52 protein-coding genes and 1 tRNA gene (2 of these 53 cut by a window edge) are annotated in these 56,324 nt (G+C 69.1%); 34 read left to right on the top strand and 19 right to left on the bottom strand.

Annotated features, from left to right (window positions below):
* A protein-coding gene (locus ACSMFO_RS31475) for a VIT1/CCC1 transporter family protein (RefSeq protein WP_037335059.1) crosses the window boundary here: on the bottom strand, positions 1–160 show its 5' portion. The gene continues 560 nt to the left of window position 1, outside the view; the window shows 160 of its 720 coding nt (coding positions 1–160); it begins with the start codon at positions 158–160; its stop codon lies beyond the left edge, outside the window.
* A 111-nt stretch (positions 161–271) separates the two neighbouring features.
* Here ACSMFO_RS31475 and ACSMFO_RS31470 point away from each other — a divergent pair, with 111 nt between their 5' ends.
* Complete coding sequence (locus tag ACSMFO_RS31470; protein ID WP_436461505.1) at positions 272–724, top strand: AAA family ATPase; 453 nt, start codon at positions 272–274, stop codon at positions 722–724.
* A 3-nt stretch (positions 725–727) separates the two neighbouring features.
* Entirely contained in the window at positions 728–1,504 is a 777-nt protein-coding gene (locus ACSMFO_RS31465; protein WP_436461504.1) for a tRNA(His) guanylyltransferase Thg1 family protein, read from the top strand.
* Here the strand turns inward: ACSMFO_RS31465 and ACSMFO_RS31460 are convergent.
* Positions 1,468–2,148 (bottom strand): DUF2848 domain-containing protein, encoded by a 681-nt coding sequence (locus ACSMFO_RS31460; protein ID WP_436461503.1) that lies wholly within the window; start codon positions 2,146–2,148, stop codon positions 1,468–1,470. The genes ACSMFO_RS31465 and ACSMFO_RS31460 overlap by 37 nt on opposite strands.
* A gap of 107 nt (positions 2,149–2,255) precedes the next feature.
* Here ACSMFO_RS31460 and ACSMFO_RS31455 point away from each other — a divergent pair, with 107 nt between their 5' ends.
* A complete protein-coding gene (locus ACSMFO_RS31455) occupies positions 2,256–3,560 on the top strand; it encodes an MFS transporter (protein ID WP_436461502.1) in 1,305 nt (434 codons plus the stop codon).
* Positions 3,557–3,892 carry a cupin domain-containing protein gene (locus ACSMFO_RS31450; protein WP_436461501.1) on the top strand — a complete coding sequence of 112 codons (336 nt, stop codon included), beginning with the start codon at positions 3,557–3,559 and terminating at the stop codon, positions 3,890–3,892. The genes ACSMFO_RS31455 and ACSMFO_RS31450 overlap by 4 nt, the downstream gene beginning before the upstream one ends.
* Before the next feature lie 55 nt (positions 3,893–3,947).
* Here ACSMFO_RS31450 and ACSMFO_RS31445 read toward each other — a convergent pair whose 3' ends face one another.
* The 3 genes from ACSMFO_RS31445 to ACSMFO_RS31435 all read right to left on the bottom strand — a co-directional run bounded on the left by ACSMFO_RS31445 (position 3,948) and on the right by ACSMFO_RS31435 (position 7,271).
* Positions 3,948–4,454, bottom strand: coding sequence for a DUF6319 family protein (locus tag ACSMFO_RS31445; protein ID WP_037335074.1), 507 nt, complete (start codon positions 4,452–4,454; stop codon positions 3,948–3,950).
* Positions 4,455–4,621: 167 nt separating this feature from the next.
* Positions 4,622–6,592, bottom strand: a complete 1,971-nt coding sequence (gene acs, locus ACSMFO_RS31440; RefSeq protein ID WP_436461500.1) for an acetate--CoA ligase — start codon at positions 6,590–6,592, stop codon at positions 4,622–4,624.
* Between the two features lie 100 nt (positions 6,593–6,692).
* Positions 6,693–7,271: a GNAT family N-acetyltransferase gene (locus tag ACSMFO_RS31435; RefSeq protein WP_436461499.1), complete on the bottom strand. Its 579-nt coding sequence runs from the start codon at positions 7,269–7,271 to the stop codon at positions 6,693–6,695.
* A gap of 115 nt (positions 7,272–7,386) precedes the next feature.
* On the opposite strand from ACSMFO_RS31435, the gene ACSMFO_RS31430 reads away from it, so the two are divergent.
* From ACSMFO_RS31430 to ACSMFO_RS31410, 5 genes are all read left to right on the top strand, one after another.
* Positions 7,387–7,884 carry a phosphoribosyltransferase gene (locus ACSMFO_RS31430; RefSeq protein WP_016337862.1) on the top strand — a complete coding sequence of 166 codons (498 nt, stop codon included), beginning with the start codon at positions 7,387–7,389 and terminating at the stop codon, positions 7,882–7,884.
* Positions 7,881–8,612, top strand: coding sequence for an oxidoreductase (locus tag ACSMFO_RS31425; protein ID WP_436461498.1), 732 nt, complete (start codon positions 7,881–7,883; stop codon positions 8,610–8,612). The genes ACSMFO_RS31430 and ACSMFO_RS31425 overlap by 4 nt, the downstream gene beginning before the upstream one ends.
* Positions 8,613–8,771: 159 nt before the next feature.
* Entirely contained in the window at positions 8,772–9,530 is a 759-nt protein-coding gene (locus ACSMFO_RS31420) for a 3-hydroxybutyrate dehydrogenase (protein ID WP_436461497.1), read from the top strand.
* Positions 9,531–9,556: 26 nt separating this feature from the next.
* On the top strand, positions 9,557–10,873 hold the full coding sequence (locus ACSMFO_RS31415) for an MFS transporter (RefSeq protein ID WP_378417039.1): 1,317 nt from the start codon (positions 9,557–9,559) through the stop codon (positions 10,871–10,873).
* Positions 10,870–12,705 carry a helix-turn-helix domain-containing protein gene (locus ACSMFO_RS31410; protein WP_436461496.1) on the top strand — a complete coding sequence of 612 codons (1,836 nt, stop codon included), beginning with the start codon at positions 10,870–10,872 and terminating at the stop codon, positions 12,703–12,705. The genes ACSMFO_RS31415 and ACSMFO_RS31410 overlap by 4 nt, the downstream gene beginning before the upstream one ends.
* Here ACSMFO_RS31410 and ACSMFO_RS31405 read toward each other — a convergent pair.
* Positions 12,683–13,267 carry a nitroreductase family protein gene (locus ACSMFO_RS31405; RefSeq protein ID WP_436461495.1) on the bottom strand — a complete coding sequence of 195 codons (585 nt, stop codon included), beginning with the start codon at positions 13,265–13,267 and terminating at the stop codon, positions 12,683–12,685. The genes ACSMFO_RS31410 and ACSMFO_RS31405 overlap by 23 nt on opposite strands.
* Positions 13,268–13,271: 4 nt before the next feature.
* Positions 13,272–14,543, bottom strand: coding sequence for a tannase/feruloyl esterase family alpha/beta hydrolase (locus tag ACSMFO_RS31400; protein WP_436461494.1), 1,272 nt, complete (start codon positions 14,541–14,543; stop codon positions 13,272–13,274).
* A gap of 119 nt (positions 14,544–14,662) precedes the next feature.
* Here ACSMFO_RS31400 and ACSMFO_RS31395 point away from each other — a divergent pair, with 119 nt between their 5' ends.
* Positions 14,663–15,517 (top strand): extracellular catalytic domain type 1 short-chain-length polyhydroxyalkanoate depolymerase, encoded by an 855-nt coding sequence (locus ACSMFO_RS31395; protein ID WP_436461493.1) that lies wholly within the window; start codon positions 14,663–14,665, stop codon positions 15,515–15,517.
* Here ACSMFO_RS31395 and ACSMFO_RS31390 read toward each other — a convergent pair.
* The gene (locus ACSMFO_RS31390) at positions 15,494–15,799 is read right to left on the bottom strand and encodes an ArsR/SmtB family transcription factor (protein ID WP_037335099.1); all 306 of its coding nucleotides are present in this window, start codon (positions 15,797–15,799) and stop codon (positions 15,494–15,496) included. The two genes, ACSMFO_RS31395 and ACSMFO_RS31390, sit on opposite strands and share 24 nt — an antisense overlap.
* 52 nt (positions 15,800–15,851) lie before the next feature.
* Here ACSMFO_RS31390 and ACSMFO_RS31385 point away from each other — a divergent pair, with 52 nt between their 5' ends.
* Positions 15,852–17,021 carry an MFS transporter gene (locus tag ACSMFO_RS31385; protein ID WP_436461492.1) on the top strand — a complete coding sequence of 390 codons (1,170 nt, stop codon included), beginning with the start codon at positions 15,852–15,854 and terminating at the stop codon, positions 17,019–17,021.
* Between the two features lie 319 nt (positions 17,022–17,340).
* Here ACSMFO_RS31385 and ACSMFO_RS31380 read toward each other — a convergent pair whose 3' ends face one another.
* From ACSMFO_RS31380 to ACSMFO_RS31350, 7 genes are all read right to left on the bottom strand, one after another.
* Positions 17,341–18,381, bottom strand: coding sequence for a HoxN/HupN/NixA family nickel/cobalt transporter (locus ACSMFO_RS31380; protein WP_436461491.1), 1,041 nt, complete (start codon positions 18,379–18,381; stop codon positions 17,341–17,343).
* Between the two features lie 56 nt (positions 18,382–18,437).
* Positions 18,438–19,367 carry an N-acetylmuramic acid 6-phosphate etherase gene (locus ACSMFO_RS31375; protein ID WP_436461490.1) on the bottom strand — a complete coding sequence of 310 codons (930 nt, stop codon included), beginning with the start codon at positions 19,365–19,367 and terminating at the stop codon, positions 18,438–18,440.
* Positions 19,368–19,384: 17 nt separating this feature from the next.
* Positions 19,385–20,383 (bottom strand): MurR/RpiR family transcriptional regulator, encoded by a 999-nt coding sequence (locus tag ACSMFO_RS31370; RefSeq protein WP_225949385.1) that lies wholly within the window; start codon positions 20,381–20,383, stop codon positions 19,385–19,387.
* Between the two features lie 210 nt (positions 20,384–20,593).
* Complete coding sequence (locus tag ACSMFO_RS31365; protein ID WP_436461489.1) at positions 20,594–22,369, bottom strand: serine hydrolase; 1,776 nt, start codon at positions 22,367–22,369, stop codon at positions 20,594–20,596.
* A gap of 11 nt (positions 22,370–22,380) precedes the next feature.
* Positions 22,381–23,649: an exo-beta-N-acetylmuramidase NamZ family protein gene (locus ACSMFO_RS31360; protein ID WP_436461488.1), complete on the bottom strand. Its 1,269-nt coding sequence runs from the start codon at positions 23,647–23,649 to the stop codon at positions 22,381–22,383.
* The gene (locus tag ACSMFO_RS31355; RefSeq protein ID WP_436461487.1) at positions 23,646–25,451 is read right to left on the bottom strand and encodes a glycoside hydrolase family 3 protein; all 1,806 of its coding nucleotides are present in this window, start codon (positions 25,449–25,451) and stop codon (positions 23,646–23,648) included. Before ACSMFO_RS31355 ends, ACSMFO_RS31360 begins: the two co-directional genes overlap by 4 nt.
* Before the next feature lie 575 nt (positions 25,452–26,026).
* Entirely contained in the window at positions 26,027–26,824 is a 798-nt protein-coding gene (locus tag ACSMFO_RS31350) for an HAD family hydrolase (RefSeq protein WP_016337846.1), read from the bottom strand.
* A gap of 563 nt (positions 26,825–27,387) precedes the next feature.
* Here ACSMFO_RS31350 and ssd point away from each other — a divergent pair.
* From ssd to ACSMFO_RS31310, 8 genes are all read left to right on the top strand, one after another.
* Positions 27,388–28,461, top strand: coding sequence for a septum site-determining protein Ssd (gene ssd / locus ACSMFO_RS31345; protein WP_436461486.1), 1,074 nt, complete (start codon positions 27,388–27,390; stop codon positions 28,459–28,461).
* Positions 28,458–29,600, top strand: a complete 1,143-nt coding sequence (locus tag ACSMFO_RS31340) for a TadA family conjugal transfer-associated ATPase (RefSeq protein WP_436461485.1) — start codon at positions 28,458–28,460, stop codon at positions 29,598–29,600. The genes ssd and ACSMFO_RS31340 overlap by 4 nt, the downstream gene beginning before the upstream one ends.
* Positions 29,597–30,337: a type II secretion system F family protein gene (locus ACSMFO_RS31335; protein WP_436461484.1), complete on the top strand. Its 741-nt coding sequence runs from the start codon at positions 29,597–29,599 to the stop codon at positions 30,335–30,337. The genes ACSMFO_RS31340 and ACSMFO_RS31335 overlap by 4 nt, the downstream gene beginning before the upstream one ends.
* Positions 30,334–30,900, top strand: coding sequence for a type II secretion system F family protein (locus ACSMFO_RS31330; protein WP_436461483.1), 567 nt, complete (start codon positions 30,334–30,336; stop codon positions 30,898–30,900). The genes ACSMFO_RS31335 and ACSMFO_RS31330 overlap by 4 nt, the downstream gene beginning before the upstream one ends.
* A gap of 16 nt (positions 30,901–30,916) precedes the next feature.
* Positions 30,917–31,090 carry a DUF4244 domain-containing protein gene (locus ACSMFO_RS31325; RefSeq protein ID WP_038520979.1) on the top strand — a complete coding sequence of 58 codons (174 nt, stop codon included), beginning with the start codon at positions 30,917–30,919 and terminating at the stop codon, positions 31,088–31,090.
* Complete coding sequence (locus ACSMFO_RS31320) at positions 31,090–31,428, top strand: TadE family type IV pilus minor pilin (RefSeq protein WP_350594799.1); 339 nt, start codon at positions 31,090–31,092, stop codon at positions 31,426–31,428. Before ACSMFO_RS31325 ends, ACSMFO_RS31320 begins: the two co-directional genes overlap by 1 nt.
* Complete coding sequence (locus ACSMFO_RS31315; protein WP_436461482.1) at positions 31,425–31,790, top strand: Rv3654c family TadE-like protein; 366 nt, start codon at positions 31,425–31,427, stop codon at positions 31,788–31,790. Before ACSMFO_RS31320 ends, ACSMFO_RS31315 begins: the two co-directional genes overlap by 4 nt.
* Positions 31,791–32,207: 417 nt before the next feature.
* Positions 32,208–32,834, top strand: coding sequence for a bifunctional DNA primase/polymerase (locus ACSMFO_RS31310; protein WP_073845645.1), 627 nt, complete (start codon positions 32,208–32,210; stop codon positions 32,832–32,834).
* 28 nt (positions 32,835–32,862) lie between these two features.
* Here ACSMFO_RS31310 and ACSMFO_RS31305 read toward each other — a convergent pair whose 3' ends face one another.
* Positions 32,863–35,328: a DEAD/DEAH box helicase gene (locus ACSMFO_RS31305; RefSeq protein WP_436461481.1), complete on the bottom strand. Its 2,466-nt coding sequence runs from the start codon at positions 35,326–35,328 to the stop codon at positions 32,863–32,865.
* Positions 35,329–35,647: 319 nt separating this feature from the next.
* Here ACSMFO_RS31305 and ACSMFO_RS31300 point away from each other — a divergent pair, with 319 nt between their 5' ends.
* The 4 genes from ACSMFO_RS31300 to ACSMFO_RS31285 all read left to right on the top strand — a co-directional run bounded on the left by ACSMFO_RS31300 (position 35,648) and on the right by ACSMFO_RS31285 (position 39,925).
* Positions 35,648–37,942, top strand: coding sequence for a sodium-translocating pyrophosphatase (locus ACSMFO_RS31300; protein ID WP_378417970.1), 2,295 nt, complete (start codon positions 35,648–35,650; stop codon positions 37,940–37,942).
* 115 nt (positions 37,943–38,057) lie between these two features.
* The gene (locus ACSMFO_RS31295) at positions 38,058–38,603 is read left to right on the top strand and encodes a hypothetical protein (RefSeq protein ID WP_436461480.1); all 546 of its coding nucleotides are present in this window, start codon (positions 38,058–38,060) and stop codon (positions 38,601–38,603) included.
* A 91-nt stretch (positions 38,604–38,694) separates the two neighbouring features.
* Positions 38,695–39,279 (top strand): hypothetical protein, encoded by a 585-nt coding sequence (locus ACSMFO_RS31290; protein ID WP_038520961.1) that lies wholly within the window; start codon positions 38,695–38,697, stop codon positions 39,277–39,279.
* Between the two features lie 34 nt (positions 39,280–39,313).
* Positions 39,314–39,925, top strand: coding sequence for a hypothetical protein (locus tag ACSMFO_RS31285; protein ID WP_436461479.1), 612 nt, complete (start codon positions 39,314–39,316; stop codon positions 39,923–39,925).
* A 270-nt stretch (positions 39,926–40,195) separates the two neighbouring features.
* Here the strand turns inward: ACSMFO_RS31285 and ACSMFO_RS31280 are convergent, their stop codons facing one another.
* Positions 40,196–41,008: a S1 family peptidase gene (locus ACSMFO_RS31280; protein ID WP_038520957.1), complete on the bottom strand. Its 813-nt coding sequence runs from the start codon at positions 41,006–41,008 to the stop codon at positions 40,196–40,198.
* A 269-nt stretch (positions 41,009–41,277) separates the two neighbouring features.
* Between ACSMFO_RS31280 and topA the strand changes: the two genes are divergently transcribed.
* The 7 genes from topA to ACSMFO_RS31245 all read left to right on the top strand — a co-directional run bounded on the left by topA (position 41,278) and on the right by ACSMFO_RS31245 (position 51,424).
* Positions 41,278–44,175 carry a type I DNA topoisomerase gene (gene topA / locus ACSMFO_RS31275; protein ID WP_436461478.1) on the top strand — a complete coding sequence of 966 codons (2,898 nt, stop codon included), beginning with the start codon at positions 41,278–41,280 and terminating at the stop codon, positions 44,173–44,175.
* 398 nt (positions 44,176–44,573) lie between these two features.
* Positions 44,574–45,365, top strand: coding sequence for an ESX secretion-associated protein EspG (locus tag ACSMFO_RS31270; protein WP_038520950.1), 792 nt, complete (start codon positions 44,574–44,576; stop codon positions 45,363–45,365).
* A complete protein-coding gene (locus tag ACSMFO_RS31265; RefSeq protein WP_016337828.1) occupies positions 45,358–46,131 on the top strand; it encodes an ESX secretion-associated protein EspG in 774 nt (257 codons plus the stop codon). Before ACSMFO_RS31270 ends, ACSMFO_RS31265 begins: the two co-directional genes overlap by 8 nt.
* Before the next feature lie 37 nt (positions 46,132–46,168).
* On the top strand, positions 46,169–47,389 hold the full coding sequence (locus ACSMFO_RS31260; RefSeq protein WP_436461477.1) for a hypothetical protein: 1,221 nt from the start codon (positions 46,169–46,171) through the stop codon (positions 47,387–47,389).
* A 13-nt stretch (positions 47,390–47,402) separates the two neighbouring features.
* Positions 47,403–48,017, top strand: coding sequence for a hypothetical protein (locus tag ACSMFO_RS31255; protein ID WP_436461476.1), 615 nt, complete (start codon positions 47,403–47,405; stop codon positions 48,015–48,017).
* Between the two features lie 147 nt (positions 48,018–48,164).
* Positions 48,165–50,219, top strand: a complete 2,055-nt coding sequence (locus ACSMFO_RS31250; protein ID WP_037335156.1) for a bifunctional MFS transporter/dTMP kinase — start codon at positions 48,165–48,167, stop codon at positions 50,217–50,219.
* The gene (locus tag ACSMFO_RS31245) at positions 50,216–51,424 is read left to right on the top strand and encodes a DNA polymerase III subunit delta' (RefSeq protein WP_038520937.1); all 1,209 of its coding nucleotides are present in this window, start codon (positions 50,216–50,218) and stop codon (positions 51,422–51,424) included. The genes ACSMFO_RS31250 and ACSMFO_RS31245 overlap by 4 nt, the downstream gene beginning before the upstream one ends.
* Positions 51,425–51,783: 359 nt before the next feature.
* On the opposite strand, the gene ACSMFO_RS31240 is transcribed toward ACSMFO_RS31245, so the two are convergent.
* A complete protein-coding gene (locus ACSMFO_RS31240; protein ID WP_360090249.1) occupies positions 51,784–53,472 on the bottom strand; it encodes a hypothetical protein in 1,689 nt (562 codons plus the stop codon).
* A gap of 140 nt (positions 53,473–53,612) precedes the next feature.
* Between ACSMFO_RS31240 and ACSMFO_RS31235 the strand changes: the two genes are divergently transcribed.
* Positions 53,613–53,686 (top strand) — tRNA-Thr (locus tag ACSMFO_RS31235).
* An 80-nt stretch (positions 53,687–53,766) separates the two neighbouring features.
* Here the strand turns inward: ACSMFO_RS31235 and ACSMFO_RS31230 are convergent.
* On the bottom strand, positions 53,767–54,405 hold the full coding sequence (locus tag ACSMFO_RS31230; RefSeq protein WP_016337801.1) for a TetR/AcrR family transcriptional regulator: 639 nt from the start codon (positions 54,403–54,405) through the stop codon (positions 53,767–53,769).
* Positions 54,406–54,449: 44 nt separating this feature from the next.
* Between ACSMFO_RS31230 and ACSMFO_RS31225 the strand changes: the two genes are divergently transcribed.
* The 3 genes in view from ACSMFO_RS31225 to ACSMFO_RS31215 are tightly spaced (each overlapping or abutting the next) and all read left to right on the top strand, a layout consistent with a single transcriptional unit that may run on beyond the window.
* On the top strand, positions 54,450–55,376 hold the full coding sequence (locus ACSMFO_RS31225) for an alpha/beta hydrolase (RefSeq protein ID WP_436461475.1): 927 nt from the start codon (positions 54,450–54,452) through the stop codon (positions 55,374–55,376).
* Positions 55,373–56,188 carry an SDR family NAD(P)-dependent oxidoreductase gene (locus tag ACSMFO_RS31220; protein ID WP_436461474.1) on the top strand — a complete coding sequence of 272 codons (816 nt, stop codon included), beginning with the start codon at positions 55,373–55,375 and terminating at the stop codon, positions 56,186–56,188. The genes ACSMFO_RS31225 and ACSMFO_RS31220 overlap by 4 nt, the downstream gene beginning before the upstream one ends.
* Positions 56,188–56,324 carry the start of a hypothetical protein gene (locus ACSMFO_RS31215; protein WP_037335167.1) on the top strand. Its footprint extends 793 nt past the window's final position, so only the first 137 of its 930 coding nucleotides appear in the window; it begins with the start codon at positions 56,188–56,190; its stop codon lies off the right edge, out of view. Before ACSMFO_RS31220 ends, ACSMFO_RS31215 begins: the two co-directional genes overlap by 1 nt.

Genomic DNA, 56,324 nt, shown 5'->3' with positions numbered 1-56,324 from the left:
TGGTGGAGTCGGTGGTCGCGCCCGCGACGCCGACCACGATGCCCGCCACCGACACGATCCCGTCGTTCGCGCCGAGTACCCCGGCGCGCAACCAGTTCAGTTTGCCGCCCAGATCCGCGTGCGGTTCGTGGGGATGTTCGGTCGATACCGTCTCGGTCACCGTTTCAGTGAAACACGGAAAACGGCGCGAGGCGAGTGGAAAGTGATTCGGTCAATTGAGGCAATCCTTATTCATTATTGCCTTACCTAAGTCGTGGGATACATTGCGGACATGGCAGAGGTGGTGATCCTGATCGGGTTGCAGGCGTCCGGGAAGTCGACGTTCTTCCGGCGGGTGTTCGCGGGCACGCACGTCCACCTCAGCAAGGACCACTTCCCGAACGCCAAGCAACGGCAACGGCGCCAGCTGCGGATGCTCGCCGAGGCGCTCGAAGAAGGCCGTTCGGTGGTCGTGGACAACACCAACCCGTCGCCGGAGGAGTGGACGCCGCTGATCGAGGTCGCGAGACGGCACGGCGCGCGCGTCTCCGGGTACTGGTTCCCGCCGGATCTCGAAGGCTCCCAAGAGCGCAACGCGCTGCGGAGCGCCAAAACCCGGGTGCCCGACGTCGGTCTGTATGCGACTCTCAAGCGGCTGCGGCGCCCGAGCGCCGAAGACGGTTTCGACGAGCTGTACACCGTCGGTTTCGACGGTGAAGGCGGCTTCGTCGTGGAGCGGGGGTGAACCATGGACGCGAGTGATTTCGAAGCGCGGCAACGGGAACGCGAGTGGTTCCACGGCCTGACCGTGCCGCCGGGAGCGTGGACGGTGCTCCGGGTCGACGGCCGGGGCTTCTCCAAGTTCACCGAAGCGCGGTTCGAGAAACCTTTCGATCCCCGGTTCGCCGACTGCATGGCCGAGGCGGCGAGCGCGTTGATGGCGGAGTTCGCTTCGCCTTACGTCTACACGGAAAGCGACGAGATCTCCCTCGTGCTGCCTCCCGCCGCCGACCTGTTCGGCCGGGGCGTGGAGAAGCTCGTGTCGATCTCCGCCGGGGTCGCGTCGGCCGCGTTCACCCACGCGGCCGGGGTGCCCGCGCACTTCGACGGCAGGGTCTGGCTCGGCACGACGACGGACGACGTCGTCGACTACTTCTCCTGGCGTCAGGCGGACGCGGCCCGCTGTGCGCTCAACGGCTGGTGCTACTGGATCCTGCGCAAGGCGGGGAAATCGGCGAGCGAGGCCGGAGCGGCTCTCGAAGGCACCGGCGTCTCCGAGAAGAACGAACTGCTCTTCGCGCACGGCGTCAATTTCGCCGAAGTCCCCGGCTGGCAGCGCCGCGGCGTCGGGCTGTACTGGGAGTCCTACGAGCGCACCGGGTTCGATCCGGTGCGAGAGGTCGAGGTCTCCGCGACCCGCCGCCGCGTCCGCGTCGACCGCGAGTTGCCGATGAAGGGCGAATATCGCGCCTTCCTGGGCGAGTTGCTTCAGCCGATCGGTTCGGGGAGCCGCCGCACGGAGTAGGCGAGTTCGATCGTCTCGCCGGTCGCCGGGTCGCCCAGTTCGACGCGCCAGGAGTCGGCGAACTGGTCGACGCCGTGCACCATCGGGATGGTCCCGGAGATCAGCACGGTGCCCGGGGCGTGGAGCCCGCGCTCGCGCAGCACGTCCAGCCAGTACGACGGCGGCAGCAGTTCCGCGAGTTTCCCTTGCTGGATCAGGGTTTCCCCGGCCCAGGCGGACAGCGTGAGGGCGTCGAGCCGGTCCTGGACGTCGACGAGCCGCCAAGCCTTGGCGGCGAGGACGTCAGGGCCGGCGTTCTTGCTCCACGCGACGCCGTGCGCTTCGAGCGCGCGGTCGGTGTGGTCGCAGGCGGCGGTCAGGAGGACGTCCTCGGGCTCGGGGCCGGTGATGACGAGGGCCCATTCGGCCTCGCCGGAGGTCCGCTCGTGCTGCACCGGGACCTCGTCGGTCTGGCTCGCCAGGTACGGCGCGACCGGGTAGAGCGCCGGGATCACCGAAGGCGCGGGGACGCCGAGTTCGGCCAGTTCGGCCACGTGGGCGGCGACGTCCTCCTGGCTGCGACCGGCGTATCCGGCGTTCAGCAACGTGTGGACCTCGGTCCGCAGCTCCTGGCCGTCGGGAAGGGTGAAACGCAGCTCAGGCATCTGTCCTCCGAGATTGGGGGTTGCGCATACAGCTTGTATACAAGGAGTATATCCGCAATTCAACCCCTCCCGGCGGGGTTGCGGACCTCCTACGGACGGATGTGGACATGACCTCACCAGCCGGTGACCGGCGTTCGTTGCACAAGGCCTTCGCGGCCAGCCTCTCGGGAACCGCGCTCGAGTGGTACGACTTCGCGGCCTACTCGGTGGCGGCCGCGACGATCTTCGGGCATCTCTTCTTCCCCTCGGAAGACCAGCTCGCGAGCACGATGGCGGCGTTCTCCACCTACGCGGTCGGCTACCTCGCCCGGCCGCTCGGCGGGTTCCTCTTCGGCCGCCTCGGCGACGTGCTCGGCCGCAAGCGCATCCTGGTCATGACGCTCGTGCTCACCGGCGTGGCGACGTTCCTCATCGGTGTCCTGCCCACGTACGAGACGATCGGCGGCTTCGCGGCGGTACTGCTCGTGGCGCTGCGGTTCGCGCAGGGCGTCGGCATCGGCGGCGAATGGGGTGGCGCCGTCCTGCTGTCGAGTGAGTTCGGCGATCCGGGCAAACGAGGGTTCTGGGCCTCGGCCGCGCAGATCGGCCCGCCCGCGGGCAACCTGCTCGCCAACGGTGTCCTCGCCGTGCTGGCCGCGCTGCTCACCGAGGACCAGTTCAACAGCTGGGGCTGGCGGATCGCGTTCCTGCTGTCCGGCGCGCTCGTCGGGTTCGGCCTGTGGATCCGGCTCAAACTGGAGGAGACGCCGGTCTTCAAGCAGATCCAGGAGCGTGGCGAACGTTCGTCGGCGCCGATCTCCGAGGTCTTCCGCACCGAACGCCGCGCGCTCGTCGCCGCCGTGCTCATCCGCGTCTGCCCGGACGTGCTCTACGCACTGTTCACCGTCTTCGTCCTCACCTACGTCACCACGCACACCGGCCTCTCGCGCGGCGCCGGGCTGGCCGCGGTGATGATCGGTTCCGCGTTCCAGCTGATCTTGATGCCCGCGTTCGGTGCGCTTTCGGACCGCGTCTCCCGGCGCAAGATGTACCTGTTCGCGACCATCGCCGCCGGTATCTGGCCGTTCGTGTTCTTCCCGATGGTCAGCGGCGGATCCTTCGCGATGCTGGCGATCGGCATCGTGCTCGCGCTGGTCATCCACGCCGCGCTCTACGGCCCGCAGGCCGCGCTCGTCACCGAGCAGTTCTCGCCGCGCCTGCGCTACACCGGCAGCTCGCTGGCCTACACGCTCGCCGGCGTGATCGGCGGGGCGCCCGCGCCGCTGCTGTTCACCGCGCTGCTGGCCGGTTTCGACACCTGGCTCGCGATCGGGGCCTACCTGCTCGCGACCGCGGTGGTCACCATCATCGGGGTCGTGCTCGCCCGTGACCCGGACCGCGAGGAGGCCGCCGCCATGGAGCCCGTGCGATGACCTGGACCGCGATGTCCACAGTGGAGGGTCTGTCGCTGATCGGCGGGCAGGGCCGGTTCCGGACGCTCGCGACGGCGGAAGGTGGCCTGGCGTATGAGATCCATTATCCGGCGGGCGTCGCTTCTCCCGTGCACAGCCACGATCACGACAGCATCGTGTACCTGATTTCGGGTTCGCTGCGCGGCACGCTCGACGGTGCGGACGTGACCCTCGAAGCGGGCGGCACGATCGTCCACCCGCGCGGCGTTCCGCACAGCGTCGAGGCCATTGTGGACAGTCAGTGGGTCGAGTTCAAGACACCGCTGCCCACGCGGCCGCCGATCGCGGAATGAAAGAAACCGGGGCGGACACTGATATCCAGCGTCCGCCCCGGTCGGGAGGAAAGTCTCAGGCGTCCAGCTCGGCCAGCGCCAGCTTCGCCTTCTCCAGCTCGGCTTCGAGCTGAGCCACCTTCGCGGCCTGCAGTTCGCGGGCGGCGTTGATGACCTCGTCGATCGGGCCCGACAGGTCCGCGTGCAGCTCCTTGGCGGCGCGGGACACGGCGGCGGCCGGGATCTCCAGGCCCTTCGCGACCCACTTCGCGCCGTTCTTGAGCTCGGCCTGCCACTCGCCGTCGGCGGTGCCGGTGACCGTGAGGGTCAGCTCGACGGTGCGGGTCTTCTTCGCCGTCGTGGCGACCTTCGGGCGGCCGCGCTTGGGCTTGGGGGACTCCGCCGTGGCTTCTTCGGCGGGGGTCTCCGGGGTGCTCGAAGCCTCGGGGGTCTCGGCCTTGGCCTCGGCCGGGGCTTCGGTGGTCTCCGAGGTGGTCTCCGCCTGCGGCGTCGAGTCGACGGGCGCTTCGGTAGCCGCTTCTTCGGACACGGCGTCAGTGCGTGTCAAGGCATCCACGGTCATCGTCGGTGTCGTCTCCTTGCCCGGGTATGGGGTGGTACCCGGCACATCCTAGAACAGGCGTTCGAGTGAGGCGAACCGGGGTGTGGTAGGCGTGTCGGATGCGAGGAAAGGTCCTTTCCTTGCAAATTTTGCAAGGAAAGGACCTTTCATGGCGCGTGCGGGTGGGGTTACTCTTCGGACTTGCCGGACTTCAGGCCCGAAGAGATCAGGTCCATCACCGACGAGTCGGCCAGCGTGGTCACGTCGCCGACCTGGCGGTTCTCCGCGACGTCGCGCAGCAGGCGGCGCATGATCTTGCCGGACCGCGTCTTCGGCAGCTCCTGCACGACCAGGATCTGCCGCGGCTTCGCGATCGGGCCGATCTCCTTCGCGACGTGGTTGCGCAGCTCCTGGACGGCCGCGTCGCCGCCGTCCACGGCGTTGCCGCGCAGGATGACGAACGCGACGATGCCCTGTCCGGTGGTCGGGTCGGTCGCGCCGACGACGGCGGCCTCGGCGACCGTCGGGTGCGAGACCAGCGCCGACTCGACCTCGGTGGTCGAGATGCGGTGCCCGGACACGTTCATCACGTCGTCGACCCGGCCCAGCAGCCAGACGTCGCCGTCGGCGTCGTACTTCGCGCCGTCTCCGGCGAAGTAATAGCCCTGGTCGGCGAAGCGGGACCAGTAGGTCTCACGGAAACGCTGCTCGTCGCCCCAGATGCCGCGCAGCATGCCCGGCCACGGCTTGTCGAGCACCAGGTATCCGCCGCCGCCCTTGCCGACCTCGACACCCTGGTCGTCGACGACCTTCGCCGAGATGCCCGGCAGCGCCTTCTGCGCTGAGCCCGGCTTCGTGGCGGTGACGCCCGGCAGCGGCGAGATCATGATCCCGCCGGTCTCGGTCTGCCACCAGGTGTCGACGATCGGCGCCGAGTTCGCGCCGACGTTCTCGCGGTACCAGATCCACGCCTCGGGGTTGATCGGCTCGCCGACGCTGCCCAACACGCGCAGCGACGAGAGGTCGTACTTCTGCGGGATCTCGTTGCCCCACTTCATGAACGTACGGATCAACGTGGGCGCGGTGTAGTAGATGGAGACCTTGTGCTGCTGCACGATCTCCCAGTGGCGGCCCTCGTGCGGCGTGTTCGGGGTGCCTTCGTAGACGACCTGTGTCGTCCGGTTCGCCAGCGGGCCGTACACGATGTACGTGTGCCCGGTGATCCACCCGATGTCGGCGGTGCACCAGTAGACGTCTTCGCCCGCCTTGTGGTCGAAGACGTTGTGGTGCGTGTACGCGGCCTGGGTCAGGTAGCCGCCGGAAGTGTGCAGGATGCCCTTCGGCTTCCCGGTGGTGCCGGACGTGTAGAGGATGAAGAGCGGGTGCTCGGAGTCGAACGCCTGCGGCGCGTGCTCCGCGGACTGGCCGTCGACCAGTTCGTGCCACCAGAGGTCGCGGCCTTCGGTGATCGGCACCTCTTCGCCGGTGCGGCGGACGACGATGACCTTCTCGACCGATTCGGCGCCTTCGAGCGCTTCGTCGACATTGGCCTTCATCGGGGCGGCCTTGCCGCGGCGGTACTGGCCGTCGGTGGTGATGACGATCCGCGCCGCCTGGTCGTCCACGCGGGAACGCAGCGCTGTCGGGGAAAAACCACCGAAGACGACACTGTGCAAGACGCCGATGCGGGCACACGCGAGCATCGCGACGATCGCTTCGGGCACCATCGGCATCTGGATGGCGACGCGGTCGCCCGCCTCGAGGCTGAGGGATTCGAGGGCGTTCGCCGCGCGGGAAACGTCGTCCTTCAACTGGGCGTAGGTGATGTCGCGGCTGTCGCCGGGCTCGCCGACCCAGTGGATGGCGACCTGATCGCCGTGGCCGTCGGCGACGTGGCGGTCCACGCAGTTGTAGGCGACGTTCAGCTTCCCGCCCACGAACCACTTCGCGACCGGCGCATTGGTCCAGTCCAGTACCTGCGACCACTTCGTTTCCCAGTGCAGGCGCTCGGCCTGCTTGGCCCAGAACGCTTCCCGGTCGGCGTCGGCTTCGGCGTAGAAGTCGGCGGTGGCATTCGCTTGCGCGCTGAAAGCCTCACTCGGGGGGAAGGTCCTGCTCTCCGTGAGCAAATTGTCCAGCGCCGGCGACTGCTCGGTCATGGTGCGATGCCTCCTGTGTTTCGCGTGTCTTCACGCCCGTTGGCACGCTATCGACGTTACGACGCGAAGTAAAAGGTTGCATCGTGGTTGCGCTCGGCATTCACACGCTTGAGGACAAAGCGGTACGGACCGCCGGCCATTCTGGTCCGGTCAGGGAGTAGACGACGGTGTCGCGGATGGTTCCGTCCGGCCGCACACGATGCGCGCGCAGTACCCCTTCCCTTTGCGCGCCGAGACGTTCGATCGCCTTCTGCGACTTGAGGTTGCGGATGTCGGTCTCCCACGAGACGCGGTTCGCGCCGAGGTCGTCGAAAGCGTGGCGCAGCAACAGGAGTTTCGACTCGCGGTTGAGTCCGGTCCGCTGCCATTCGGAACCGATCCAGGTGTAGCCCACGGAAACGATCTTGTGGCGCGCGTTCATCGCGTAGAACGACGTCGTGCCCGCGACCTCGCCGGTGCGCGCGTCGATCTGCGCCCAGGCGCGGCGGTTGGTGTCGGCGAGGATGTCTTCGACCATGGCTTCGGCCGCGGCGAGATCCCGCGGCTGCCGGAGGCTGAGCCAGGTCCAGATCGCCGGGTCGGCGCCGGCCGCGAACAGGCCCTTGGCGTGGTCGCGGGTGAGGGGTTCGAGGCGGACGCGTTCGCCGGTCAAGGTCGCGTGGTCGTTCCAGTCGGTCACGATCATGACGTTACGATCGGCAATGGCCTTGCTGGATAGCCAGTTTCGAAGCATTTGAGAAGGCCACTAAGCCGTTGCCTATGCTCGCGGGAACGATCGACGAAGGCGAGGCAGCATGGCCGAGGAGCGGGAAGAGCTCACCTGGGAGTTGTTCGGGACGGCCAGCAGGGATCTGGCGCAGGCCGTCGCCGACGACGGCTTCGAGCCGGACCTGATCCTGTCGATCGCGCGCGGCGGGCTGTTCGTCGCCGGCGCGCTCGGTTACGCGCTGGACGTCAAGAACCTGCACGTGATGAACGTCGAGTTCTACACCGGCGTCGACCAGCGTCTCGACCTGCCGGTGATGCTGCCGCCGGTGCCGAACGTCGTGGACCTGACGAAGAAGAAGGTGCTCGTCGCCGACGACGTCGCGGACACCGGTGCGACGCTGAAGCTGGTCCGCGACTTCTGTGCCGACCACGTCGCCGAGGTGCGCTGCGCGGTCGTCTACGAGAAGCCGCGCTCCGAGGTCAAATGCGAGTACGTCTGGAAGCACACGGACCGCTGGATCAACTTCCCGTGGTCGGTGCAGGCGCCCGTGGTGCGGCGCGAGGGTCAGGTGCTGGACGCGTGACGGATCCGCTGAAGCCGCTGCTGGATCTCGAAGGGGTCGCGGCGGCCGCGAAATCGGCTCAGGACGCGGTGTTCGCCGTCCACCGGCTGCCCGCCAACCTGCGCGGCGGCGCGGCGACGGCCGCCGAAGCCTCCGTGCGGTCGGCACGGGCGTCGGCCGGGATCGAGGGCGCCGCGCCCGAACTGCCGGAATCCGGTGAGGTGACCGATCCGGTGCTGGCGGGCGCGCTGCGGGTCGCGGAAGCGCTCGAAGGACTGCTCCCGACGTGGCGGCGCGCGCCGCTGCAGGCGTTGGCGCGCCTGCATGTTCTCGCCGCGTCGGATCTGGTGACGGATCTCGACGCGCTGGGGCGGCCGCGGTCGTCCGGTGACGTCGGGCCGCGGCTGGAGATGCTGGCGCAACTGGTCACCGGCGCGACATCGGTGCCGGGTCCGGTGCTGACCGCCGTCGTGCACGGAGAACTGTTGGCGCTCAAGCCTTTCGGCTCGGCGGACGGCGTCGTCGCGCGGGCGGCGGCGCGGCTTTCGGCGGTGGCGACCGGGCTGGACCCGAAGGCGCTGACGGTGCCCGAGGTCGCGTACTTCCGGCGGGTGCCGAAGTACCTCGAAGCCGCTACAGGCTTCGCCGGCGGGACTCCCGACGGCGTCCGCGCTTGGCTGCTCTTCTCGTGCGAAGCGTTCGAGGCGGGCGCTCGTGAGGCGAAGTCCATCTCCGACGCCGCCGGCTGACTCCCCGCGTTTCGTCCTCTGGATGCGGTAGTTCGCGATATCAACTACCGCATCCAGAGGACGAAATGCATGGGTGGGGTGAGGCCACACGGGATCTTGCCCAGGTGTAGTGCGTGACCACATGGCTTAAGCGCGCCGGGAGACCTAACGTCGTCCGGCATGAGTGGTGCGTATCACAGCGATCTGGCGGGTAAGTCCGCGCTGGTCACGGGTGCGGCGGGCGGGATCGGGCTGGCCTGCGCCGAAGCGCTCGCCGAGGCCGGGGCCAAGGTCCACCTCGTCGACATCGACGACGCCGTCGAGAAGGCGGCGGCCGACGTCGACGGCATCGCGCACGTCGTCGACCTCACCGACGCCCAGGCCGTCGAGACCCTCCCCACCGAGATCGACATCCTCGTCAACAACGCCGGTTTCCAGCACATCGCGCCGATCCACGAGTTCCCGCCGGAGACGTTCACCCGCATCCAGGCGCTGATGGTCACCGCGCCGTTCCTGCTCATCCGCCGCGCGCTGCCGAGCATGTACGAACGCGGCTGGGGGCGCGTGGTCAACATGTCCAGCGTCCACGGCCTCCGCGCGAGCCCGTTCAAATCCGCGTACGTCACCGCGAAGCACGCACTCGAAGGCCTCTCCAAGGTCACCGCGCTCGAAGGCGCGGAACACGGCGTGACCAGCAACTGCGTCAACCCGGGCTACGTCCGGACGCCGCTGGTCACCGGCCAGCTCCAGGCGCAGGCAGAAGAGCACGGGCTCGAACGCGACGCCGTCATCGAGCAGGTCCTGCTGCGCCGGTCGGCGATCAAACGGCTCATCGAACCGGCGGACGTCGCCGCGTGCGTGCTCTGGCTGTCCGGCGACCACGCCGCCCATGTCACCGGTACCTCCATCCCCCTCGACGGCGGCTGGACCGCCGCGTGAACCCCTCCCCAGAAAGGACGTCCCCGGTGACCACCCAGAACCGCGGCTCGATCGCGAAGGTCGTCAGCGCCAGCCTGATCGGCACGACGATCGAGTGGTACGACTTCTTCCTCTACACCTCCGCCGCGGCGCTGGTGTTCGGCAAATTGTTCTTCCCCACCAACGATCCGCTCACCGGGACCCTGCTCGCGTTCCTCACCTACGCCGTCGGCTTCCTCGCCCGGCCGATCGGCGGGCTGGTGTTCGGGCATTTCGGTGACCGTGTCGGCCGCAAGAAGCTGCTGGTGCTGAGCCTGCTGCTGATGGGCGGTTCGACCTGCGCGATGGGCATCCTGCCGACGTACGCCACGGTCGGTGTCCTGGCACCGATCCTGCTGACGCTGCTGAGGCTCGTGCAGGGTTTCGCGCTCGGCGGCGAATGGGGCGGTGCGGTGCTGATCGTCTCCGAACACGGCGACGACAAGCGTCGCGGGTTCTGGGCGTCGTGGCCGCAATGCGGTGCTCCCGGCGGCAACCTGCTCGCGACGGCGGTCTTGGCGATCCTCGCCGCGACGCAGTCCGACGAGGCGTTCCTCAGCTGGGGCTGGCGGATCCCGTTCCTGCTGTCCGGGGTGCTCGTGGTGATCGGGCTGTGGATCCGGCTCGCGGTCAGCGAATCGCCCGTGTTCCTCGCGGCGCAGAAGAACGACACGACCACGCACGCGCCGGTCGTCGAGGTGTTCCGCAAGAGCTGGCGCGCGGTGCTGATCACGATCGGTTCGCGGATGGCGGAGAACGTCTCGTACTACGTGATCACCGCGTTCATCCTCGTCTACGTCACCACCGGGCTGAGCCTGCCGAAATCGGCCGGGCTGAACGCGGTGCTCATCGGCTCCGCCGTGCACTTCGTGACGATTCCCTTGTGGGGCAAGCTTTCCGACCGGATCGGCCGTCGTCCGGTCTATCTGTTCGGCGCGATCGGCATGGCGCTGTGGAGCTTCGTGTTCTTCGCGATGCTCGACACGAAGAACTCCGGCGTCATCATCCTCGCGGCGACCATCGGCCTGGTGCTGCACGGCGCGATGTACGGCCCGCAGGCCGCGTTCTTCTCCGAGCAGTTCCCGACGCGGGTGCGCTACACCGGGCTTTCGGTCGGCGGTCAGCTGTCTTCGATCGCGGCCGGCGCGGTGGCGCCGCTCATCGCGGTCGCGCTGTTCAAGGAGTTCGGCAGCACGGTCCCGGTCTCGCTCTACGTGGTCTCGATGTGCGCGCTGACCGTGATCGCCCTGCTCGCCGCCCGCGAGACCAAGGGTGAATCCCTGCACTCCGAAGTTCTCACGGAGCGCGGTCACGTGTCAGCATGACCGCTGTGGACGGAGCCGTGGAATTGCGCCGGCTGCTCGAACTGCTCGCCTCCGGCGCGGGCAGCGAGCAGCTGGCGCACGTCCCCGTCGACCCGAAGGCCACCGAACTGGCGCTGCGGATCCGGGACACCGTCGCCGAGCACCGGCGGCGCGAGGCTGAGCTGGCCGCGTTGTTCGACACCGCCAGCGACCTCGCGCGGCTGGACGATCCGGACGCCGTCCTCCGGTCGATCGTGCGGCGGGCGCGGGCGCTGCTCGGCGTGGACGTCTCGTATCTGAGCCTCAACGACGAGACCGAGGGCAAGACCTACGTCCGGGTCACCGACGGGTCGGTTTCCGCGCTGTTCCAGGACATCGTGCTCGGCATGGGCGAGGGGCTCGGCGGGCTGGTCGCGCAGACCGCGCGGCCATACGCGACGGCGGACTACTTCAACGACAAGCGGTTCCGCCACACGTCGTCGATCGACACCGGTGTGCTCGACGAGGGACTCACCGCGATCCTCGGGGTGCCGCTGGCGATCGGCAGCAAGGTCATCGGGGTCCTGTTCGCCTCGGACCGGACCAGCCGGGAGTTCTCGCCCGACGAGGTCGCGCTGCTGTCGTCGCTGGCCGACCACGCGGCGATCGCGCTGGACAACGCGCATCTGCTCGACGAGACGCGCCGCGCGGTCGCCGAGCTGAACGCCGCGAACGCGACGATCAGCGCGCACAACGACGCGATGCGCCGCGCCGAGGACGCGCACGACCGGCTGATGGATCTCGTGCTGCGCGGCGGTGATCTGGCCGAGGTCGCCGCCGCGGTCGCGGACGTGCTCGGCGGGGCGATCGCCGTCTACGACGCGGACGGCGCGGTGCTCGCGCGGACCGACGGCGAGCTGAATCTTTCGCGGACCGCGGTTTCCGCGTCCAGGACGAGCGGGCGCGCGGTGTCCACTGAGGACGGTTGGCTGTGCGCGGTCCAGGCGGGACAGGAATTCCTGGGCAGCCTGGTGCTGGGCGGCGGGCACTCGCTCGGCGAGGCCGACCGGCGGCTGTTCGAGCGGGCGGGCGTGGTCACCGCCGTGCTGCTGATGCAACGGCGTTCCGTCGCGCGCGCCGAGGACGAGGTGCGCGGCGAGCTGCTGTCGGATCTGCTCACCGCGCCCGGCCGCAATCCGGCCGCGCTGCTGGCGCGCGGTAGACGTCTCGGGGTCGATTTGTCGACATCGCATGCGGTGCTGATCGCGCATTCCGGCGACGTTTCCCGGCGACGGCTCGCCGCGGCGGCCTCGCGGCACGCGGACCTGGTCGGGGTCCACGCCGACGAAGTGGTCCTTCTGGTGCGTGGCGCGGATCCCGGCTCGCTGGCGCGATCCGTCGCCACCGAACTGTCGTCCACAATGGACTGTCCGGTGACGGTGGGCGCGGCGGGGCCGGCCGCCTCCCCGAAGGCGCTGGCCGTGGCGCACGCCGAAGCCGCTCGATGCGTCGCTTCACTGCTGGCGCTGGGCCGGGCGGGGGAAGGCGCGAGCATGGCCGACCTCGGGTTCGTCGGGCTGCTCCTCGGTGAGCACGCCGATCTCGGCGCGTACGTGACCGCCACTATCGGCCCGGTGCTCGACTACGACGAACGCCGCGGCACGGACCTGATCGGCACGCTCCGCGCGTATTTCGCCTGTGGCGGCAACTTGACGCGGGCGAAGGACCTGCTCCACGTGCACGTCAACACCGTCGTCCAGCGGCTGGACCGCATCGCTTCACTGCTGGGCGAGCAGTGGCAGGCGCCCGAGCGCGCGCTGGAACTTCAGCTCGCGCTCAGGCTGCACCGCCTCACCAGTGACCGAAACGGATGACGTCGTCGAAGTCTCGGCGGGCGACCGTGGTCGGCGACGAGCCGGGCGACGGACCGGATTCGGCGCCGTGCCCGAGCGCCACGACACCGATCGGGTCGTGATCCTCCGGTACGCCGAACTCGCCGTGGAGCCGCTCCACGCTTTCCGGCGCCAGCCCGAAGAACACCGCGCCGAGACCTTCGTCGACGGCCGTCTGCAGGATCAGCAACGTCGCCATCCCGGTGTCGACGTCCCAGTACGGCACGCGCCACCACGACTCGTTTCGATCGGCGACACCCTTGTCCGGCTTGGCATAGCGGTCGAGGTACGCGTTCTTGACCGAAAGCGGGACGATCGCGACCGGGGCCGTGGTCACGGTTTCCGGTGCCCAGCTCGCCCCGAACTCCCAGAATTTCGCGAGTTCTTCGCCGGTGAGGACGAGAAATCCTTGTCCCTGTGAGAATCCGGCCGAGGGACCCTTCAGCGCGTTGCGCAGGATGCGCTGAAGGCTCGCCTCGGCGACGGGCTCGTCGGTGAACTTCCGGACCATGCGACGGCGTCGTACGACGTCCTGGAATTCCATGCGATCAGCCTAGTGCGCAAGCGGTCGCCAGGTCACCGCTCGCACGCGGGATGGTCGCCGAAGCGGGCGGGCGGACGCCGTCGAGCCAGCCTTCGAGAGCGCTGAAAGCCGTCCGGAAACACGGGCCGATCGGGCGCAGCTTGTCCGGGTACGCGTCGTACAGGCCGTCGACGTGGTTGCCGTCGACGATCCGGTAGTAGCGCTGCAGACCGGCGCGGCCCTGGTCGGCGATCATCCGCTGGTAGACATCTGAATCGCGGGTGATCGGCAGAAGCGTGTCGAGGGTGCCGTGCAGCGTGATCAGCGGTTTGCCGATCCGGCCGGTCAGAGAGATCCGTTCGACCGCGCGGTGCACCGACGGCGGGCGAGCGGCGTAGTCGTAATCGGTCCCGGTGAACGACGGGTCGAATTCGGCCTGGTAGATCCGCTGAGTCAAGCCCCAGTAGACGTCGTTGTGGTACTTCCAGAGGAATTCCGAACCCGGCGCGAACCCGGCGTCGAGGATTTCCTGGTGGGCTTGCGTGGAACCGTTGGCGTACGCGGGATAGGCCTTGATCGCGGGCGGCAGGAAGGTGAACAGGTTCGGGCCGTCTTCGTGCCAAAGCGTGCCTTCCCAGTCGATTCCGCCGTCGTAGAGCCACGGCCGGTTCTCGAGCTGCCAGCGGACGAGGTAACCGCCGTTCGACATCCCGGCCGCGAGGGTGCGGCTCGGCAGGCGCCCGTAGCGGTGTGCGACGGCCGCCTTCGCTGCGATGGTCAGCTGCGTGACCCGCGAGTTCCACTCGGCGATCGCGTCACCGGGGCGGCGTCCGTCGGTGTGGAAGTCGGCGCCGGTGTTGCCCTTGTCGGTCGCGGCGAACGCGTAACCGGCGGCGAGGACCTGGTCGCCGATCGCGCGATCGTTCGCGTACTGCCGTCGCACCCCGGGCGATCCCGAGACCACGAGGCCGCCGTTCCAGCGATCGGGCAGCCGCAGCACGAACTGCGCGTCGTGGTTCCAGCCGTGCGCCGTGTTGGACGTCGACGAATCCGGGAAGTAGCCGTCGATCTGGATGCCGGGAACGCCCTTGGGCGCGGGGAGGCCGGCGGACGTGAGCCCCGCCCAGTCTGCCTGCACGGTATGGCCGGTGGCCAGGGTGCCGGTGGTGGTCAGATCGTCCAAACAGGACAGTCGTTGCGCCGCGGCGCCGGGAACGCGCACGTTCCCGCAACCGCTCGCCGCCTGGGCGGGGGTGGCCAGGGCCAGCATCATCGCGAGGACCAGAAAGAGCCGCATCGGCCGACGGTAAGCGGGCGTTCCGCGGATCGGTACCCGGTGCGACCACACAAAACGCGTCGTCGCTGTGGTGGTCTTCCACGTGGAAACCCCGCGGGCGCCGGTTTTAGCATCGGGTGATGCGAAAACTCCTCATCGGCGCGGTGGTTTCGGCATTGACCCTTCTCTTCGCGACTCCGGCACAGGCGGCGACGATCCGTCCGGTGACCGGGTTCGGGAGCAATCCCGGTGCTTTGCAGATGTTCGAATACGTCCCAGACGGGCTGCCGTCCGGACGTCCGGCGGTGGTCGTGCTGCACGGCTGCACGCAGGACGCCGCCGGATACGCGCGTGGCTCCGGCTGGGTCGGGCTCGCGGACAGGCTGCAGTTCAAACTCGTTCTGCCACAACAGGTTTCGGCGAACAATTTCAGCAAATGCTTCAACTGGTTCCAGGCGGCCGACATCAAGCGCGGCTCCGGGGAAGCCGAATCGATCGCGCAGATGGCGCGGTATTCGGCCGGGAGCCGGACGTACGTGACCGGCTTGTCGGCCGGTGGTGCGATGACTTCGGTGATGCTGGCGGCGTATCCGGAACTGTTCGCGGGCGGCGGTGTCGTCGCGGGGCTGCCTTACGGTTGTGCGACCTCGATGATCGACGCGTACTCCTGCATGAACCCCGGCAAGGATCTGACCCCGAAGCAATGGGGCGACAAGGTGCGCGCCGCGGGCACGGGGCCGCGTTCGCCGGTCAGCGTCTGGCACGGGACCGCGGACTACACGGTCGCTCCGATGAACATGCGCGAGCTTTCCGAGCAGTGGACCTACGTCGGCGCGGCCGTCGACACGCACGCCGTCAGCGGGATGGGGCACGGTCAGCCGATCGCGCCGGGATCCGGCTGCGGGCAGGCGGGGCCGTATCTGCTCGACGTCGGCGTATGCGCCGCGGCGGAACTCGCGGCGAAGTGGCGGCTAAGCGAGGACAGCGTCCAGTAGCCCGGGGAAGCGCGCGTGGACGTCCTCGGTCCGTAGCTCGACCCAGCGGGTCCGGCCCTCGACGAACGTCGTCGTGAGGCCGGCCTCGCGCAACACCTTCCAGTGGTGGGAGAGCGTCGGCGCGCTGATGTCGACGTCGTACTCGGTGACGGCGCAGCTTCGCGGCGAAGGGTTGCTTCGCAGGGCGCGGATCAGCTCCAGGCGCACGGGATCCGCGAGCGCCTGGAGCACCGGCACGATCTCGATCTCGTCGATCGACGGCTGCGGCAGCGTGCTGCTCACGACGCTCCAAACTATTTGACAGTCATCGAACAGTCCCGCCACTATACCTCCCATGACGATTCGACGATCATCAAATGATCGGCTCGCTCTGGGGGCTCTGCTGGTACTCGCCGTCGGGACGTTCACCGTCGGCACCGACGGATTCGTCCTGAACGGGCTGCTGCCCGCCATCGCCGCCGACCTGCGGGTTTCCGAGGCCGTCGCGGGCCAGCTGACCACGGTCTTCGCGGTGACCTACGCGATTTCTTCGCCGCTCATCGCGGCTTTCACCGGACGGCTCGACCGGCGCTGGGTGCTCGGCGCGGGGATGGTGCTGTTCACGATCGGCATGGCCGGTCAGGCGCTCGGCGAGTCCTTCGCCGTGGTCGCCGTCGCACGCGTGCTGGCCGCCCTCGGCGCCGCCGCGTTCCAATCCAACGCGTATGTGCTCGCCGGTGCGCTGGCGTCGGACGAGCGTCGCGGGCGCGCGCTGGCCACGGTCTCGAACGGGATGAGCGTGTCGATGGTGCTCGGCGTGCCGATCGGAGTGCTGGCCGGGACGTGGTTCGGCTGGCGCGCGGTGATGTGGGGGATCGGCGCGGTGGCGCTGATCGTGATGCTGCTCGTGCCGCTGCTGCCCGGGGTTCGGATGCCGACGGTGTCGTTGCGCGACAGGCTCGCCGTCGTCGCGCGGCCGCCGATCGCGCGCGTGCTCGGCGTGAGCGTCCTCGGCACCGCGGCGGGCTTCGCGGCCTTCGTGTACCTGCCGGTGCTGGTGGCTCCGGTGGCGGCGGGCGCGACGATCTCGTGGCTGCTCGTCGGCTTCGGGATCGGGCAGATCGTGGGCAACGCCTTCGCGGGCCGGGCGACGGACTCGCTGGGGCCCTCACGCGTCCGGTCGATCTCGCTGATCGGGACGGTCGTGACTTTCGCGCTGCTGGACGTCGCCGTGCTGAGCCTGCCCGGTTCGCTGGTCCTCGCGCTGGTTTCGGGGGTCTTCGGCGGCATGCTGATGGTGCCGCAGCAGCACCGGCTGTTCTCGCTGGCGCCTGACGCGCCGACGGTCGCCATGGGGCTCAACGGTTCCGCGATCTACGGCGGTGGTGCTCTCGGTGCCGCGCTGGGCGGCGTCGTCCTGTCTTCCGCCGGTGTCTGGTGGATCGGTCCCGTTGCCGCCTTCGTCGCTCTGCTGGGCTTCGCGCTTTCGGTGCCTTCGCGGGCGAAGGTGCCCGAGCCCGCATGACCCAAGGGGGAGCAAGGGACCTTTGCTACCACTCTGCTGGGGTCAACTGTCCACAAGGGACACTAAGCGACGCTCGCATGTCCGCTTTGGGTGCTTTATGAAGGGGTCGTGAGTGGCAATGATCGTTCTAACCCTCATTGCCACTCACGACCCCCGACCGAAACTGTGCATACTGGGATCAATCGGGCATTTGATCAGGCTGGAACGTCCCTTGTGGACACTTCAGGGCGCGGTCGGCCCCCTGAGCGGAAACCCGCCCGCCTTTTCTTAGCATGCCTACGTAAGTGGCAGCAAAGGTCCCTTGCTCTCTTCCCGCAGGTCAGAGGCCCTGCTCGACCGACCAGCGCTCCTCGATACGCCCGAAGCGCCACACGAGGAGCGCGAAGAGCCACGTAAGCACGAAGAGCGCTACAACCGCGTAGCCCACGTAGTCCAGGCTCAGCGACCCGATCGCCGCGAGCGGCCCGGTCGTGATGCCGAACCGTTCGGTGATGATCGAGACGACCTCGATCGTCCCGATGAGCAAGGCGACCGCGACGGAAAGCGCCGTCACGATGAGGTTGTAGTAGATCTTCCGCACCGGCTTCGCGAACGCCCAGCCGTACGCGTAGTTCATGAAGCAGCCATCGGCGGTGTCGAACAGCGTCATTCCCGCGGCGAACAGGATCGGCAGCACCAGGATCGCGTACCAGGGCAGCGAAAAGGCCGCCGCGCCACCGGCGAGCACCAGCAGGCTGATCTCGGTCGCGGTGTCGAAGCCGAGACCGAACAGCACGCCGATCGGGTAGATGTGCCAAGGCTTGCGCACCGCTTTGGTGGCGCCGCGAAGCAGGCGGTTCATGAGGCCGCGGTTGTCGAGCTGCCGTTCCAGCGTCGCTTCGTCGAACTCGCCCCGCCGCATGCGCCGGAACACCTTCACGATGCCGACGAGCACCACGAGGTTCATGATCCCGATGAGGTACAGGAACACCGCCGAAACGGACGTCCCGATCAGCCCGGTCGCCGCGTGCAGCGCCGACGAGTCGTCCTCGACGGCCCCGGCGAGCGCGCGGACGCCGAGCGACAGCAGCAGACACAGGACGAAGACGATCGTCGAATGGCCGAGGGAGAACCAGAAACCGACCGAAAGCGGCCGTTGCCCGTCGGCCATCAGCTTGCGGGTGGTGTTGTCGATCGCGGCGATGTGGTCCGCGTCGAACGCGTGCCGCGTCCCGAGCACGAACGCCGTGACGCCGAGGCCGACCCCGAACACGCCCGTGGCGCCGAGCTCGTACTGGCGCGGCGCCACGAAAAGCGTCAGGACCCCCCAGCCGATGACGTTGAGCGCCAGGATGAAGCCGGCCATCCCGGCGACGGACACCCGTTCGCGTCGCGTGAGCGCGAAGCGTCGGGATGAACGGGTCTGTCCACCGGTGTTCAGCTCGCGCGCACCCTCAGGGAGTCGAGAGCCTTTCGTACGTGGCCATCGCTTGCCGCCAACGCCTTCGCCGCACTGGCGACGTCTTCGCCGGACAGCAGATGGACCAGCGCGACCTTGAGGTCGCCGTCGGCCTCGGTGAGCGCGTCGGAGCAGTCCGCCATGCTCATGCCGGTGGCCTCGCGCAGGATCCGGATGGTCCGCCCGCGCAGCTTCGCGTTGGTCGCCCGCATGCTCACCATCAGGTTCGAATACGTGCGGCCGAGCTTGATCATCGTCGCGGTGGAGAACGCCGTGAGGATGATCTTCTGCGCCGTGCCCGCCTTCATCCGCGTCGATCCGGCGATCGCCTCGGGGCCGGTGTCCACCGCGATGAGGACGTCGACACCCGGCGGCGTCACCGCTGCCGGATTGCCCGAGACCAGCGCGGTACGGGCACCGCGACGGCTGGCCGCGGCCAGCGCGCCGAGGACGTAGGGCGTCCGGCCGGAAGCCGTCAGCCCGAGCACGAAGTCGCCGGGCGCGACGGACTCGGCCACTTCGGCGGCTCCGGCCTTCGCGTTGTCCTCGGCGTCTTCGACGGCTTGGCGCAGAGCGCGCGCGCCGCCCGCGTGATGCGCGATGAACCAATCGGAGGGCACGTTGAACGTCGGCACCAGTTCCGCCGCGTCCAACGTCGCCAGCCTGCCGGAGGTACCGGCCCCGAAGTAGTGCACGCGGTGTCCCGACCGCAGCGCTTCCACGGCGAAGTCGACCGCCCGCGCCACCTGCGGCAGCACCGCGGCGACGGCTTCGGGGACCCGGCGGTCCTCGGCGTTGATCGCGCCGAGGATGCCCATGGTCGACATCAGGTCGATGTCGGTCGTCCGTGGATTGCGCTGTTCGGTTGGCGAGTCGACGTGCACCACCTGGCGTGGGACGGTCATCATGCGCCTCACTTTTTCGCTCATTTGCCGGTTTCCCGCGGCCGCCGCCTGCCGTCGGGCCGGACGCCCAGACGGTGCGAGCCAACCGCGTCCCTGGTCGCGTCGAGCGCGTTGACCGACGCGTCCATGTGCCGCTGCGCGACACCGATGAACAGGCAGTCGATGACGGTCAGCTGCGCGATGCGACTGGCGGTCGCACCCGAGCGGAACGTCGTCTCCCGCGCGGCCGTGGTCAGCACGTGGTCGGCGACCTCCGTGATCGGTGAACGCGGGAAGTTCGTCACGGCGACGGTGATCGCGCCGTGCTCACGGGCCACACGCAGCGCCTCGACGGTGTCCGTGGTCGCGCCCGTGTGGGAGATGCCGATCGCGACGTCGCCGGGGCTCAGCACGGCGGCCGAGGTGAGCATGATGTGCGTGTCCGACCAGGCGAAGCTGACCCGCCCGATGCGGTGCAGCTTCTGCTGCAGGTCCGCGGCGACGAACGCGCTCGCGCCCACGCCGTAGACGTCCACGCGGCCCGCGCCCGCCACGATGTCGATCACGCGCTGTAGCGACGGGACGTCGAGCTGGTCGGCTGTCTCCTCCACGGCGCGTGCGTCCGCGAAGCTGACCTTGCCGATCACGGCGGCCAGGTCGTCCTCCGGCCCGATCTCGCCGCCGAGGTTGCGGGTCGACCGCGCCTCGGAGCGGGCGGTGTCGGCAGCCAGGGCGATCCTGAGCTGCGGATACCCGCCGACGCCGACCGCCTTGCAGAACCGCGTGACGGTGGTTTCGCTGGTGTTCGCCGCGAGCGCGACCTCGGTGATGCTGCGCCGCGCGACCTGCGCGGGGTCGTCAAGGACGACCTTCGCGACGCGCTGCTCGGCCCGGGCGAGCCCGGGCAGGAGGGAGCGAATCCGGACGAGCGGGCTCGCGTCAGCGTCCCGTGTCGGCTGCGCCGGCACGGCCTCGGACGGTGCGGCCGCGATTACGGAATCGGTATCGCCCACCGTGGGAAAGTTACTAACCGTTGGCATCTGCGACAAGGCTACCCACACCCTTCGGGAAGATCGCAACCTATCCGTGTCTGCGGATTCGATTTGCGATTAATCGTTGACCAGAAAGTCGCTAACCAGGTCGAGGTCGTTAACGAGGTCGAGCTAACGACTTGGCAACTTAGTGTCGCGACGCAAGGGGCTGTGTCCCGGTCAACGGGGCGGTCCGGTCAGCGCATCGGAGCCGATTGGCTACCTAGTGCTCAACTTCCAGCCGGTAGCGACGAAAGTAGGGGGATTATGCTCACTGTCCAGCAGTATGCGGCCGCGTTCAGTGACTTTCACACCGTCCAAAGAAATTCCCCGTCCGGTGTAACGGGCATCGGTCGTGTAACGCCAGCGAAGGGTGATTTGTGAGCTTTGCGACACCTCGGCGGCGGCCCGCCACCAAGCGCGATGTCCGTGCCCGCCGAGCCCGGTCTGGTCACCCACGGGGGCACCTGGTCCGCTCGCACGCAGAGTAATCGATTTCCAGGTTGCTCCGCCGTCGGTACTTGTTTCCAAGAAGAGCGAATCCGAGGGCCCTTCGGTGTCCACGAAGGTGTCGAACGAGACCTTCAGCGGCCCGCCGCGCGTCTGTAACGGCGGGGTCGTGAGCGTGGCCGTGGAGACGTCCCCGGCGCCGCTGAACCACGCTTCGCGGCCGTGCGCGGGGCGGACGGCCATCGCCTTCGCGAGCGAACTCGCCCACGTCTCCCTGGCGAGGTTGATCGAGCCCCAGTTCCGCGTCGGGTGCACGCGGTTGGTGAGCAGGATCGCGAACGACCGCGACAGAGGGTCGATCACCAGCGAGGTCCCGGTGAAGCCGGTGTGCCCGGCGGTCGACGGTGCCGACAGCGCGCCCATGTACCAAGGCTGGTCGAGTTCGAAGCCGAGCCCGTGCGCGTTGTCGGGGAACTTGTGGTTGTAGTTCGTCAGCATCGCCCGCACGGTCTCCTCGCGCAGGATCCGGTGACCGCGGTACGCGCCGCCGTTGAGGATGGTCTGCGCCAGCACCGCCATGTCGGGGGCGGTGGAGAACACGCCCGCGTGCCCGGCGACGCCGCCCAAGGACCAAGCGTTCTCGTCGTGCACTTCGCCGCGTACGAGCCCCCGAGGCGGCTTCGCGGCGTACTCGGTCGCCGCGACCCTGGCGAGTTTCGACGCCGGCGGGTTGTACCCGGTGTCGACCAGACCCAGCGGCGCGGAAATGCGGTCCTGGACGACCTTGTCCAGCGGAGCTCCGGCCACCTTCTCGACCAGGAAGCCGAGCGTCAGCAGGTTGATGTCGGAGTAGAGGTACGTGCTGCCCGGCGCGTTCTTCAGCGGGCTGTCGAGGACGGCCTTCCGGCGGGACGGGATGTCCGGGTAGCCCTCCCACAGCGACGGGAGCGGTGTCGCGGCGAAGCCCGAGACGTGAGTGAGCAACTGCTGGACCGTGACGGACTCCTTGCCGTTCACGCCGAACTCCGGCAGGTACTTCACCACCGGCGCCGAGATGTCGACCTTCCCCGTCTCGGCCAGCTGCATCACCGCGACGGAGGTGAACAGCTTCGAGATCGAGGCCATGTCGAAGATGGTGTCCGCGCGCATCGGCACCTGCTGCTCGGGCGGCAGTTCCGTGCCCTTCGCGTCGGCGTAACGGACAGCGCCGCCGACGGCCTGACGCTCGACGATCACGCCGTCGTGCGCGAGCAGGCCGACCGCTCCGGAGAAGTGCGGATGCCCGGTGGCGTCCGGCTTCGTCCAGCTCTCGATGAACCGCTCGGCCGCCTTGATCGGCTCGGGGTCGAGGCCGACCTCCGAGGGCGCGCCGTCGCGCAGCACGGTGGACGCGGGCGCGAAACCCCCACGCGGCTTGTCGAACCGGCCCGCCGTGCCGTTTCCCTGTTGCCCGGTACCCGGAATCGCCTGTGCTCCCGCCGTCGACAGCGTGGTCGCCGCGACCAGTACGGAGACGGCCGCGATCAGGATCTTCCTAACACGCACGGTCGTTCCTCTCAGCGGTAGATGAGATGGCGGCGGCGTTTCCGGTCGAACTCGGCCAGTTCCGCCTGCCAGGACCCGACGATCTCGTCCACCCCGGCGCCCTTGTCGATCATCGTGCGCAGCCTGGCGGAGCCCGAGAGCTTGTCGAGGAAATTGTCGGGGCGCCACTTGAACTTGTCCGGATGCACCTGTTTCGCGGTGACGAACATGGTGACCGCGGTGCGGATGGCGTCGAACGCCCGCGGATCGGTGATCGTCACCTGCACGCCGCCGCAGGGTTCGTTGACGAACTTGCCGAACGTCGGCACGAAGTAGGCCTCACGGAACTTCACCCCGGAAAGCCGTAGCTCGACGAGCTTCTCGCGCCAGCGCCAGTCGAGGCCCGGCGCGCCGATGATCTCGAACGGCCTGGTGGTGCCCCGGCCTTCGGAGAACACGGTGCCCTCGAACATCCCGGTGCCGGGATAGACGAGCGCGGTGTCCGGCGTCGGCATGTTCGGGCTCGGCGGGACCCAGGTCAGCCCGGTGCGGGCGAAGAGCTGATCACGGCGCCAGTCACGCACTTCGACGATTTCGAGCTTGCCCGGCGTGACCCCTTCGGCCGGCAGGAACTCGGCCGCGAAGAAGCGCGCGAGTTCACCGACGGTCATGCCGTGCTGCTGCACGATCGGCTTCCGGCCGACACCCGAGGCGAACGCCGGGTCCAGCATCGGCCCGGCGGCCTTGCCACCCAGCGGATTCGGCCGGTCCAGTACGACGACCGCCGCGCCGACCTTCGCCGCCGCGACCATCGCCGTGTACAGGGACCAGATGTAGGTGTAGAACCGCGCGCCGACGTCGGCGATGTCGAAGACGACGGTGTCGACGCCCGCCTTCGTGAACATCCCGGCGAGCTTCGTCGCGTCGGCGCCGTACGCGTCGTACACCGGCACGCCGGTGCGCGGATCGGTGTAGTCGCCCTCGGAGCCGCCGGCTTGCGCGCTGCCGCGGAAACCGTGTTCCGGCCCGAACGCGGCGAGCGGCCGGACCCCGGCGGCGACCATCGAGTCGACGATGTGGTCGCCGCTCGCCAGGACGCCCGTCGGGTTCGACAGCACGCCGAGCTTGCGGCCGGCCAGCGGCGCCCAGCCCTTGGCGGCGAGCACGTCCGCTCCGGTGCGGGTGAGCGGGGGACCTTTGCTCTCGCTTTCCGGCTGGGCCCCCGCGACCGAGGACCCGGCCGTCAGCGCGGGGACCGCGAGCGCGCCGGTGGCGAGGAAGTGGCGGCGGTTGAGGTTCACCAGGTCAGCCCGTGGCCGAAGGGGTACTTCACCGTGCCCACGTCCTTGCCCGCGGGAACGTCGACCGGCAGCTTGCCCTGCGGCGTCACCTTCCCGAGGATCACCTTCGCCAGCGCTTCGAGCGAAGGCGTGATGTAGCCGTACGTGGCGAGCCACGTCTTGATCGGGTTCTCGTAGCCGGCGTCGTAGGGGATCTGGGCGGCGACCGCGACGACGGGCTTCCCGGTGTCGGCCAGTGCCTGCAACAGCTTGCCCTGCAACGGATACGTGCCCACGTTGTTGGTCAGCACGACGACGAGGTCGACGTTCTTGGCCGCCGCGGCCGCCTGCGCGATCTGGGCGTCGGTCGGCGTCTGACCGGTCTGCAGCGCGGTCGCCTGCGTGCCGTGCGCGGTGAGCTTCGCGGCCAGCGACGCCGTCGTGGTCGCGCCCCAGCCGGTCACGAGGGTCTTCGCGGGCTGCTGCTTCAGCGGCAGGACGCCGCCGTCGTTGCGGATCGCGGTGACCGACCGGTCGGCGATGCCCTGCGCGGTCGCGAGGTTGGCCGGGACACCGACCTTCGACATCACCTTGGCCGGGTCGACGAACGGCGAGGTCAGGATGCCGCGGTTCAGCTTGAGCTTGAGCACGCGGAGGACGCTCTCGTCGATACGCCGCTCGGTCAGTTCGCCCTTGCGGACGGCGTCGAGCACCGAGTTGATCGCCAGTTCGAGGTTCACCGGCATGAGCAGCTGGTCGATACCCGCCTTGAGGGCTAGCACCGGGATCTCCGCGTCGCTGTGCATCTCGCGCACCGCGTCCATCGAGAGGGAGTCGGTGACGACGACGCCGCGGTATCCGAGCTCTTCGCGCAGCTTGCCGGTGAGGATCGGCTTCGACAGCGTGGCGGGCTCGCCCGACGGGTCGAGGCTCGGGAACTGGATGTGCGCGCTCATGATCGAGTCGATGCCCGCCTTGATGGCGGCCTTGAACGGCGGCACGTCGGTCTCGCGCCAGCTGGCCTCGCTCCGGTCGATCCGGGGCAGTTCGTGGTGGCTGTCGGTGGCGGCGTCGCCGTGGCCGGGGAAGTGCTTCGCGGCGGCGGACACCGTCTCCGCACGCCGTCCGGAGTTTTGGAAGCCCCTGACCTGGGCTTCGACGAACTGGCTCGCCAGCTCCGGGCGTCCGGAGAAGGAACGGACGCCGATCACCGGGTTCGCCGGGTTCGAGTTCACGTCGGCGTCGGGGGCGAAGTCCTGGTTGATGCCGACGGCGCGCAGTTCGTGCCCGAGGATCCGGGCGGCGTCCTGCGCGGCCTTGGTGTCACGACCGGCCGAGATCGCCATCGCGTTCGGCAGTTCGGTGGCGGGGGCACCCATCCGGGTGACCGTGCCGCCTTCCTGGTCGGTCGCGATCTGCAACGGGATGCGGGCGCCGCTGCAGAGGGCCGCCCGCTGGAGCCCGTTCGACAGCTTGGCGACCTGCACCGGGTCGTCGAAGTTGTCGCGGCTGTCGTTGTTGAAGTAGATGACGCCGCCCAGGTGGTACTTCTCGATCACCTGCGCGGGGGTGTCCACGCCGAAGTCGGCCTTGTTCTTGGCGTTGACCTCGTCGGCCGACTTCCCGTTCACCCAGGTGACGAAGAGCTGCCCGACCTTCTGCTCCAGGGTCAACCCGCGCAGCGCCCGCTGCGCCTCCGCGTCGGCCGTCACCGGCTGCGCGGTCGCCGGAACGCCCGCGACACCCAGGGCGAGCAGACCCGCGAGGGGCAGGGCGAGCGCATGGATCCTCCGATGACGGGCGTGCGCGATTCGGGTCGTCACCTCAAGCCTCCCAGATTCGTGCCTGACTCTCAGGTGGAAAGAAGTCCACCTGGAAGCACTGATATCCGGAAGCTACCCACGAGCACTTTGCTTGTCCATCGGCCACCCGCACGAACGGTCCGTTCATACACAAAGGGACGCGAACGGGCCTGTCACGCTTGAAAACCTGGGCAAAACACTGGCGGCGCCCGTCGGCCGAAGCCGGCGGGCGCCGCCAGTCAGTGCGGGCAACTCGGGCGACCAAGCGTGCAACTCTGGTCGTACCTTCATGGACTCGGCGTCCGGCGTCCCGGTACGCAGTCCCTAGACGACGAGCCTCCCGCGGCGCGCTGCGCGTGGGTACCCGGTGTCCGCACACGGAGATTCGCCGGGGTGGAACAGGCTTCTCTTCTACCTGTTCCCTGGCCGACCGAACGTCCGCACCTACTTTCTACGCCGTGAGCCGGGTCACTTCAAGTGCGCAGACGGGTGCACCGGTACAGAGGCTCGATCTAGTGACACGGGTACCCTCCGCGACGGACAATTCGCGGCCCTGACTGCGAAAACCGGCCCGGTACCGCCGTGTGGGTGCGTGCTCAGCGGGTGCGTTTGCGCCGGTTGTAGCCGTACCAGGTGGCCCCCGCCGCGAAGGCGCCGAGCGCGACCAGGCCGGCCGACCGCGCGGGGATCCGGGTCCGCAGCGACATCGGGTGCTCGAAGGCGAGGATCTCCCAGCCCTGTTCCGTCGCGTGCTTGCGCAGGACGCGATCGGGATTGACCGCGTGCGGCCGTCCGACGACCTCGAGGAGCGGGATGTCGGTGCTGGAGTCGGTGTACGCGTGGCACTGCGTGAGGTCGTAGCCGTACGTCGCCGCGAGCTGCTTCGCGGCGACGGCCTTGTTCTCGCCGTAGCAGTAGAAATCGACTTCGCCCGAGTAGCGGCCGTCCACGATCTGCATCCGTGTGGCCACGCTCCGCGTCGCGCCGAGCATTTCCGCGACCGGCGCGACGACTTCCTCGCCGGTCGCCGACAGGACCACGACGTCGTGCCCGTCGGCGCGATGGGAAGAGATCAGTTCCGCCGCCTCCGCGTACACGAGCGGGTCGACGACGTCGTGCAGTGTTTCGCGGACGATCGCGGACACCTGCGCGACGTCCCATCCGGTGCACAGCGCGGAAACCTCGGCTCGCATCCGCTCGGTCTTCGCCGCGTCCGCACCCGCGAGCGAGAAGACGAGTTGGGCGTACGCACTGCGAAGCGCGGCTCGTCGGTTGATCAGGCCTTCGCGCAAAAGTGGCTTGCTGAAGGCCAATGCGCTCGATGACGCGATGATCGTCTTGTCGAGATCGAAGAACGCCGCGACCTGGCTCGGCGTCGTGCTGGGTCGGTCCACTCGCCAAGGATAGGAGAGCGGTACGGCCGGGCGCCCGTTGGTCGACCACGATCGGGATACGGCGGTGGAAAATTCACGACCGCGTACCCGATCCGGCGCGTCGTGCCGTTATCGAATTGTGGGTACCGGCGCCGCCCGCAACGGGCCGGTATCGGAGTTACAGTGAGATTGTCCGGTGTTGCACCGGGCCCAGGTTCAGTCCGACCCCCCGGGGCTGAACCCCAGGCGGCCCTCGTCCCTCCCCCCTGGCGAGGGCCGCCTCCTATTTCCCCGTCGTACCAATGGTTCAGACCTTGTCGGCCGCGGAAACCTCGCCAGGACAAGGCGGAATCGGCCGGAGTTCGTTAACTTTACTTTCTCTCAAGGGTTTCTTGAGTTCTGTCCCGCTCCGTGGCCCATAGCGGAAAGGGACGACGGAAATCGCGGGAAACCGGTTTCCCGCGGCGGAGTTGTCCACAACACCCCAGTTGTCCACAGGCGGGGCGGAATGACGTTGTGCGGGGTGGGGAAGCGGCGCGACCGTGGAGTGGTCACCCGAGTCCGACCGAATCACTGGGGGAGTCATGACCGCGGAACATCCGCTCGTCGTCGCCGGAGACGACGTCCTGCTCGACGAGATCCTGCGCGTGGCGGCGGCCGCGGGGTGCGAGGTCGAACGAGCACCCGATCTGGACGCCGCACGCGGGAGATGGGCCCGTGCGCCGCTCGTGGTGCTCGACGAAGAGGCCGCGAGCGCGCCGAACCGGCTGCTGCGGCGGAACAAGGTCCTGCTCGTTTGCAAGGGCGCACCGACGCCGGTCACGTGGGAGCGTGCCGTCAACACCGGTTCGGAGAAGGTCCTTTCGCTGCCGGACGAGGAAAGCGACCTCATCGGCGAATTCGCCGACGTCGTCGACGGACCGCCACGGGACGACGGCGTCGTCATCGGGATCATCGGCGGACGAGGCGGGGCCGGGGCTTCCGTGCTTTCGGCCGCCGTCGCGTACCGGGCGGAGAAGTCCGGCACCGGCGGGCTGCTCGTCGACTGCGACCCGCTCGGCGGCGGGGTCGACGTCCTCCTCGCCGCCGAACGCGATCGCGGGCCGCGCTGGCCGGAACTCGAACTCGGCGGCAGGGTGTCCATGGCCGCGTTGAGCGAGGCCCTGCCGCGAAAGAAGTACTCGACCGGATCACTGTCCTTTGTGTCCTATGGCAGGGAAGGACGCGGGCCCGGCCCCGACGCGATCGAAGGGGTGCTGAGCGCCGGACGCCGGGCGGGGCGGACGGTCGTCTGCGATCTGCCGAGGTATTTCGGCGCCGAGACGTCCGCCGTGATCGGGCTGGCCGATCTGGTCGTGGTCGTCGTTCCCGCCGAACTCCGCGCCTGCGCGGCGGCGAAACAGGTCCTCGCCAGGATCGAGCCCCACGCGTCGCGGATCGGTGTCGCGGTGCGGGGGCCGTCGCCCGCCGGGCTGATCCCGCAAGAGATCGCCGACGCCGTCGGCGTTCCGCTCATCACCTCGATGGGCCGCGAGCGCTCCCTCGCGGCGGCCCTCGACCGCGGTGAGTTCGTCCTGAGGCATCGCGGGCATCTGGCCATCGCCGCCGGCGAAGTCCTCGCGGCCGCGCGCGGGCGGCTGGCCGGTGCCTCGCGATGACCGACGATCTGGTCGAGCGGGTCCGGCGGCGGCTGGCCGGATCGGCCGCCCCGGCGGATCCGGTGAGCGTCGCGCGGGCCGTCCGCGCCGAAGCCGGTGGCGCGCTCGGGCAGGAGGCCGTCCTCGGAGCGGTCCGGCTGGCGCGTGACGAGTTCGTCGGAGCCGGTCCGTTGGCGCCGCTTCTCGAAAAACCCGGCGTCACCGACGTTCTCGTCACGGCACCCGACGAGGTCTGGACCGACACCGGTGAAGGCATCCTCCTGACGGATGTTCGTTTCGCCGACGAGGAAGCCGTCCGCAGGCTGGCCCAGCGGCTCGCCCTCGCCGGCGGGCGGCGCCTGGACGACGCTCAACCGTTCGCCGACTGCTGGCTGCCGGGAGTGGGTCCGCAAGGCCGCGTCCGCATGCACGCGGTCCTCCCGCCGATCGCGCCGGCCGGGACCGCCCTCTCGCTTCGCGTGCTCCGGCCCGCAACCCACGATCTCGCCGAGCTCCGGCTGCGCGGGGTGTTCGGCACCAGCGGCGCGGACCTGCTCGGCTCGGTCATCCGGCGGCGGCTCGCGTTCCTGGTCTCCGGCGGGACGGGGGCGGGCAAGACGACCCTGCTCTCCGCGTTGCTCGGCGCGGTGTCCCCGGCCGAACGCATCGTCTGCGTCGAAGACGCCGGGGAACTGCAGCCGGACCATCCGCAGTTCGTCAGCCTGCTCACCCGGCCGCCCAACGTCGAAGGCGCGGGCGAGGTCGGGCTGAGCGAGCTGGTTCGGCAGGCGTTGCGCATGCGTCCGGACCGGCTGGTCGTCGGCGAAGTGCGCGGTGGCGAGGTCATCGCGTTGCTCAACGCCATGAACACCGGGCATGAGGGCGGCGGCTGCACCGTGCACGCCAACTCGCCGGAGGACGTCCCCGCGCGGCTGGAGGCGCTGGCCGCGCTCGGCGGACTGAAACGGGACGCGCTGCACAGCCAGCTGACGGCGGCGATCCGGGTGGTCCTGCACATGCGCCGCCTGCCGAGCGGGATCCGGCGCCTGGACGAGGTCGGTGTCCTCCGGTCCTTTCGAGGCGAGGCCAAGGTCGTCCCGGTCTGGAGCAAGGGCTCCTGGATCGGCGACGAGACGCCGTTCGAGGAGATGGCGGCATGAACCCGTGGTTCCTGCTCTCCTGGGGCGCGGGTCTCGCCTGCTGGCCCAAGTCGATGGCGCGTACCCCGATCGCCTGGCGGCTGCCTCGCGCCGTCCGGGTGGGCTGGTGGCCGCTGCCCGCGCTGGCTCTGTCCTTCGTGGGAATCGGCTGGGCGGTGGCGACGCTCGTACTCACCTGGACCCTCCGCCAAGAGCATCGGTGGCGGGCACGGGAGAAGGCGGCGCTGGCCGAAGCGGAACTCACCGGGTCCGTCTTGCGGACGATGATCGCCGAGCTCCGTGCGGGTGCCCATCCGGTGGCCGCGGCCGAGGCCACCGCGGAGGCGGTGCCCGCGGCGTCCGAGCGCCTGCGCGGACTCATCGCGGCCGCCCGGTTCGGTGGCGGCACCGCCGTCGATCCGGACGCGCCACCGGCGCTGGCGAACGCGTGGGCACTCGCGAACCGGTTCGGGCTTCCGATGGCCGAGGTACTCGATGCCGCACGACGGGACGCCGAGGCGGAGATCGGCTTTCGTCGTCGGCTCAAAGCCAAGATGGCGGGCCCCAGGGCGAGTGCCGCCGTGCTCGCGGTCCTCCCGCTGCTGTGCCTGGTACTCGGCGAGGCGATGGGGGCCGGACCGGTCCAGGTCTTCACCGGTACGGGCGCCGGGCAGCTGTCGCTCATCGTGGGCAGTGGCCTGATCTGGGCGGGCACGGCCTGGTGCCGGGCCCTCACCGGAAGGGTGGCGCCCTCGTGATCGGGGCGGCCCTGATCCTGCTGGGCGGTGCCGTCTTGTGCTGGCCGCGCGTCGCCTCCGTGGCCACAGCGCGGCCCTGGTGGCTCCGGCCGCGCGGGAGAACGTCCCGCGACAACGGCGTCTCCGAACTCCTCCGATCCGCGGCCACTCTCGACCTGCTGGCCGCCTGCCTGGGCGGCGGGCTGCCGGTACCCGTCGCGCTCGAAGCCGTCGTACCGGCCGCGTCACCGAAGACCGCGGCGGCACTGCGCTCGGTGGCGTCGCACCTCGCCGTGGGCATCGGACCGGCCGAAGCCTGGGCCCCGGTCCGCGACCGGCCCGGCCTGACCGAACTGTCCGTCGCCGCCGTCCGTACGGCGAGGGCGGGCACCGCGCTCGCCAACCATGCGAAGGACCTCGCGCGAAGACTGCGCGAGTCGCTCTCCGCCGAAGCCGAGGAACGGGCCGAACGGGCCGGAGTGCTGCTGGCCGCACCGATCGGCCTGTGCTTCCTCCCCGCGTTCCTGTGCCTCGGTGTCTTCCCCGTCGTGCTCGGCCTCGCCGGGCGTCTCGACTTCCTCTGATCGAAAGGCGATCCCCATGACCAAGCTCCCCACCTTCCGCGAAGACGACGGCATGACGACGGTCGAGTACGCCATCGCCACCTTGGCCGCGGCCGGGTTGGCAGGCCTCCTCTATCTGGTCGTCACCAGTGATGCCGTCTCCGCCGGGCTCACCGCGCTCATCGAGCGGGCCTTGTCGGTGAAGTTCTGATGGCCGACCACGGCTCCGTCACGGTGGAGGCCGCCCTCGGCATCGGCGCCCTGACCTTCCTCTCGGCCCTGTTGTTCGCCGGGATCGGCGTGGCCTCCGATCAGCTCCGCTGCACCGACGCGGCCCGAGAGGCGGCCAGGCTCCTCGCCCGTGGCCAGCCCGCCCGTGCCGAACAAGCGGTTCGGGAGATCGCGCCGTCCGGCGCTCGGCTGGACGTCGTCCGTGAAGGGGAGGCGATCAGCGTCGGCGTCGAGGCCGAACCGGTCGGCGGCCTCCTGCCTGGGATCCGGCTGCACTCCCGTGCCTTCGCCATCGCGGAGCCTGGGAGCGGGCCATGACCTCGGACACCACGGACGATCGCGGTGTCGCGACCGTGTGGACCGCGTCGATCGTCGCGGCCCTGGTCTGCGCGGCGGCGTTCGTCTTCTGGGTCGGCGCCGCCGTCACGGCCCGGCATCGCGCCGAGGCCGCCGCCGATCTGGCCGCGCTCGCGGCCGCCTCGCACGCGACGGAGGGCCCCGGCGCGGCCTGCGAACGGGCCCAGCAGGTCGCCGTCCGGATGTCGGTCACGCTGCTCACCTGCCGGTGGGAGCGCGGCGATGCCCTGGTCGAGGTGCGCTCGGAGCCGTCGGGGCGGCCGACGGTCACCGGACAGGCGGAGGCACGCGCCCGAGCTGGACCGGTCGACCGGCCACCGTGACGTGCGTCGCACGACGAACGGTCGTCCAGTGGTGACCGGCCGGTAGTACGCGTGAGTAACCGCTCGGCGCGAGCAGCGGTCGTTGACGTACGGCGAGCGGTCGAAGTCATGATCAGCCCGCCGCCGAACGGCCGCCCGCCGCTCACCGTGAGCGCCGTCACGCGGTACGGAAACCCAGGTCGGCTGCGACGAACGGCCTCGGACCGGTCGCGCACGCCCGTTAATCGGACGTCCGGCGTTCGGTCCGTCCGGTCGCACTACCGCGCGTTCATCGCTAAGTAACCGCCGGTTGTCGCGCGAGGTCTTCTCCCGATGTGCAACTTGCCGTTTATTGAGATGTGCGCCACCTCGAGAAGGTCGCCGGGTAGCGCGGAGCAGAACCGACACAGGACAGAGTTGACCTGAGGCAGGGACGGAATGTTGGACGCGAATTGGCCGGACAGCTGGCGGGGCGCCTTCCGCATCGAGATGCGGGCGGAGGCGATCGGCCTCGCGTGGCGTGGCTGGCCGGTGCTCCCGGGTGCGGAGCCCGCCGCGATCACCGCGGAGGGTGACGACCTCACCTGGCGTCGTCCCGTCCCGGCGCAGGACAACTGGCGTGAACTGCTCGAGACCCACCCGCACGAGGTCGCCACCTGGTTCGGCGACGACACCCACAGCCTGCTCGTGGCCACCGGCACCGTGCTCGACGCCATCGAGGTCGACGACGAGCTCGGCAAGGCCGCCGCCCGCCTGCTTCGTGCCACCGGCCACCCCGCCCCGATCGTCGCGATGCCGAACGGCCGCTGGCTGTTCCTCACCACCGTCGCCACGAGCATCCCGCGGGAACTGGCCGACCAGGCCTCGATCCAGTGGCACGGCGCGAACGGCTACATCCCGCTGCCCCCGTCGCCGTTCCAGCACGGTGTCGTGCACTGGCGGGTCAAGCCCGAGGTCTGGGGCTGGCAGCTGCCCGAGGCCACCGAGGTGCACGACGTGCTCGTCCGTGCGCTGGCCGGTGACCAGACCGTCGCCCCGGTGGCGACCCTGAGCACCGCCGCCTGATCAACCCACGATTTCAAGCCACAGCCCTTCAAACCACCAAGTGGCCGGACACGGACCCGTGCTGACGCAAAGCCCCGAGCACGGTGTCCAGAACGGCCACTGCCCCCGCCTTGTCCAGCGGATCGTTGCCGTTCCCGCACTTCGGCGACTGGACGCAGGACGGGCAGCCGGCCGGGCACTCGCAGGAAACGATCGCCTCCCGCGTTGCGGCCAGCCAAGGGACAATCGCGGCAAATCCGCGGTCGGCGAATCCCGCACCCCCGGGATGGCCATCGTGCACGAACACCGTCGCCTCCCCGGTGTCTTCGTGCCACGCGGTCGACACCCCGCCAATGTCCCAGCGGTCGCACGTAGCGAACAGCGGTAGCAGGCCGATCGCCGCGTGCTCGGCGGCATGCAGGGCACCGGGGACGCGCGCCGGATCCAACTCGGCGCTCGTCCCCGGTGCTCCGCCAAGTTCCTCGGTCCCCACCCTGGAGCCTCCGGTCCCCACCGGCTCCAGAACTTCGGTCCCCGCCCGATGGCCCCCGGTCCCCGCCACACCATCGGACACACCGAGCAGCTCCGCCGAGATCGTGTACCAGACGGCGCGGGTGTGCAGGCTCTGCTCCGGCAGATCCAGCGGCGTCTGGTCCAGCACCTCACCGGACGGGCGCCGCCGCAGGTAACCGACCACTTGCGAACTGACCGACACCTCGCCGAGATTCACCGTGACCCCGCCGTGCACGCTGGTCTCCTCGGTGCGCAGCACACTGATGTCGACGATCTCGCGCGGTGACGTGGTCCAGTCCGGATCCTCCGCGTGCACCAGCGCGAGCCCGGTCTCCAAATCGAGTTCGTCGACCACATAGGACGAACCCTGGTGCAGGTACACCGCGCCGGGATGTACCGCGTAGCAGGCGGAACCCGGGTCGACGGTGCCGAGCATGCGGCCGGAGTCGGCCTCCACCACGGCGATCTGCTCGCCGCCGGAACCGCGGATGCCGACCTCGGCGTGCGGCCGGTCCCGCGAAGTCCAGTACCAGCCGCTCGTCCGGCGCCGGACGATCTTCTCCTTGACCAGATCGCCGAGCACGGCACGCGCCGGGTCGCCGCCGAAGGCCGCGACCTCCGGCTCGGTCAACGGGAGTTCGGCGATGGCGCACGCCAGTTGCGGCCCGAGGACATACGGATTCGACGGGTCGAGGACGGCGGCTTCCACCGGCCGGTCCAGGATCGCGGCCGGATGGTGCACGAGATAGGTGTCCAGCGGATCGTCCCTGGCCACGAACACGACCAGCGCCGCGTCGCCCGCGCGCCCGGCCCGCCCCGCCTGCTGCCAGAACGACGCGAGCGTGCCCGGGTATCCCGCCAGCACCACCGCGTCGAGTCCCGCGATGTCGACGCCGAGTTCGAGCGCGTTCGTCGTCGCGACGCCGAGCAAGCGCCCGGACAACAACGCCGCTTCGAGGGCGCGCCGCTCCTCCGGCAGGTAGCCGGAGCGGTACGCGGCCACGGATTCCGCCAAGGAACCGTCCACTTCGGACAGAATGCGCCGGGCGCCGAGCGCGGTCAGCTCCGCGCCTCGCCGCGACCGGACGAACGCCAGCGAACGAGCGCCTTCGATGACCAGTTCGGCGAGGATGCGGGAAGCCTCGGCCCCCGCCGAGCGCCGCACCGGCGCCCCGTTCTCGCCCGAGAGTTCCGACAGCAGAGGGGGTTCCCACAACGCGACCGTGCGGGCGCCACGCGGTGAGCCGTCCTCGGTGACCGGGACACAGTCCTGTCCGGTGAGTTTCGCCGCGAACGCCGCCGGGTCCGCCGTCGTCGCGGACGCGAGGACGAAGACCGGCGAAGCGCCGTAGTACGCCGCGACCCTTCGTAGCCTGCGCAGCAGTAGTGCCACGTGGGAACCGAAGACCCCGCGATAGCTGTGGCATTCGTCGACGACGACGAACGCGAGCCGCCGGAAGAACCGTGACCAGCGCGAGTGCGACGAGAGGATCCCGCGGTGCAGCATGTCCGGGTTCGTGAACACCCAGTTCGCGTGCGCGCGGACCCAGTCCCGCTCCTCCAGTGGGGTGTCACCGTCGAACGACGCCGCCCGCGCCTTCTTGATGTCCAAAGAGGACACCGCGCGCAACTGGTCTGCGCCGAGCGCCTTGGTCGGCGACAGGTACAGCGCCGAGGCGCGCTCGTCCTCGACCAAGGCCGAAAGCACCGGCAACTGGTACGCGAGCGACTTGCCCGACGCCGTTCCGGTGGAGATCACCACATGCTCGCCCGCGCGGGCCAGCGACGCGGCTTCCGCCTGATGCCGCCACGGCGTCTTGACGCCGTTCGCCTTCAGCGCCTCGACGACCGGGGCCGCCGCCCACTCCGGCCAGTCGACCGAATCCGCCGGACGGGCGGGCAGTTCGGCCACATGGGTGACCGGGTACAGCGAAGCCGGGATCCCCGCCGTCGCGCGGTCGAGAAGCCGCCGCCCTTTGCCGGGTCGCACCGTGCCGTCCACGTTCCGAGCTTCGCACAGCGCACCGACAGAAACGGGCCGCCGCCGAACGGATCCGGCACTGGAAGCGGCCCTCGATGATCGATAAAGTGACCAGCCTCACAAGGTAACGGAACGTGCGGTGGCGGGGACGCCTTGCCGTCCGCCATCCCACTACCAATACACTCCCGCAATCCACACCGTCTGTGGCGAGCGTCATGTGAGACGTACCTTGCAGTGCGACTAGCGTGACATTCGGTTCAGATCCCCATGCCAGCGCAGGAGCCGCCGGTCCCATCGGCGGGTCGTTCGCTGGCCAACGGCGACGTCTCCAGGAGGACGAATGTCCCGGCAGTTCCTCGCGGAGGGCGAACTCACGCTCTCCGGAGGTGGTTACACCATCGTCGGTGTAATCGCCGTGGTCGCCCTTGCCGCACTGGTCATCGGCTACGTTCTGCTCAAGGAGGTGCTGGCCGCCGGCCAGGGCACCACCAAGATGCAGGACATCGCGAAGGCAGTGCAGGAAGGCGCGGCTGCCTATCTGAAACGGCAGCGCAACACCCTCGCGATCTTCGGTGCGATCGTGTTCGTACTGCTCTTCGCCTTGCCGGCCGATGACTGGAACGAAAAGATCGGCAGGTCGATCTTCTTCCTGGTCGGCGCGGCGTTCTCCTTCGCGATCGGCTATCTCGGCATGTGGCTGGCGACGCAGGCGAACCTGCGCGTCGCGGCCGCTTCGCGGGAGGAAGGCGGTCGCGAAAAGGCGATGCGCGTGGCCTTCCGCACCGGTGGCGTGGTCGGCATGATCACCGTCGGTCTCGGTCTCTTCGGTGCCGCGGTGGTCGTCCTCGTCTACACCGGACAGGCCCCGAAGGTGTTGGAGGGCTTCGGTTTCGGTGCCGCGCTGATCGCGATGTTCATGCGTGTCGGCGGCGGTATCTTCACGAAGGCCGCCGACGTCGGCGCGGACCTGGTCGGCAAGGTCGAACAGGGCATCCCCGAGGACGACCCGCGCAACGCGGCCACCATCGCCGACAACGTCGGTGACAACGTGGGCGACTGCGCCGGGATGGCGGCGGACCTCTTCGAGTCGTACGCGGTCATGCTCGTGGCGGCGCTGATCCTGGGTAGCACCGCCTTCGGCATGCACGGCCTGATCTTCCCGCTCATCGTTCCCGCCATCGGCGTGATCACCGCGGTCATCGGTGTCTACATCACCAAGGCCAAAGCGGGCGAAGGCGGTCTGGTCACGATCAACCGCTCCTTCTACATCTCCGCCGGTATTTCCGCGGTGCTCTCGACGATCGCGGCGTTCGTCTACCTGCCCGGTTCGTTCTCCGAGCTGACCGGTGGCGCCACGGGCGAGTCCGGGAACCCGGCGCTCATCGCGACCATCTCGGTCATCATCGGCATCGTGCTCGCGGCGATCATCCTCAAGATCACCGGGTACTACACCGGCACCGAGCACAAGCCGGTCAAGGAGGTCGGCAAGTCCTCGGAAACCGGTGCCGCGACGGTGATCCTGGCCGGTATCTCGGTCGGTTTCGAGTCCGCTGTGTACACCGCGCTGGTCATCGGCGCGGCGGTGTTCGGCGCGTACCTGCTCGGCGGCGGCGTCGCGCTGTTCGCCGTGGCGCTGGCCGGTACCGGTCTGCTCACCACCGTCGGCGTCATCGTCGCGATGGACACCTTCGGCCCGGTTTCGGACAACGCGCAGGGCATTGCGGAGATGTCGGGCGACGTCGACGAAGACGCCGCGCAGATCCTCACCGAGCTCGACGCGGTCGGCAACACCACCAAGGCCATCACCAAGGGCATCGCGATCGCCACGGCGGTCCTCGCGGCGACGGCGTTGTTCGGGTCCTACCAGGACGCGATCAGCAAGGCGCTGAAGTCGATCCCGGAAGCCGCGGAAGCCAGCATGTCGACGCTGAACTTCTTCGTGAACACGGTGGTCAGCCCGAACACCCTCGTCGGCGTGATCGTCGGCGCGGCGGTCGTGTTCCTGTTCTCCGGTCTCGCGGTCAACGCGGTGTCCCGTGCCGCCGGCGCGGTCGTCTACGAAGTGCGCCGCCAGTTCCGCGACATCCCGGGGATCATGGAGGGCACCACCCGTCCCGAGTACGGCCGGGTCGTCGACATCGTCACGCGCGATTCGCTGCGTGAGCTGACCACGCCCGGTCTGCTCGCGGTCTTCGCCCCCATCGCGGTCGGCTTCGGTCTCGGCACCGGCGCGCTCGCCGGCTACCTTGCCGGTGCGATCGCGACCGGCACCCTGATGGCGATCTTCCTCGCCAACTCCGGTGGTGCCTGGGACAACGCGAAGAAGCTCGTGGAGGACGGAAACCACGGCGGCAAGGGTTCGGACGCGCACGAGGCCACCATCATCGGTGACACCGTGGGTGACCCGTTCAAGGACACCGCCGGTCCCGCGATCAACCCGTTGATCAAGGTGATGAACCTGGTGTCGGTGCTGATCGCCCCGGCGATCGTGCAGTTCTCGATCGGCGCGGACGCCAACGTCGGCATCCGCATCGCGATCTCGCTGGTCGCCGTCGCGATCATCGTCGCGGCGATCGTGGTCTCCAAGCGCCGCGAGTCGGTTCTTTCCGACACTCCCGCGGACGCGAAGGCGTAACACCGAACAGTTTCCTCCGCCGGGCCCGCCACGATTCCCGTGGCGGGCCCGACGGCTGTCCGGGGAGGGCTAATCTCTGCGCGTCACGCCGATCCGATTCGGGGGAGTTCCTGTCATGAGGCGTTCGATCATCCTGTTCGCCGCCGGAATCCTGCTGGCGGGCTGCGGTGGCGCCGAGCGGACGGCCGCTCCTTCTCCTCCCGCTCCGGCGGCGGGGACTGCCTGGATGGACGGTTTCTGCGGTTCGCTGATCGGCTTCGCCAAGATCGGCGATTTCACGATGCCCGACTTCGAACAGAACGACGTCGCCAGTGCGCGGAAGGTGATGGACGATGCCTTCGGGGTGTTCGCGCCCGGTTTCGACAACGCGGTCACCGGCTTGGGAAAGCTCGGCCAGGCGCCGAGCGCGGAGGCCGACGCGGCGCGCAAGAGCATCGTCGACGCGCTGACGCCGATCCGGGACGAGGTGCTCGCCGCGAAGGCGGCACTCGACGCCGCGCCGAAGGACGACAAGAACGCCGTGGTGGCCGCGGGGGCCGCCTTCCGGCGAATCGGTTCCCACATGAACGACATGCCCGACCCGTTCCAGCAGCTGGAAACGAACGTTTCGTTGAAAACACTGGCCGCGCAGGCCCCGAACTGCGGAAAGCTGCCTTCTTGACCGTTCTTTCCGCCACGTTGATTTGCATTGCCCCCCGGTATCGGTACCGTCGGGGTCCAGCCGGGAAGTCGTCAGGTCGGGAGGTGTTTTCGTGCGGCCGCGGTTCACCGTCCTTGCCGCGCTAGCAACAGGTATCGGACTCGGCCTCGCCGGGTGCGGGCAGCAGCCCGCGGTGACTTCCCACGCCAGACAAGAAGGTCTCGCGACGGTCAGCGCGTCGGAGGCCGACCCCACCTCCGCTTGGGCGGAGGCGTACTGCGGCGCGGCGGGCGGACTCGTCCGGACGCTGGCGGCGCTGCCCAGCGTCGATCCGAGCACGCCGCAGCAGGCCTCGCGTACTTCCAGCGAGCTGATGCTCTCGGTGGTCGAAGGGCTGGACCGCACTTCTGCCGCGCTCGAGAACCTCGGCCCGGCACCGGTCGCCGGCGCTGACTCCTCGCGGACGGCCGCCGTCGCGCAGCTCGGCGGCATCCGCGCCCGCGCCGATGACGTCCGCCAGCGTCTCGACTCCTCAGCCGATCCCGAGGCGACGAAAACCGCGCTTCGCGACGCCAGGACCTCGCTCGACGAACTGGACCGCCTTGACCTTCTCAGGGGCCTTAACGACGTCCCTCAGCTCGCCGCGGCGAGCAGCCGGATCCCGGTTTGCCAGGAATTGGTGAAACAACCTCGCTGAGTCATCGGCCGATCACTGGCCATGAGTCGAACTTGTGTTCTATTCTGTCCGGGTGGACGGGACGATCTCGCTCTTCTCGGCGGAGGCGAGCGGGCCGGTGCTCGCCGACCTCGCCGGGGTGCTGTGCGGGCCCGGGCGGATGACGGGCTTCGGGCGGACGGCCGGGCGGCTGTCCGCCGTGGTCGACGAGCCGTGGCGAGCGGGTGCCCTCGCCAGGGAATGCCGTCGGCGCGGCGTCCAGGCGCAGGTCTCGGCCGCCGAATGCGGGCGGCCGCTCGTGAGAACGCCGTTCCGGGTCGATCTGCTGCCCCTGGAGCGGCGGTGGAACCGTGGTGAAGAGAAGGTCCTGCCGGAAGGCTTCCGGCTCGACGGGGCCATGTTGAGGATGTGGGCGCTGGCGGCGGGCTGTCCCCAGGGCAACGGCTACCTGCTCGCGCTCGATCCGTCGGCGCCGGAGACGCACGAGCTGCTGATCGAGGCACTGGCGCGGCTGGGCGTGCCCGCCAAAGTGCAGAAGGGGGAAGACGCGCTGCTCCGGGTCACGGGACGGCGGCGGCTGGCGCACGTCCTCGAGCTGATCGGGGACGCGCCCGCGGGCGCCGAGCCCGCCTGGCCGAGCCTGGTTCCGGTGGTGCGCGCCGTCTGACCCTCGTGCGTGGTGAGGACGGTTCACCGCACTCACGTGATCGAAGCCGTGACTCACGTGATCGAAGGCGGAGCTCGCGTGATCAGAGGCGGAACACCCGAGTGCGGCCTCCAGTCACGCGAGTCACGTCCCTGATCACGCGAGTCACGCCTCCGCTCACGCTCCACCAGACCCGCGATCAGCCGCCGCCCGCCTGAACGCCATGAAAGGTCCTTTCCTTGCAAATTTCGCAAGGAAAGGACCTTTCATGGCACTCGGTGAGGAGGAAGGTCAGGGTTTCGGTGCCCGGCAGTTCGGGTTCGCGAGGTCGAGTTCACTGTGCGAAAGGCAGGAGGTCAGCTGGTAGGTCTGCTCCCCGTAGTTGATGCCCTGCCGCACGGTCACGTTCCCGGCCGCGTCGACCTCGCACGGGTTGTTCATCGTGCACCGCTGGCCGCTTTCGTTGCCGGTGTTGTTGACGCCGACGACCTTCCCGGTCGAGGTCTCGATGATGGGCGACCCCGAGGTCCCGCCGATCGTCTTGCACGCCGAGGTGTACCGGATCGAGTCCTTCCAGACCCAGTCCGCCTCGTGCAGCTCGTGGACGAAGCCGTCGATGTTGCAGGAGTAGATCTTCTTCCAATATCCCGAGACCACGTCCATCGCGATACCCGCGGACGGACGGGTGGGCGAGAGCGTCAGCGGGGCGATACCGTAGGTCGACTTGATCTTGGCGTAGCTGGTGTTGAGCTGGTAGAGCGAGACGTCGGTGTCGGTCATCGTGGCGTAGAGCAGCTTCTTCGCCTTGAGCGTGCCCAGCGACGAGCGGCCGTCCTTGGACAGCAGGCTGAACGTCCGTGACGAGGGCTTGTCGACGATTACTTCCCCGGGGTCCGGGAAACCTTCTTGCAGGCAATGCCCGTTGGAAAGGACGAGGGCGGGGTCGTCGAGGCTCGCCTCGGGCGGTTTGACCACCGACCCGGAGCAGTTCGACAACGCCACCGTTCCGGCGAAGGTGGTCGTGGCCGCTTCCGCCGGTGCGGTTCCGACCAGGGCGGACGCGGTCAGCATGGCGAACAGTGTGCCGAGGAGTCGTCGGGTCACGTGGAGTCCTTTCGGGTCGGCGTGGACATCAAGTGAAGCGTTGGCGGCCACGGTGTCACCACCGTCGAACGGAGGGTGTTCACCCCGTCACGCGGGACCCCAGGCGGACGTGTCCGACATCACGTGCTAGGTGTTGAAAGGAAACATCGACGAGGTCAGCGGCGATGCGCTGGACACACGATCGGCGGCGTGTTGCGCCACCTAGCCGTGGTCCAGGCGGTGCGAGCGTGCACACTGACGGGTCGAGAGGCGGCGCGAAGGCGCCGAAGATGAGCGGAGAGCAGGACAGCGTGGCAGGAGCACGGACGAAGAAGACCGCGGCGTCGGACGACGGCGCGGGCCGTCGTCGGCTGGTGATCGTCGAGTCGCCGACCAAGGCCCGCAAGATCGCCCCGTACCTCGGCGGTAACTACGTCGTGGAGTCCTCCGTCGGACACATCCGCGACCTTCCCCGCGGCGCGGCCGACGTGCCCGCCCAGTACAAGGGCGAGTCGTGGGCGCGGCTGGGTGTCGACGTCGACAACGACTTCAAGGCGCTCTACGTCGTCACGCCGGACAAGAAGTCCAAGGTCACGGAGCTGAAGGGCCTGCTGAAGGACGTCGACGAGCTCTACCTCGCCACGGACCCCGACCGTGAGGGCGAGGCCATCGCGTGGCATCTGCTGGAGACCCTCAAGCCGAAGGTCCCGGTGCGCCGGATGGTCTTCCACGAGGTCACCGAGCAGGCGATCCGTGCCGCGGCCGACAGCACCCGTGAGCTCGACGGAGACCTCGTCGACGCGCAGGAGACCCGCCGCATCCTGGACCGGCTCTACGGCTACGAGGTCTCGCCCGTGCTGTGGAAGAAGGTCATGCCGAAGCTTTCGGCGGGCCGCGTGCAGTCGGTGGCGACCAGGATCGTGGTCGAGCGGGAGCGCGAGCGCATGCGCTTCACCTCGGCGTCGTACTGGGACATCTCCGCGACGATGGACGCCGGTGCCGAGGCGTCCCCCCGTAACTTCCCGGCCAGGATGATCGCCGTCGACGGCGCCCGCCTGGCCACGGGCCGTGACTTCGGTTCGGACGGGCAGCTCAAGGCTTCGAACAACGAGATCCGCGTGCTGGCCGAGGCCGACGCCGTCCGGCTGGCCGAGGCGCTGAAGAACCGCGACTTCAAGGTCGCGAGCGTCGAGGAGAAGCCGTACACGCGCAAGCCGTACGCGCCCTTCATGACCTCGACCCTGCAGCAGGAGGCCGGCCGCAAGCTGCGGTTCACCTCCGAGCGCACCATGCGGATCGCGCAGAAGCTGTACGAGAACGGGTACATCACTTATATGCGTACCGACTCCACGACGCTGTCGGAGTCGGCGATCTCGGCGGCGCGCAGCCAGGCGACGCAGCTGTACGGCAAGGAATACGTCTCGCCGTCGCCGCGCCAGTACACCCGCAAGGTGAAGAACGCGCAGGAAGCCCACGAAGCGATCCGTCCTTCGGGTGAGGTCTTCCGCACGCCGGGCCAGGTCGCGAAGGATCTGGACACCGACGAGTACCGCCTTTACGAGATGATCTGGCAGCGCACGATCGCGTCGCAGATGGCGGACGCGAAGGGCACCACGATGTCGGTGCGCATCGTCGGCACGGCCACCAGCGGCGAGGAGTGCACGTTCGCCTCGTCGGGCCGCACGATCACCTTCGCCGGGTTCCTCAAGGCGTACGTCGAGGCCGTCGACACCGAAAGCGGCGGCGAGGCGGACGACAAGCAGAGCCGTCTGCCGCAGCTGGTCAAGGACCAGGCGCTGACCGCGACCGAGCTGAGCCCGGACGGGCACACCACGTCGCCGCCGGCGCGCTACTCGGAGCCGAGCCTGGTCAGCAAGCTCGAAGAGCTGGGCATCGGCCGCCCGTCGACGTACGCGTCGATCATCAAGACCATCCAGGACCGCGGCTACGTGTGGAAGAAGGGTTCCGCGCTGGTGCCCTCCTGGGTCGCGTTCGCCGTGATCGGCCTGATGGAGCGGCATTTCGAGCGGCTTGTCGACTACGACTTCACCGCCGGCATGGAGGACGAGCTCGACCGCATCGCCGCCGGGGACGAGCACCGGACGCAGTGGCTGTCGAAGTTCTACTTCGGCGGCGACATGGGTGTCGACGGTTCCGTCGGCCGTCTCGGCGGGCTGAAGAAGCTGGTCGGCTCGGGTGTCGAGGACATCGACGCCCGCGAGATCAACTCGATCCCGCTGTTCAGCGACGCCGACGGGCACACCGTCGTCGTGCGCGTCGGCCGCTACGGCCCGTACCTCGAGCGCGAGGTGGACGGGACGTCGCAGCGGGCGAACCTGCCCGAGGACCTGCCGCCGGACGAGCTGACCAAGGAGATCGCGGAGAAGCTGTTCGCGACGCCGCAGGAAGGCCGCGTGCTCGGCAAGGACCCGGTCAGCGGACACGAGATCGTGGCGAAGGAAGGCCGCTTCGGCCCGTACGTCACCGAGCTCTTGCCCGAGCCGGAGCCGCTGCCCGAAGGCGCGACCGCCGCGCAGAAGAAGGCCGCGAAGGCGAAGCAGCCGAAGCCGCGGACGGGTTCGCTGTTCAAGTCCATGTCGATCGAGACGATGAACCTCGAAGACGCGCTGAAGCTGCTTTCGCTGCCGCGCGTCGTCGGCAAGGACCCGGAATCCGGCGACGAGATCACCGCGCAGAACGGGCGCTACGGGCCGTACCTGAAGAAGGGCACGGACTCGCGTTCGCTCACCACCGAGGACCAGCTGTTCTCGATCACGCTCGAAGAGGCGCTGAAGATCTACTCGGAGCCGAAGCAGCGTGGCCGGTCGGCGACCGCGAAGCCGCCGCTGAAGGAACTGGGCGACGACCCGGTGTCCGGTAAGCCGATGGTCGTCAAGGACGGCCGCTTCGGTCCGTACGTGACCGATGGCGAGTACAACGCGACGCTGCGGAAGTCGGACAGCATCGAGGAGCTGACCGCCGAGCGTGCCGCCGAACTGCTGGCGGAGAAGCGCGCGAAGGGCCCGGCGCCCAAGCGCAAGGCCCCGGCGCGCAAGCCGGCGGCGTCGAAGACGGCGGCCACCAAGACGACCGCGGCCAAGAAGACCACCGCGACCAAGTCGACGGCGGCGAAGTCGACAGCGGCGAAGAAGCCTTCGACGCGCTCGACGGCCACGAAGACGAAGTAGCTCCCTTAGAGCTCTATGAACGGTCCGTTACTTGCAAAATTTGCAAGTAACGGACCGTTCATTGCATCCAAGCTCGAACAGGGTCACGAGTTCGGTCGCCGTAGGTGGTGGGATCCGGCTCCGGGGTGCCGGAGCAGGAACACCGGCTTGCTCGCGAAGTGGTACGAGACGAGCCTGCGCTCGACAGTCCGGCCTGTTTCGCGATGCGGGCGAACGACGCGTGGGTGTAGCCGAGCTCCGCGATCGGTCTCGATGGCCGCGGCCACGATCCGTGCCCGTCCCGCCTTCTCGGTGAACGTCTCAGTCGGGCAAATCCGTCGACCGGAAACCGCTCGCCGACCGTTCGCCGAACGACCTCACCCGTTCGAACAAAAGTTCTAAAAATTGTCGGTACCAGGGTGTTCAATGGTCAGGTGAGCACTTCAACGACCGCTGTCTTCGACGTCATCGACGAGGTCATCGCCCCGCTGGCAGCCGAGGTTCCGGAGCGTCCCTCGGTGATGGAGTTCTACGACCCGGAGCTCGCCGTGCCGCCGGTGCTGGCCGACGAGGAGCCGACTCCAGGGCTCACCCTGGCCGAGGAGGTGGAGCAGTACACCCGGTTCGTGAGCGGGATGGCGACCATCGGGCTGGCCCCCGGCGGCGAGGTCACGCCCGAGGCCGTCGGGCTGTATCGCGCGCTGCGCGGCGGGTTCATCCGCGGCGTGGTGACCGGCGTGTTCCCGTCGCGTCCGGAGCCGTGGGAGGTCCGGTTCTTCGGCGACGAGGACTACACCACGGTGCTGAACAAGCTCGGCAGGCGAGCGCGGCTGCGGTCCGGTTTCCTCAGCGCGCTGCCGGGCTGGGTGTTCGACGGCCTGCCCGACCATCCGCCGGGCACCGGCGAGACCGTGCGCATCGTGACGGACGCCGGCGGGCTGATCCCGCTGCGGGCCCGCGAGGCCGTCGAGGTGATCCGTGAAGGCGCTTCGCGGCCGCGGCACGGCACGGTCCTCGTCGATCTCGCGGTGCGGAACTCCATCCTCGCCGAGTATCCGCACGGCGCGTTCGGCCTGGTGGACAACGACCTCGGCCGGTACCAGTTCAGCGCGGCGATGGACGGCGACGGCCGTTGGACGCTCACCTGGGGCCCGGCCAGCCGGTCGACGGCCGAGCAATGGATCGTGAAGGCGGTGCAGAACCATGCGTGAACCGGCGACCGTGAAGGAACTGATGAGGCGCGCCGCCGAGCCGGTGCTGCGCGCGGTGCCCGAGCGGCGGAGCGTGTACCTGGGCTACGACCCGGAGATCACCGACGACGAGATCCGCCGTCTGTGCCCGTCCTACGACGAGCCGGCGGATCTCGTCACCCAGGCCGAGCGGTACGCGGCCAAGGCGGCGATGCTCGAAGAGGCCGGGCTGATGGAGAACGGCGAGATCCATCCGGCCGCGGTCCAGATGCACGGCGTGATGCTGCGCGGCTCTGTGCGAGGCGTCCTCACCGGCGTCTTCGCCTCCGCGCCGCGCTCGGTGCGCGTCGATTGCTACGGAGACGGGCATCAAGCGGTCGTCTGGCGGATGCGGTCGGGGCGGCGGACCACGTTCAGCCTCAGCGATTTCGGCGAGCTGGGGGCCCGGGTCTTCGGCGGGCTCCCGCATGTCCCCGCCGGGGAGACCGAGCCGATGCGCATCAGGATCGACGAGCACGGCGTGCCGCTGCCCGGCCAGGAAGAGGAGGTCGGGTTGGTCGCCGACACGCTGAACCGTCCGCGCACCGGCACGGCGATCCTCGATCTGGTCGCCTTCGGCGGGCTGAACGCCGAGTACCCGGACTACGGCTTCGTGATCGTCGACAACGATTTGGGGAGGTTCGTGTTGTACGCCGCCCCTTCCGAAGGGTGGCTGATGTTCGGTGGAATGGACCGCCGGGCACTGGCGGGCTGGCTGCACGAGGCGGTGGACTTGAGCCGGACGTAGCCGCCGCCTTGGGCGATGACGACTGGGGAGGGCGGGCATGGACCTGGACCGGCGCGCGGCCGACGCGTGGTTCCGGCGGCGAGGGCTGCCGATGGTCATCCACCGGCGGAGGCGCGGTGCGGGCATGTTGCGCCGGTCCACACCGGGGCTGGTGTTCCTGTGCCTGCTCGACCTGCTGCTGGCCGCGTTGCTGAAGCTGCTCGACGTCCCCGAGGACGTACTCGCCGCCCGGATGCGCAGTAGCGGCGTCGGTTACGTGCTCGGCGTGCTGGCGCTGACGTTCGCCGTGGTCGTGGTGCCGGTGATCGCCGGACGGCTGATGGCGAAGCTGCTTCGCGTGCTGAGCCGCACCAGAGTCCGGTTGGCCGTCATGGCGGCGACGATCGGCTTCTGGCTGCTCGTGCTGCCGCTCGGCGAGCGGCTCACCGGGCTGGTGTCGTGGGACAACCCGTTGTGGGTCGCCATCCTCACCAACCTGGTCGCGCTGGCCGTGCTGATGTTCCTGGTCCGGATCGGCGTCGGCTCGATCCTCACCTGGGCGGCACGGAGCGCGGTCGCTCAGGTCAGGGCCATCGGCACGCTCGCGTCGCGGGCATTGCCGCTGCTCCTGCTGGTGGTGATGTTCAGCTTCTTCACCGCCGAACTGTGGCAGGCGGTGGAACGGCTGACCCCCGGCCGGTTGTGGCTGGTGGTCGGCTTCCTCGTGCTGATCGGCGCCGTGTTCCTGGCGTCGATGCTGTCCGACGAGATCAAGGAGCTGAAGTCCTGGACCGTGGAGCCCGGCGCGACCGTCCTGCGCGGCACGCCGTTCGACGACGACACCGAGCCACCTGGCAGGCGCGCGCTGACGAAGACCGAGCGCCTGAACATCGCCCTGGTGCTGTTCTTCGCCCAAGCGGTGCAGATCGTGGCGTTCGGGGTGCTGGTGTTCGCGTTCTTCGTCGTGTTCGGGGTGCTGATCCTCAGCCCGGAGGTCGTGACGGAGTTCGCCGGCCGTGAATCGGCGCCGGGGACACTGCTGGGTGTCCCCCTTCCGGTGAGTTCCGCACTCGTCAACGTCTCCGTCTTCCTCGCCGTTTTCTCCGGTTTGTACTTCGCCGCATCGACCGCGACGGATGCCCGGTACCGGCGTTCTTTCTTCGAGCCTTTGCTGGAGGATGTGAAGATCAGCCTCGCGGCGCGTGACATTTATCTGGCCCATTGGGCGGATGTGCGGCGGGCCGAGGTGGTTACCCTGGAAGCAGAGGACATTCCGTAGTGAGGTGGTCACCATGAGCAGGAAGGGCGGAACTCCCTTCTTCGATGCCCCCGACTTCGTGAAAGGCGATGGCACTCAGGCAGATCCTCCGGGCGACACGTTCGCCGACCCGCTGTCCGGGCTGGTCACGACCGGCACGACGGCCCCATCCGATCCGTCGGCGGGAGCCGACGACGTCCGCGTGCAGGTGCCGGGACCGGTCCAGCACGACCCCGAAGTGGTGAGCAGGATGGTCAGCGCGGCCATGCTCGCGGACGACCAGCCCGCCGAAAGCCCGGGCGCGGAGCAGACCGCGGTCCCGTCGCCCGCCAAGGTCGTCAGCACGGTGGGTGAGCAAGGCGCTGCGCCGATCGGGATCCTGCCCCAGCAGCGAACCTGGCCGTCGAGGCCGTCTCAGCTGATCCGCCAGCCCCGTCGGCTGAAGCCGGAAGAGCCGGTCGAGGTCGACGAGGAGGCCGAGGTCGAAGTTCGGCGCGCCAAGCGTTCCATGCAGATGCCGAGGCTCGGCAAACCGTCGTCGAACACCGCCGGCGTGATGATCGCGATCGCCCTCATGATCGTCTTCGCGGTCCTCGCCATCCAGCTGCTCGCGAGCCTGTTCAACAGCATCGCGGGGATCTTCGGGTAACCCGTCCGGCGGATAGCGCCGGACGGGGCCGTCCGTCCAGACGTCACCCATCGGGATACCCTGGCCCTACGGTCGGGGTACCCGGTGTTGACCCGGGTCGCAACCCCGGCGCCGCGTGACTAGTGGGGTGGGCGTATCAGCGAGGGCGTGCAGTCGGTGCCCGAGACGGGCACGAGTGGTCCGTCGGGACGTGACGCTTCCACCATGCACCGGGTGCGGCGGGTGCTGGCGATCAAGCCGTTCCGCCGGATCTGGGGTGTCTCCTATCTGTGCAGCGTCGCGGACTGGCTGAACCTCCTCACGCTGACCGGTCTGGTCACCAAACTGACCGACAACTACGCCGCGCAGAACTTCGCGTTCGTCGGGGTCGTGCTGACGTCGCTGCTGCCGGGGCTGCTGTTCGCCCCGCTCGGCGGGCTGCTCGCCGACCGCTTCGACCGGCGCAAGGTGATGGTGCTCTGCGACCTCGGCCGGTGCGGGTTCCTGCTGTCGATCGCGTTCGTCGGCACCCCGTGGTGGGTGTTCGTCGGCAACTTCCTGGTCGGCTGCTGCTCGATGATGTGGATCCCGTCGAAGGACGCGGCGGTGCCGAACCTGCTGCGCCGTCCGGACCAGGTCGAGACGGCCAACCAGCTCGGCATGGTGATGACCTACGGCCTCGCGGTGATCACCGCCGCCGGGGCGAACGCCGTGCTCACCGGTAGCAACACCACGTTCCACTTCTTCCAGGGCGACGCCCAGCTCGGCATCGCCAAGGTCGCCGTCGTCATCACCGGCCTGCTGTACCTGACCAGCGCGATCGTGATCGCGACCCGGATCCCCGAGCTGTCGCTGCGCAACGTCCACGCGGTCGAGAAGCCCAAGGTCAAGCCTGCCGACGAGGAGAAGTTCGGCTTCCGGCAGATGATCGCCGACGGCGCCCGGTTCGTCCGGACGACGCCGCTGGTGCGCGGATTGATGATCGGTGCTTTCGGCGCCTTCGCCGCCGGTGGCGCGGTGATCGGTTCGGCCAAGCCGTACTCGTCCAGCCTGCTCGCCGGTGACGCGGCGTTCAACCTGCTCGTCCTGGCCGTCTTCCTCGGGCTCGCCACCGGTATGGCGGTGGCCCCGAAGCTCGCGCGTCGGCTCGCGCACGACCGGCTGTTCGGGATCTCGATCGTCGCCGCGGGCCTGTGTCTCGTCGTGGTGGCGCTGTCGCCGCATCTCGCCGTTTCGCTGGTCGCGGTCGCGGCCGTCGGTGTCTGGGCGGGGACGGCGTTCCTGACCGGTGTCACGATCATCGGTTCCCGGATCGAGGACTCGATCCGCGGCCGGATCAACGCGATCTACCAGTCGCTGATGAAGATCGTGTTGTTCGGCTCGACGGTGTTGGTGCCAGTGCTGATCAGCGCGGTCCGGACGACCGAAGTCGAGCTGTGGGGCGGCACGATCACCATCGACGGCACGCGGCCGGTGATGGTCGGCGGCGGCATCCTCGCGCTGCTCGCCGGCATCTTCGCGTACCGGCAGATGGACGACCGGCGGGCCGAACCGATCCTCGCCGATCTCCGCAACGCCTTGCGCCGCAGCCCGCGTCGCGTGAACGGCCTGCTGATCGCGCTCGAAGGCACGCGGGCGATCAACACCGAGACGCAGGCCGCGCGGCTGGCCGAATGGCTGCGTGCGGGTACGCGTCCGGTCGTGCTGGCCGCCGACCCGGCGCTGGACGATCAGCGGCTCGCGAAGCTGGTCTCCGGTGCTTCGCTGTCCGGTGCGCGGGCGCAGGCGCTGGCCGCCGCCGCGGTGCGGGCGGACATCGTCGAACGGGACATCCAGCCCGCGCTCGACGCCGGTTCCGTCGTGGTGATGGAACGGTTCGTGGACTCGCCGCTGGCGCATCTGTCCGCGGTCGCCGGACTGGACAGTCAGGAACTCGAAGGGCTCGCGGACTGGGCGACCGGCAGGCTGCGGCCCGACATCACCATCCTGCTCGACGCCGATCCCGGCACGGTGATGCGGAAGTCGGAGTCGCTGGACGCGCAGTGGCGGGTGCAGCATCTGCTCACGGAGATGGCCGCCGCAGACCCGGACCGGTATGTCGTGGTCGACGCGGAAGGTACCGAGGACGAAGTGGGCGACCGGGTGCGGACCGCGATCCGCGCGGTGCTCGTCGGCAGGCTCGCCGGGCTCGCTCCGGCGGAGGAGAAGGTCGAAGCGAAGTGACGGAAGCCCCTGTGCTGATCGGTGTCTGGAAGCAGCTCGTCGGCCAGGAGCCCGCCGCGCGCACGCTTTCTTCGGCGTCGACGGCGGCCGCCCGGATCATCGACAACCAACCGGTCGCGCCCGGCGCGATGACCCATGCCTGGCTGATCACCGGTCCGCCGGGTTCGGGGCGTTCGACGGCCGCGCGGGTTTTCGCGGCGGCGTTGCAGTGCAGTACCGGCACCGGCTGCGGCGAATGCCCCGGTTGCCGCACCGTGATGGCCGGGACGCACGCGGACGTCAAGCTCGTCGTGCCGGAAGGCCTTTCGATCTCGGTCGCCGAGATGCGTTCGCTGGTGCAGGCCGCCGCCCGCCGCCCGACCACCGGGAAGTGGCAGGTGGTGATCATCGAGGACTCCGACAGGCTGACCGAAGGCGCGTCGAACGCGTTGCTGAAGGCCGTCGAGGAGCCGCCGGATCGCACGGTGTTCCTGCTGTGCGCGCCGTCGGATCACCCGGACGACGTGTCGGTGACGATCCGCTCGCGGTGCCGTCTGGTCACGTTGCGGACGCCGCCGCCGGAGGCGATCGCGCAGGTGCTGATGGAGCGGGACGGTATCGAGCCCGAGCGTGCGCGGTGGGCCGCGTCCGTCTCCAGTGGACATGTCGGCCGCGCGCGGCGGCTCGCCACCGACGAGGCGGCGCGGCAGCGGCGGGCGACGGTGCTGCGGATCCCGCTCGGCCTGCGGCGGCCGTCCGATGTGTTCACTTGCGCCGATCAGCTGATCAGCGCGGCGGAGGCCGACGCGGGCGAGGAGAGCAAGGTCCGCGACGAGGCCGAACGTTCCGAACTCCGCACCGCGATGGGCGGCGACGGCACCGGAAAGGGTGTCGCCGGGGCGAAACGCGCCGCCGAAGCCGCAGTGAAGCAGCTCGAGAAGCGTCAGAAGTCCCGCGCGACCCGTACGCAGCGGGACACCCTCGACCTCGCGCTGGTGGACCTGGCCGCGTTCTACCGGGACGTGCTAGTGACCGCGAGCGGCGCGGGCGCGACGCTGAACCATCCCGACCACGCCTCGGAAATCTCGCAGGCCGCCTCCGCGTGGGCGCCGGACTCGATCCTGCGGCGGCTCGAAGCCGTCCTGGAATGCCGCGAGGCGATCGACCTGAACGTGAAGCCGAGGATCGCCGTCGAAGCCATGGTCACCACCCTGCGCCAGGGCTGACACGCGCTTCGCTCCCTACCCCACCCCCCGCCCTTCCCAGGGGGGCGTCCCCGAGTCCAGTTTACCGGGGGTGGAGGGGGAAAAGGGCTGGTGGCGGGAGTTGTCCACAGGTGGGGATGGTTGTGGACAAGTGCTGTGGGTAAGTGAAGGCGCTTCGGGTTCGGGGGCGGGGTTCCCAATGTCGCATTGGGGACGCTCAGCGACTCAAATGCGACATTGGGAACCCCTGGGAGCCGAAAACAAAGGGGCCCCACCGCGTCAAAGCGGCGGGGCCCCACTGCTGAAGAGCGATCAGGGGGTACGAACGGTCCTCTCACGCGGGGACGTGAAAGGACCGTTCATCACCCTCCTCGCCCCGTCTAGTCCTCCGAGTCCAGAGAGCGTGGCCGGGGCGAAGGCTTGAAGCCAGGCGACTTCTTCGCGACCGGAACCACCGCGAGCCGTCGCCGTCCCGGCATGGCGGCCACGAGAACGACACCGATCAGCAGCATCGCCGTACCCGACCAGAACATCGGCACCGTGTCGTAGGCGGCGTTGGTGTACGCCAGGTTCTTGACCGGCCCCTTCGGTGCCGCGCCACCGTTGTTGCCCGCGGGCGGCGGGGTAGCCGTCCCGCACTCGACACCGCCGGTGGGCGCGTACGCCCGGGCGATCTGCTCACCGAGCGACACCTGCGCCAGCGACGAAGGCAGCTTCTTCGCGGCGTCCGGCGGCAGAGCCTTCTGCAGTGCCGTCGTCGGCAGGATCTGCAGGTCCAGCAGTCGCGCCGAGGCACCCATCTGGAAGCCCTTGAACGGCGAGGTCATGTCGCTCGACTTCTGGTTCAGCCCGGCGATCGACAGCTTCAGCACCCCGATGTCGAGGGTGAGCCCGTTCCCGGCCTCGCCGCCGGGAAGCTGCTTGGTGGCACCGTTCAGCATCTCGGCCAGCCCGCCGATCACCGGCACGTTCTTCAGCTGGTCGAAGCCCGGGACCTGCTTGAGCGACGGCAGCGGGATCCCGATCGGGATGTCCTTGGTCGGGTTGTTCGCGTCGAGCGTGAACAGCACCTTGTCACCGCGGACGATCTGCAGCACCGGGGCGCTGTACTCGACCTTCGACGTCTTCTTCTCGCCGGTCGAGGTGACCCGCAGCGTCGGCTGGCTGGCGACCTTGATCGTCAGGCCGAGCGGCGTGCCCTTCAGCAGTTCGATGTTGGCCGCCTGCAGGGTCGACGTCGATTCGACGGCCTTGTTCTTCGAACCGGGGATGTCGACCAGCCGCACGACCGAACGCGACGACAGTGTGTTCGGCAGGCTCAGCACCGCGCCCTTGCCGTCGGCGCTGGTGCTGGTGCCCGACAGCAGCCCGCCGAGGTTCGCCAGCGGGCCGAGCGCGGACAGGCCGGACTTGAGCTGCTCATTCGCCTCTGTCAGCTGATTGGCGTCCGGGATGTTCGGGATGGTCGGCAGCAGCGCGAGGTTCGCGATCGACGTGCTCGAATCGGCGATCGTGCCGACGCACGGCCCGAGCGTCGGGCTCCAGCGCGCGTGCGCCTCACCGTTGAGCAGGCCGAGGTTGAACAGCGGGTTCTTCGGCGCGTTGAGGCCGCCGCTGATCGGCTTCGGGTTGTCGGGCAGCGCCGTCTGCACGAGGCTGCCCGGCGTCTGCGGCGCGTTGCCGGCGGCGGACAGGCCGAACGGCGACGACTGCGCGATCGACTTCTCGTAGTTCAGGTAGGCCTCGGAGTTGGCCTGCGCGCTGGAAAGCCCCATCCCCGCTTCGAGCGCGGACTGCTTCGGCAGCAACTCGCCCGCGCCGGGCAGGATGGCGCTGGTCGGCACCGCGTTCGGCAGCAGCCGCAGCACACCGAGCGCCGCCCCCGCGTCACCGACCGCCTTGCCGAGCGGCTGCGGCCCGATCGGCGCCGACATCGGCGGCTGTCCCGGATTCGCCGGATCGGGGATCGGCGTGGTCGGGATCGTCTGGGCGGTCGCCGGAGCCGCGGTCAGCAGAAGCAGGGCCGCGGCGGCCGGAAGCGCCAGCACACGGGGCAGTCGTTGCCGCATGAACAGGTCCTCCAGTGGGGATGGGCCGATCTTGGGGGACTGAGACCGGCGTCATAGGACCTTAACGACGGTGGCCCTCGAAGGTGACGTTCAAGCCTCCGCTACACTTGGCTCCGTCATCGGGTGCGAGCCCGATGTCCGCCGCCTTAGCTCAGTCGGCCAGAGCGATTCACTCGTAATGAATAGGTCAGGGGTTCGATTCCCCTAGGCGGCTCCGCAGGTCAGGCCCCATTCGGAATACTCCGGATGGGGCCTGACCCATTTCCGGCTCAGCGCTGGGACCGCGCCGAAAGTTCACCCGTTGGTGTCACCCTTGAGGAACATTCGCGACAGCGAGGTGCCCACTCCCGTGAGGTGCTCGACGAGCGTGTCCGCGTCCGCGTCGAGCAGTCCGGAGCGCCACGCCAGCATGATCTCGACGAAGCCGCCGATGCCCAGCAGGACGTTGACCCGGAACTCCAGCCCGTCCACGTCCGGCTTCAGATGCGGCCGCGCCAGGTCGATGAGCAGGCCGGTGGTCTCCTGGACGGTCTGCCGCCGCAGTTGCTCCAGTACCGCGCTGCCCGCGTGGTCGCCGAACAGGATCTGCGCGCGCGACGGCTCTTCCTGCACGTGGTGCACGACGACGTCGACGGCGGCGCGGAGCTGGTCCAGGGCGGGTTGCTCGATGCGGGCGGCGACGGCGTCGAGGACCATCCGCAGGGTTTCGTCGCGGACCTGTTCCCAGGCGGTGGCGAGCAGCGCGTCGCGGTTGGCGAAGCTCTCGTAGAAGTACCGGTCGGTCAGGTTCGCCCGCGCGCAGACGCCGCGCATGGTGACCGCCGCCCAGCCCTGTTCCTGCCAGATCTCCAGCGCGGCGCCGAGGAGCGCCAGCCGTCGTTCGGCGCGGCGTTCGTCGGCGGTTTTGCCGCTGTAGCGGCGGGACGCGGTCACCCCTCCATCTTGACAGCAGGTGCCCTCAGATTCATTCTGAGGGCATGCGACCGCAGAATGGCCTGCGCGCCGGGTTGGCCTCCGCGCTGACGTCCGCTTTCGTGCGGCCGATCGCCAACGCGATCCCGGCCAACCGCGCGGGCGTCGCGTTCTCCCGGGCCTTCATCGCGAGCAGTTTGTGGCTGGCGTCGCCGCCGTTGAAGGGCAGCCGCATCGAGCCCGGCATCCGCGGCGAGTGGGTCCGCGCGCCCGAGGTGAGCGAGGGCAACGCCGTGGTCCTCTACATCCACGGCAGCGGTTACGCCCTTTGCTCGGCGCGCACGCATCGCGGGCTGACCACGCGGGTCTCCGCCGGCACCGGGCTGCCGGTCTTCGCCTGCGAGTACCGGCTCGCGCCGCGGCATCGCTTCCCGAGCGCCGCCGACGACGTCCGCGCGGCCTACGACCGGCTTCTCGACCAGGGATATCGGCGGATTCTCGTCGCGGGCGACTCCGCGGGCGGACATCTCGCGGTCGACCTCGCCGCGCAGCTGATCCGGGAACGCCGTGAGCCACCCGCGGCGCTGGCACTCTTCTCGCCGTTGTTCGACGTGACCTTCGGGCTCGCCGCTCAGCGAGAGCGCATGAGCCCGGATCCGATGATCTCCGCCGCCGCGGCCGCGCGGCTGGTCGGTCTGTACACAGTGGACGCCGACCTCGCGTCGGCACGGCTGCGTTTCGCCTTCGACGACATCAAGGGTTTCCCGCCGACGATCATCCAGGCGGGCGGGCTCGAAATGCTCGCCGCGGACGCCATCGAGCTCGCCAGGGCGCTGCGTCGCGCGGGAGCCGACTGCGAACTCGACGTGGTGCCCGGTCAGATGCACGTCTTCCAGGCCTTGACCCGCTTCATCCCCGAAGCGGCGCCGGCGATGGAGCGGGCTTGCCGCTTCCTCATCGGGAACCTTCCAGCGATCGTGAGGGCGGCATGACGAAACGGACCCACGGAGCGCACGCCGTCGTCACGGGCGCCGGCAGCGGGATCGGGAGGGCGATCGCGGCCGAGCTCGTCCGGCGCGGCAGCCGGGTCGTTTGCGCCGACATCGACCTCGAAGCCGCCGAAGAAACCGCGAAAACGCTCGAGAACGCGGTCGCCATCGCCTGTGACGTGTCCGATGTGGACGAAGTCGCGGACTTGGCGAACCAGGCGCGGTCCTGGCTCGGCCGCGAGCCGGATCTCGTCGTCAACAACGCCGGCATCGGCGCGGGCGGCAAACTCGTCGGGGAGAGCCCGCTGTCCGATTGGCAGCGGACGCTCGGGGTGAACCTCTGGGGCGTGATCCACGGCTGCCACACCTTCGTCCCCGCCATGCGCGCGGCGAAGGCGGGCGGCGTCATCAACGTCGCGTCGGCCGCCGGATTCACCGCCGCGCCGAGGATGGCCGCGTACAACGTGAGCAAGGCCGGGGTCGTCAGCCTGTCCGAGACACTGGCCGCCGAACTGTCCGGCACCGGCGTCGCGGTCACCGTGCTGTGCCCGACCTTCGTACGCACCAACATCTTCGGCGGCGAGCTCATCGAAGACGGGGCGCGCGGCCTCGCGCAACGGGTGTCCGACGTGGTCGGGTTCTCGCCGGAGCGCGTCGCGAAGACGACGCTCGACGCCCACGATCGCGGACGCCTCTACGTCGTGCCGCAGCCCGACGCCCAGCTTCTGTGGCACGCCAAACGGTTCGTGCCCGTCCCGTACACGCGGATCGCCGGTCTGCTCGGCCGGTTCCTGCCCGCCGAAAAGGAGAAGTGATGGCCTACGACTTCGCGGCGATGCTCCAGACCATCAAGGACAAGCAGTGGTCGCTGGCCGACATCGACTGGGACGCGCCCGGCGCCGAGACGATGACCGACGAACTGCGCGCCAAGATGCGGCCGTTCATGGCCGA

It is taken from the genome of Amycolatopsis sp. w19 (genome assembly GCF_051373225.1).
Lineage (GTDB): Bacteria > Actinomycetota > Actinomycetes > Mycobacteriales > Pseudonocardiaceae > Amycolatopsis > Amycolatopsis japonica.
The sequence above is the reverse complement of the archived record's forward strand: the minus strand, read 5'-3'. Positions and strand labels throughout refer to the sequence as shown.

Bases quoted from the DNA above. Each gene is read 5' to 3' on its own strand.
- ACSMFO_RS31420 (WP_436461497.1), top strand. From the start codon at position 8,772: ATGAGTGGTGCGTATCACAGCGATCTGGCGGGTAAGTCCGCGCTGGTC.
- ACSMFO_RS31295 (WP_436461480.1), top strand. From the start codon at position 38,058: ATGAGGCGTTCGATCATCCTGTTCGCCGCCGGAATCCTGCTGGCGGGC.
- ACSMFO_RS31225 (WP_436461475.1), top strand. From the start codon at position 54,450: ATGCGACCGCAGAATGGCCTGCGCGCCGGGTTGGCCTCCGCGCTGACG.
- ACSMFO_RS31445 (WP_037335074.1), bottom strand. From the start codon at position 4,454: ATGACCGTGGATGCCTTGACACGCACTGACGCCGTGTCCGAAGAAGCG.
- ACSMFO_RS31460 (WP_436461503.1), bottom strand. From the start codon at position 2,148: ATGCCTGAGCTGCGTTTCACCCTTCCCGACGGCCAGGAGCTGCGGACC.
- ACSMFO_RS31325 (WP_038520979.1), top strand. From the start codon at position 30,917: ATGACCAAGCTCCCCACCTTCCGCGAAGACGACGGCATGACGACGGTC.
- ACSMFO_RS31385 (WP_436461492.1), top strand. From the start codon at position 15,852: ATGACGATTCGACGATCATCAAATGATCGGCTCGCTCTGGGGGCTCTG.
- ACSMFO_RS31455 (WP_436461502.1), top strand. From the start codon at position 2,256: ATGACCTCACCAGCCGGTGACCGGCGTTCGTTGCACAAGGCCTTCGCG.
- ACSMFO_RS31410 (WP_436461496.1), top strand. From the start codon at position 10,870: ATGACCGCTGTGGACGGAGCCGTGGAATTGCGCCGGCTGCTCGAACTG.
- ssd (WP_436461486.1), top strand. From the start codon at position 27,388: ATGACCGCGGAACATCCGCTCGTCGTCGCCGGAGACGACGTCCTGCTC.
- ACSMFO_RS31335 (WP_436461484.1), top strand. From the start codon at position 29,597: ATGAACCCGTGGTTCCTGCTCTCCTGGGGCGCGGGTCTCGCCTGCTGG.
- ACSMFO_RS31320 (WP_350594799.1), top strand. From the start codon at position 31,090: ATGGCCGACCACGGCTCCGTCACGGTGGAGGCCGCCCTCGGCATCGGC.
- ACSMFO_RS31240 (WP_360090249.1), bottom strand. From the start codon at position 53,472: ATGCGGCAACGACTGCCCCGTGTGCTGGCGCTTCCGGCCGCCGCGGCC.
- ACSMFO_RS31255 (WP_436461476.1), top strand. From the start codon at position 47,403: ATGAGCAGGAAGGGCGGAACTCCCTTCTTCGATGCCCCCGACTTCGTG.
- ACSMFO_RS31430 (WP_016337862.1), top strand. From the start codon at position 7,387: ATGGCCGAGGAGCGGGAAGAGCTCACCTGGGAGTTGTTCGGGACGGCC.
- ACSMFO_RS31315 (WP_436461482.1), top strand. From the start codon at position 31,425: ATGACCTCGGACACCACGGACGATCGCGGTGTCGCGACCGTGTGGACC.
- ACSMFO_RS31450 (WP_436461501.1), top strand. From the start codon at position 3,557: ATGACCTGGACCGCGATGTCCACAGTGGAGGGTCTGTCGCTGATCGGC.
- ACSMFO_RS31400 (WP_436461494.1), bottom strand. From the start codon at position 14,543: ATGCGGCTCTTTCTGGTCCTCGCGATGATGCTGGCCCTGGCCACCCCC.
- ACSMFO_RS31220 (WP_436461474.1), top strand. From the start codon at position 55,373: ATGACGAAACGGACCCACGGAGCGCACGCCGTCGTCACGGGCGCCGGC.
- ACSMFO_RS31375 (WP_436461490.1), bottom strand. From the start codon at position 19,367: ATGATGACCGTCCCACGCCAGGTGGTGCACGTCGACTCGCCAACCGAA.
- ACSMFO_RS31370 (WP_225949385.1), bottom strand. From the start codon at position 20,383: ATGCCAACGGTTAGTAACTTTCCCACGGTGGGCGATACCGATTCCGTA.
- ACSMFO_RS31470 (WP_436461505.1), top strand. From the start codon at position 272: ATGGCAGAGGTGGTGATCCTGATCGGGTTGCAGGCGTCCGGGAAGTCG.
- ACSMFO_RS31465 (WP_436461504.1), top strand. From the start codon at position 728: ATGGACGCGAGTGATTTCGAAGCGCGGCAACGGGAACGCGAGTGGTTC.
- ACSMFO_RS31340 (WP_436461485.1), top strand. From the start codon at position 28,458: ATGACCGACGATCTGGTCGAGCGGGTCCGGCGGCGGCTGGCCGGATCG.
- ACSMFO_RS31260 (WP_436461477.1), top strand. From the start codon at position 46,169: ATGGACCTGGACCGGCGCGCGGCCGACGCGTGGTTCCGGCGGCGAGGG.
- ACSMFO_RS31405 (WP_436461495.1), bottom strand. From the start codon at position 13,267: ATGGAATTCCAGGACGTCGTACGACGCCGTCGCATGGTCCGGAAGTTC.
- ACSMFO_RS31310 (WP_073845645.1), top strand. From the start codon at position 32,208: ATGTTGGACGCGAATTGGCCGGACAGCTGGCGGGGCGCCTTCCGCATC.
- ACSMFO_RS31395 (WP_436461493.1), top strand. From the start codon at position 14,663: ATGCGAAAACTCCTCATCGGCGCGGTGGTTTCGGCATTGACCCTTCTC.
- ACSMFO_RS31265 (WP_016337828.1), top strand. From the start codon at position 45,358: ATGCGTGAACCGGCGACCGTGAAGGAACTGATGAGGCGCGCCGCCGAG.
- topA (WP_436461478.1), top strand. From the start codon at position 41,278: ATGAGCGGAGAGCAGGACAGCGTGGCAGGAGCACGGACGAAGAAGACC.
- acs (WP_436461500.1), bottom strand. From the start codon at position 6,592: ATGACCGAGCAGTCGCCGGCGCTGGACAATTTGCTCACGGAGAGCAGG.
- ACSMFO_RS31300 (WP_378417970.1), top strand. From the start codon at position 35,648: ATGTCCCGGCAGTTCCTCGCGGAGGGCGAACTCACGCTCTCCGGAGGT.